This window comes from Pseudomonas fjordensis, assembly GCF_976987115.1.
In genome coordinates this window covers 5052689-5110359 of sequence record NZ_OZ336860.1, presented here as the reverse complement: position 1 = coordinate 5110359, position 57671 = coordinate 5052689, and the positions used below count along the sequence as shown (strand labels likewise).

Here is a 57671-nt window from a genome sequence, read left to right as displayed (position 1 = left end):
CGCCAATGTGCGCCTGATCCGCCAGGCCATGAGCGATGCGCTCAATGCCTTGCCCGAACCGAGCAGCCAGCTGCAAGGCATGCAACGCATCCTGCTGAGCCACGCCTGCACCGCCGATGTGGTGCTTGACCTGCATTGCGACGCTGAAGCCGCGCTGCATATGTACGCGCTGCCCCAGCATTGGCCCCAGTGGCGTTCGTTGTCGGCACATTTGAATGTGAAGGTCGGCCTGCTGGCGGAAGATTCCGGCGGCAGTTCATTTGACGAAGCGTGCTCGTTGCCATGGCTGCGGTTGTCGCGCATGTTCCCCGAGGCGCAGATTCCGCTGGCCTGTCTGGCGACGACCTTGGAACTGGGCGGCCAGGCTGATACCGGCCGTGATGAAGCGATCTTCCACGCCGAAGGCATCCTGGCCTTTCTCGCCGAGCAAGGCCTGATCAAGGGCCAATGGCCTGCGCCGCAGTTTGAGCCGTGCGAAGGCGTGCCGTTCGAAGGCACCGAGTTGTTGTTCGCGCCCCACGCCGGGGTGATCAGTTACCTGCGTAAAGCTGGCGACTGGGTAGAAACCGGCGACGAGATTTTTGAAGTGATTGACCCCCTCACCGACCGCGTAAGCACTATTTGCGCGGGCACCTCGGGGGTGTTGTTTGCCGTTGAACGGCTACGTTATGCCCAAGCGGGTTTCTGGCTGGCCAAGGTGGCGGGGCGCGAAGCGCTGCGCTGCGGGCGCTTGCTCAACGACTGACCACCTGTTTTTGTGAGAACCGACCGCATGTACAAGCTTGAAGTCCAAGACCTGCATAAACGCTATGGCAGTCATGAAGTGCTCAAAGGTGTGTCCCTGGCCGCCGCCGCCGGCGATGTGATCAGCATCATCGGCTCCAGCGGTTCGGGCAAAAGTACCTTTTTGCGCTGCATCAACCTGCTCGAGCAACCCCACGCCGGCAAGATTCTGCTCAATAACGAAGAGCTCAAACTGGTCGCCAACAAAGACGGCGCCATGAAGGCCGCCGACCCCAAGCAGTTGCAGCGCATGCGTTCGCGCCTGTCCATGGTGTTCCAGCATTTCAACCTGTGGTCGCACATGACCGCGCTTGAAAACGTGATGGAAGCGCCGGTGCACGTGCTGGGCGTGTCGAAGAAAGAAGCGCGTGAAAAGGCCGAGCACTACCTGGCCAAGGTCGGCGTGGGCCATCGTAAGGATGCGTTCCCCGGCCATATGTCCGGTGGTGAGCAACAGCGCGTGGCGATTGCCCGCGCCCTGGCGATGGAGCCAGAGGTGATGCTGTTCGACGAACCGACCTCGGCGCTCGACCCTGAGCTGGTAGGCGAAGTGCTCAAGGTGATGCAGGACCTGGCCCAGGAAGGCCGCACCATGGTGGTGGTGACCCACGAAATGGGCTTTGCCCGTGAAGTCTCGAACCAGTTGGTGTTTTTGCACAAAGGCGTGGTTGAAGAACGTGGCAACCCGCGGGAAGTGCTGGTCAACCCGCAGTCGGAGCGTTTGCAGCAGTTCCTCTCTGGCAGTTTGAAATAATCAAGACTGCCACCCACCCCCTGTAGGAGCGAGCTTGCTCGCGAAGATCGTCAACGATAACGCGGCAAGCTTGATACCCCGTGTCGTTCTCAGGTTTTTCGCGAGCAAGCTCGCTCCTACAGGGAAGCAGGTCTTCATTGTTTTTGAGATTTGTGTTGGTTTACGGGCTAGCATTGGCCCACAGCTTCTTTCACTGTTTTCGCTTTGGATAGCACTCCATGACCGCCCACAAAATTGGTTTCCTGATTTGGCCCAGCACAAAAGCCCTTACGCTTGCGCTGGCTGAGGAGGCCTTGCGCGTTGCCCAGCGGGTGCATCCGGATGTGATCTACGAGCTGTCGTTTTTGCTCGCCGAGCCCGCCGTCGAAGGTGCCTGGCAACTGCCGGGTGAGCCGTGGGCCGGTAAGCTGGAGGGCTTTCAGAAGCTGTTCCTGTTGGCCGACGAACCGCCGACGGTCATCGCTTCGCCACTGAGTTCCGCGCTCAAGCAGCTTGTTCGGGCAGGGTGTGTAATCGGCGGCTTGTCGGCGGGCGTGTACCCGCTGGCCCAACTGGGCCTGCTCGATGGCTACCGCGCCGCCGTGCACTGGCGCTGGCAGGACGATTTCGCCGAGCGGTTCCCCAAGGTCATTGCCACCAGCCATTTGTTCGACTGGGACCGTGATCGCCTCACTGCCTGCGGCGGCATGTCGGTACTCGACCTGCTGCTGGCGGTATTGGCCCGTGACCACGGTGCGGAGCTGGCCGGTGCGGTGTCCGAAGAGTTGGTAGTAGAACGCATCCGCGAAGGCGGCGAGCGCCAGCGTATTCCATTGCAAAATCGCCTGGGTTCCAGCCATCCGAAGCTGACCCAGGCGGTTTTGCTGATGGAGGCCAATATCGAAGAACCGCTGACCACCGACGAAATCGCCCAGCACGTGTGCGTCTCACGACGACAGCTTGAACGGATCTTCAAGCAATACCTCAACCGTGTTCCCAGCCAGTACTACCTGGAATTGCGCCTGAACAAGGCGCGCCAGATGTTGATGCAAACCAGCAAGTCGATCATCCAGATCGGCCTGTCGTGCGGCTTCTCCTCAGGGCCGCACTTCTCCAGCGCCTACCGCAATTTTTTCGGCGCCACCCCTCGCGAAGACCGTAACCAGCGCCGCAGCAGCAGCCCGTTCGAGTTATCGTCGGTGCCCTCTGAGCGCGGTTGAGCGGCGCTCAGGGTTCGTTGTCTGTTTCGGATGAAGTCGGGGAGCTTGAGCCAGAGTCGTCTCGCGCCGGTTGCCTGGCTTGCGCGACGTCGAAATCCACCGCCGTGCGGTTGTAATAGCGACGCAGGATGGCAATCGCCTCGGGTGAGAAGGGGTTGTCGCTCAGATCAAAACCTGCCGCTGCGTCCGGGTCCACTTCAATCAGGTCGGTGGGCAACTCGGTGATACGGTTATCGCTCAGGTTCAGTTGGGTGAGCGATGTCAGGTTGAATGCGCCGCGCGGCACTTCAGTAAGCCCGGCGTTTTCCATCATCAAGGTCTCCAGGCCGGACATGTTGCTGACATCGGGGGGCAGCCCCAGTGGGTTATCGCTCAGGTCCAGGTAGTTCAGGTCGTGCAGGTCGCTCAACGCTGCGACACTTTCGGGGGTCAGCCGCAGTTGGCATTGCGTCAGGCTGAGTGTATTGAGCTTGGGCAGCTTGAACACGGCAGCGGGAATGTCTTTGAGGACATAGCGGTCAATCAGCAGGCTCTCCAGGTTGGGGAAGCGTTCCAGAAAACCTTCGGGTATCGAGGTAGTTTCTTGCGCTCTCAGTTCCAGCTTGGAAACGTGCTCGAAATCCACATTCAGTTTCGGCAGGTCGCCCAACAGTGGCAACGTCAGGACCATTTGATGGGTTTGGGCCAGCGTGTCATGACTGAAGTCCAGGTCGCTCTCGCGTCGCCAGACTTGCTCCAGCACGCCTTTGATTTCCCCGCGCATGAGCTGCTGCTGTGCGCGAACCTGTTCATCCATGGGCAGGTCCGTGAACGGATAGCGCGCGGGCACATCCGCTACCCATTCTTGCAGGTCGGCCTGCAGGCGTTCGTAGTCGGCCTTGAGGCGCACCAGTATCGCCATTGAATCGTCCAGCCCACCTGGCAACCTGAAGATAAATTGATTGGCCTCGTAGGCACTGTAGGTCGGGTAAAGCGCTTGGGCCAGGCGCACCTCGGCTGGGTTGGCGTCGGCGCCAAAGTGTTGCCCGGTGTTCTGGCAGTAGGTTTTTATCCGTTCAAGCGTCGTGCGTGAGAGGGGGTTGCCGGAAAGGTCGAAGGCCCTGGCGGCGTCGACGGGCAGGGAAAACAGGGCGTCGGGCAGTCTGCGCAGGAGATTATTGCTGAGGTTGGCGCTGACCAGCCGAGGTCGACTGAGCAGGCCGGAGGGGAAGACGGAAATCCCGCAGCGCGCAAGGTTGAGCGTACGCAGGTTGGCCATGTTTTCCAGATTGGGCGCCAGCGCCAGCGGGTTGTTGGACAGGTCCAGGGTGTGCAGCTCGGCCAGGTTGGCCAGGGCTGTACGGCTTGGGGTGGTGAGGTTGAGTTCGCAATTGCGCAATACCAGTGCATTGAGGCGAGTTAATGCGCTGACCTCCTCGGGCAGTGTTCTGAGGGCGATGTCGCTGATAGCCAGCCGGCGTAGCCCGGGAAAGCGCCCCAGGAAGGCCGGCGTGCCACGGGTGGTCAGGTAGCCCAGCAACTCCAGGCTGGTGATGTGCCCGAAGCTGGCCTCCAGTGTCGGCAGTTCGCCGTAAATGGGTTGGTTGAGTTGCAACAGATGCCCGTTATCAAACGCGGCGTCCCGGGGTGTGTCGTGGCGCCAGGCGCTGATCAGCCGTTGCGCCCAGAGCCGACGATTCTGCTGTTCAGAAGCAATTCGCCAGCGGCTCAGGGGTAGGTCAGTGCCCACAAGGGTTTGTGGCACGTTCTGCTGCCAGGCTCTGAGGCTGGCGTCCAACTGCGAGAACTCGTTCTTCAGGAATTGAAGGGTACCCAATGGCGTACCGGGGTCGTTGTGCATGGCAGCGAGTACGGCGGTCAGCTCGTTGGGGCTCAGTTGCGGGTACAACTCGTGCAGCCGCGCCTCAAGCGAGACAGCGCCGCTGCTGCTACCGGCAGTGGATGGGCTGGCATCGTAACCTTCCATGCCGCCGGGCAGGCGCATCAGGGTGGGGTCGTAGGAGGGTTTGAGCAGCGGCACTTCGGCCAGCAGAGGGCCAAGCTCGTCACGTGCCAGCGCATGTTGGCGCAGGGTTTCTCGCAGGTGCGGGCCTTGGCCGATCTGCATATTCAGCGCGTCGCGCTGCGCATCGGGCAATGCCTGGAGCACGGCGGTGTAGAAGTCGGTTTCGCCAAGCAGGGTGCCCTTGCTGTCTTCGGGAATGTAGTCGCCTTCGATGGTGCGCACCAACAGGCGTCGAATGGGCGCCTGGGCAGGGCCGATGGCGTCGTGCAGTTGGCCGTCGCGCTTGAAGTCGCGCACTTCCAGGCGCACCTGGGGCGACCAGCCCGGCAGTTTTTCCAGGGAGTGCAGGGCGAGTCGGTGGGTGTCGCCGCTCTCCAGCGCGCTCATGTACAAGCCTTCATACGCCCGGCTGATTCGAACCTGGTGGGCCGCCCAGCGTGCACGTTCGACCAGGTGCGAAGGCAGTGTGCCCTGGTCGATGTCGAGCAGATCCTGGCCGCTGGCACTGCGCAGCACTTCCTCGGCCGCGCTGACCGGCAGGCCTGGCGTGCTGTCGATGACCTTCTGAACGCGCGCATCGGTGGTCAGCTCCAGGCCTCGGTAGCGTGAGTCGAACATCGAAGCGCGTTTATCCGCGGCTCTGCGTGCCAGCTGTTTGCGCAGCTTGGCGGCGCGCACATGCAATTGGGTGGTGGGGGTGCCAAAGTCTTCTTCCAGCAACGTCTTGCGCTCTGGCTCGTCGAGGGTTTCCAGCAGGGTCTTGAGCAGGTCGCCGTTGTTCATCTGCGCTTCATGGATTTGCGCCACTGCCGCGTTTTCTCGGCCAGGGTGTTCCCATACCGTTTCGCCTTTGGCGTTTAGAAAACGCAGGGTCTTGGTTTCGGGCCACAGGCCGGTCTGGCTGAGCAGCCAGAGTTGGGTCTGCGTGTCGGCTTTTCGATAAACCTGCGGGTCGTCGCTGTTCATCTGGTCGATGAAGTCTTGCAGGTGCTGGTCGATGTGAATGCGCTTGAGGCTGTCGGCCAGCAACGGCGGTGGCGGCTGGCGGTCCATGTAGAGTTTGCGCAGGGCGCCATCGTCGGTGCTGCTGATGCGCTGTGCCTGTTCCAGGCCGGTTTCGCTGAGGCTCTCGGCGGGCGGGCCGAGGCGGCGCAGCAAGGTGCTGCGGTCCCAGGTCAGCGGGCGATCCAGTGGGGTCAACCAGGCACCCTTGCCATTACCGATAATGGGCGGTTGGTAGGCATGCATGTGGCTTGGGTGCACCAGCACGGTGTTGTCCGCTTGTTGCTTGACGGCGAAGTGTTGCCCATCGAGGGGCAGGATCTGTTTGTCCCCGTAGGTATGCAATCCATCGGCCTGGGGGCGTGAGGCGGCGGGCAACTGAAGGTCGTGGGTGTAGGGGCTCAGGTCCGGGTTCCACAGGCGCGTTTTGCCGTCGTGCGAGGTGACCGGGTGCAGGCGCTCGAAAAACGCCCAGACTTCCCGAGGCAGTGCCTGGCGTAGCAGCCCTTCGGCAATCGGTGCGCCGACCGCGAACATACCCAATTGCACCATTTGCTCCAGGATCGACATCAGGTGCCCGAACGCCTGTCGCTTGAGGCCTTCAGCCCAGTCGATGATGCCTTCGAACACGTCGTCGAGCAGTTGATAGGCGGTGTAGCCAAGCATCAGCAGGCCCAGGGGGGGAATGAACGGCGTGGCGATGAAGGCGACGATTTCGAGCAGGGTTTTGCCGATTTTTGCCACGACGTCCCAACGTTGCCAGCGTGCCTTGCTGTCGGCGTCTGCGGTGGACACGGCAATATTGCGCGCGTCATTGAGCAGCCTGTTGAGTTTGCTTTCGTAGAGGTGTTCGTACAGCTCGCCCGTGATTTTGGTCGCGTGCAATTGCAGCTTGGGGTTGGCCACCGGTTCAGCTCGCCAGGTCGGCCTGGGGTCGCCAGGGATGGGGGAGTGCCAGGTTATCTGGGACAAGCGGTTATTGAGGTTGGCAAAGAAGTAGGCGCGGTGTTCGTGGCTGATAAAGCGGCTGAAGAACGCTTGGTAATCGGCGTCGCGCAATTTGCGGGTCAGGTCTTGAATGAAGGCAATGCCGTCGCGGTAATACTTGAGCGGTGCCTGCGGATCGCCGGGGATGTACGCCACCACGGGCACTGCGCTGTGGTGCAGTTCCAGGTCGGCGGCGAACAGCACAATGCCGGCCAGCGGCGCGTCCATCAGGCTCAGGTCGTGGCTGAGCAGGGTCTTGCCTTCCAGTGTCAGGCTGCTGATGCCTTTGAGCTGGGCCTGGAGCGTGCGCAGTACGGCTTCGCTGCCGTCCTTTTTCAGGCGCGCCAGGTGCACGGCGGCTTGTGCCTCGGCCTTCAGGCTTTCGATGACGGTACTGCGCAGCGCGCTCTTGCGGGTGGCGTCCTGGAAACCGAAAAATGTCTTGAGGTAGGCCTGGTATTGCGTGCCGATGTCCAGTTCACGGCAGAGCCGGATGAAGGCCTGGATGCTGACTTTGCTGTTTACTGAGGGCAGGGTGTCGAATTGCCCGGTGGCAGAGGGTTGGGTGATGAAGCTGGAGTCTGCGGTGTAGGCCGCTTTCTTGCTTTCTGCTGCATCAAAGTTGTGCAGCGCGGCATCCACCAGCGACACGGTCCAGGCTTTGACGCCGCCGGTTTCTATGGGGAACAGGGGGATCGTCAGGGGCGCATACAGGCGCAGATGGGTGGTGCTGACATCGATGTCCACGCCCCAGCGGGTCTTGAGCGCCTGTTGCAAAAGCGGTGCGGCGAAGGCCTGCGGTGTCTTGAGGTCGGCCAGTGCCGCGTCTACTTTGCTTTGCGCGGTCCAACTCTGCTCCACCGCCTGCTTGAGGGGCGCGTGTTGCTGGCGGCTGGCGTCGGCCTGCCAGTCGGCGACATCCAGTGGCGCAGTTTTCAACGCTTGGCGCTTGTCATCCGAGGCGTTTGCCAGCCAGGCCGGCAGGCGTGTGTGAAACCCGGCAGGCACATGGGTGGCGGCGACTGCGAGGCGTTGGCTGATTGTCGTGGGCACGGGGCTGATCCTTCAGTGGGGGTGAGTCACTGTCATCACAGCAAGCCTGATGGGTTCATGGGCAGCAGATAGTTAAGGCATTAGGCGAAAATCAGCGGGCCGTGCCTCTGCCTCTCACTGAACGCAGCGTTTACACTGCGCCATTGCGATGCAATATGTCGCATTGCCGTAAACCCGCGTAAAACCGGGGTTGGCGCTATAAGAAGTTGTCGCTTGGCGACAAGGTGGCGCTGAAAACTGTCCTTACAATCCCTGCATCGCCCGCCAGTTCCAGGCAGGCGTTCCTCTTCAGGAGACTCCGATGTCCGTTGAGCAAGCCCCGGTGCAACGTGCCGATTTCGACCAAGTGATGGTGCCCAACTACGCACCTGCTGCCTTCATCCCCGTACGTGGCGCAGGTTCGCGCGTGTGGGACCAGGCCGGTCGCGAGCTGATCGACTTTGCCGGCGGCATCGCGGTCAACGTATTGGGCCATGCGCACCCGGCGCTGGTCGGTGCACTGACCGAACAGGCCAACACGCTGTGGCATGTCTCCAACGTGTTCACCAACGAGCCGGCCTTGCGTCTGGCCCACAAGCTGATCGATGCCACCTTTGCCGAGCGCGTGTTCTTCTGCAACTCCGGCGCCGAAGCCAACGAGGCCGCCTTCAAGCTGGCCCGTCGCGTGGCGTTCGACCGTTTTGGCAGCGAGAAGTACGAGATCATCGCCGCGCTGAACAGCTTCCACGGCCGTACCCTGTTCACCGTCAACGTCGGTGGCCAGTCGAAGTACTCCGATGGTTTCGGGCCTAAAATCACCGGCATCACCCACGTTCCTTATAACGACCTGGCTGCGCTGAAAGCGGCGGTGACCGATAAGACCTGCGCCGTGGTGCTGGAACCGATCCAGGGCGAAGGCGGTGTACTGCCGGCCGAGCTGGCTTACCTGCAAGGCGCTCGCGAGCTGTGCGACGCTCACGACGCACTGCTGGTATTTGACGAAGTGCAAACCGGCATGGGCCGCACCGGCCACCTGTTTGCCTACCAGCATTACGGCGTGACGCCCGACATCCTCACCAGTGCCAAGAGCCTGGGCGGCGGTTTCCCGATTGCGGCGATGCTCACCCGTGAAGACTTGGCCAAGCACCTGGTGGTCGGCACCCACGGCACCACCTACGGCGGCAACCCGCTGGCGTGCGCGGTAGCGGAAGCGGTGATCGACGTGATCAACACCCCAGAAGTGCTGGCGGGTGTGAATGCCAAGCACGACCTGTTCAAGGCGCGCCTGGAGCAGATCGGCAAGCAGTACGGCATCTTCACTCAGGTTCGCGGCATGGGCCTGCTGATCGGTTGCGTGTTGAGCGATGCGTTCAAAGGCAAGGCCAAGGACGTGTTCAACGCGGCCGAAAAAGAAAACTTGATGATCCTGCAAGCCGGCCCCGACGTGGTGCGTTTTGCGCCGAGCCTGGTGGTGGAAGAGGCGGACATCAATGAAGGCCTGGATCGTTTTGAGCGTGCTGTGAAGACGTTGACGCAAGCCTGATAGCGACACATTTTATTGGCCGGACCTGAACAAATGTGGGAGCTGGCTTGCCTGCGATAGCATCACCTCGGTGCCGTTGATAGACCGAGTTGTCTGTATCGCAGGCAAGCCAGCTCCCACATGGATCTGCTTACACATTGAGACCGATGTGTATCCGGAGCCCGTGTCCGGTATTTTTTCCTCTGTGAGTTTTCGAGTTAAGGAGTGACACCATGCTGGTGATGCGCCCCGCGCAAATGGCTGATCTGGGCGAGGTACAGCGTCTGGCTGCGGACAGCCCGATTGGTGTCACCTCCTTGCCGGATGATGTGGAACGCCTGAGCGACAAGATCGCGGCCAGCGAAGCGTCCTTCGCCGCCGAGGTAAGTTTCAACGGTGAAGAGAGCTATTTCTTCGTGCTGGAAGACACCGAGACCGGCAAGCTTGCCGGCTGCTCGGCCATCGTGGCCTCGGCCGGTTACTCCGAGCCGTTCTATAGCTTCCGTAACGAGACCTTCGTGCACGCCTCCCGCGAGCTGAAGATCCACAACAAGATCCACGTGCTTTCCCAGTGCCACGACCTTACCGGCAACAGCCTGCTCACCAGCTTCTATGTGGTGCCGGAGCTGGTCGGTTCGCCGTGGTCGGAACTCAACTCCCGTGGCCGTCTGCTGTTTGTTGCCAGCCATCCCGAGCGCTTTGCCGACTCGGTGGTGACCGAGATTGTCGGCTACAGCGACGAGAACGGTGACTCGCCGTTCTGGGATGCCATCGGCCGCAACTTCTTCGACCTCAACTACGCCGCCGCCGAGCGCCTGTGCGGGCTGAAAAGCCGTACCTTCCTCGCTGAGCTGATGCCGCATTACCCGATCTACGTGCCGCTGCTGCCGGACGAAGCGCAAGAGGCCATGGGCCAGGTGCACCCGCGTGCGCAAATCACCTTCGACATCCTGATGCGTGAAGGCTTTGAGACTGACCATTACATCGACATCTTCGACGGTGGCCCGACGTTGCACGCACGGGTCTCGGGCATTCGCTCGATCGCTCAGAGCCGCGTGGTGCCGGTGAAGATCGGCGAGATGGTCAAGGGTGTTGGCCGCCAGTACCTGGTGAGCAACGCGCAGTTGCAGGATTACCGTGCGGTGATGCTGGAACTGGACTACGCGCCCGGCAAACCGGTGACCCTGGACCTGGCGGCCGCCGAAGCGCTGGGTGTTGGCGAAGGCGCCAGCGTGCGCCTGGTTGCGGTTTAAAAAGAGAGTTTCGCGGGTGGCTGACAACAGCGGCCCGTTCGAGGAGATAGCATGATCGTTCGTCCCGTACGCAGCAGCGATTTACCGGCCCTGATTGATCTGGCGCGCAGCACTGGCACCGGCCTTACCACCTTGCCGGCCAACGAAGAGCGCCTGACCCACCGGGTGGGCTGGGCGGAAAAAACCTTTCGCGGCGAAGCCGGGCGCGGCGATGCCGACTACCTGTTCGTGCTGGAAAACGATGAAGGCCGTGTGGTGGGGATTTCCGCCATCGCTGGCGCCGTCGGCCTGCGCGAGCCGTGGTACAACTTCCGGGTGGGGCTGACCGTCAGCGCGTCCCAGGAGCTGAATATCTACCGTGAGATTCCGACGCTGTTCCTGGCTAACGACCTCACTGGTAATTCCGAATTGTGCTCGTTGTTTTTGCATGCCGATTACCGCAACGGCCTTAACGGTCGCATGCTGGCCAAGGCGCGCATGTTGTTTATCGCCGAGTTCCCGCAACTGTTTGGTAACAAGATCATTGCCGAGATGCGCGGTGTGTCCAACGACGCCGGGCGTTCGCCGTTCTGGGAAAGCCTGGGCCGGCACTTCTTCAAGATGGAGTTCAGCCAGGCCGACTACCTCACCGGCGTGGGCAACAAAGCGTTTATCGCTGAGCTGATGCCCAAGTTTCCGCTGTATAGCTGCTTTCTCTCCGAAGACGCACGCAATGTGATCGGCAAGGTCCACCCGGACACCGAGCCAGCCTTAAGCATGCTCAAGAGCGAAGGCTTCAGCTACCAGGGCTATGTGGATATTTTCGACGCAGGCCCGGCGGTGGAATGTGAAACCAGCAAGATTCGTGCGGTGCGCGACAGCCAGTCACTGGTGTTGGCCATCGGCACACCGGGGGACGACGCCACGCCGTTCCTGATTCATAACCGCAAGCGCGAGGAGTGCCGTATCACCGCCGCTCCGGCCCGGCTGGCGGCAGGCACCCTGGTGGTCGATCCGCAGACCGCCAAGCGCCTGCAACTGGTGGTGGGTGATCAAGTGCGTGCTGTTGCGTTGTCTGCTGCTCGGGAGTCGAAATAATGAATTCGCTGTATATCGCAGGTAGCTGGCTGGCTGGCCAGGGTGAACTGTTTGAATCGCGCAACCCGGTGACCCAGCAAGTGCTGTGGGCCGGCAATGGCGCCAGCGCTGAACAGGTCGAATCCGCCGTGCAGGCTGCGCGCCAGGCATTCCCGGCGTGGGCCAAGCGCTCGCTCGAAGAGCGCATCAGCGTGCTGGAAACCTTCGCCGCCACGCTCAAAAGCCGTGCCGATGAAATCGCCCGCTGCATTGGCGAAGAAACCGGCAAGCCGCTGTGGGAATCAGCCACCGAAGTCACCAGCATGGCCAACAAGATTGCGATCTCGGTGCAAAGCTACCGCGAGCGTACCGGCGAGAAGAGCGGCCCCCTGGGCGACGCCACCGCTGTGTTGCGCCACAAACCCCACGGTGTGGTAGCGGTGTTCGGTCCTTATAACTTCCCTGGGCACTTGCCGAATGGGCACATCGTTCCGGCGTTGCTGGCCGGTAATACCGTGCTGTTCAAGCCGAGCGAGCTGACCCCCAAGGTCGCCGAGCTGACCGTACAGTGCTGGATCGAAGCCGGTTTGCCGGCGGGCGTGCTGAACCTGCTGCAAGGCGCGCGGGAAACCGGCATCGCCCTGGCGGCCAACCCAGGCATCGACGGCCTGTTCTTCACCGGCTCCAGCCGCACCGGCAACCACTTGCACCAGCAGTTCTCCGGGCGCCCGGACAAGATCCTGGCCCTGGAAATGGGCGGTAATAACCCGCTGGTCGTGGACGAAGTCGCCGACGTGGATGCGGCGGTGTACACCATCATTCAGTCGGCGTTTATCTCGGCAGGCCAGCGTTGCACCTGTGCCCGCCGCTTGCTGGTGCCTGAAGGTGCCTGGGGCGATGCCTTGCTGGCGCGCCTGGTGGCGGTGAGTGCGAGCATTGAAGTCGGTGCTTTCGACCAGCAACCGGCGCCGTTCATGGGCTCGGTGATTTCACTTGCTGCGGCCAAAGCGCTGATGCAAGCCCAGGAACTGATGTTGGCCAATGGCGCCGTGGCGCTGCTGGAGATGACCCAACCTCAGGCTCAGGCCGCGTTGCTGACCCCTGGCATCATCGACGTGACCGCTGTGACGGAACGTGAAGACGAAGAGCTGTTTGGCCCGCTGCTGCAGGTGATCCGCTACGCGGATTTTGCCGGTGCCATCGCCGAGGCCAACAACACCCAATACGGCCTGGCCGCTGGCCTGTTGTCGGATTCCGAAGCGCGTTACCAGCAGTTCTGGCTGGAAAGCCGCGCCGGTATCGTCAACTGGAACAAACAGTTGACCGGCGCCGCCAGTACCGCACCGTTCGGTGGTGTCGGGGCGTCGGGCAATCATCGCGCCAGCGCCTATTACGCGGCGGATTATTGCGCGTACCCGGTGGCGTCGCTGGAGACGCCGAGCCTGATAGTCCCGGCAACGCTCACGCCAGGTATAACGCTGATCTAAATGTGGGAGCGGGCTTGCTCGCGAAAGCGGTGGTTCAGTCACTTCAAATGTTGAATGACATACTGCATTCGCGAGCAAGCCCGCTCCCACAATGGATCTGTGGTGTATTCAAGTGATTTGATGCCTATAAAAACAGATGTTCGTGGAGCCTCGCCGATGAAATCCTGTGAAGTCAATTTTGACGGTCTAGTGGGGCCGACCCATAACTACGGCGGTTTGTCCTTCGGCAACGTCGCGTCCCAAAGCAACAGCCAGCAGTCTTCCAACCCGAAGGAAGCGGCGTTGCAGGGCCTGCAGAAAATGAAAGCCTTGATGGACATGGGCTTTGTGCAAGGTGTGTTGGCGCCCCAGGAACGCCCGGATGTGGCCGCCTTGCGCAGCTTGGGTTTCAGCGGCACCGACGCCCAGGTGATTGAGCACGCCGCCAAGCAGGCCATGCCTTTGCTGGTAGCGAGCTGCTCGGCTTCCAGCATGTGGGTAGCCAACGCCGCCACCGTCAGCCCAAGCGCCGATACCGCAGATGGCCGCGTGCATTTCACTGCCGCCAACCTCAATTGCAAATACCACCGCAGCATCGAACACCCCACCACCAGCCGTGTGCTGGGGGCGATGTTCGCCGATGGCAAGCACTTCGCTCACCACGTCGCCTTGCCGGCCGTCGCGCAGTTTGGCGATGAAGGCGCGGCCAACCACACGCGTTTCTGCCGTGAGTACGGTGAGGCGGGTGTCGAGTTTTTCGTGTTCGGCCGTAGTGCCTTCGATCCCCGTTACCCAGCCCCGCAGAAGTACCCGGCGCGCCAGACCCTGGAAGCCTCCCAGGCCGTTGCGCGCCTGCATGGCTTGAAGGATGGCGGCGTGGTGTACGCCCAGCAGAACCCGGCGGTGATCGATGCCGGTGTGTTCCACAACGATGTGATCGCGGTGGGCAACGGCGAAGTGCTGTTCTATCACGAGGATGCGTTCCTCAACACTGAACAGATGCTCGCCGAACTGCACGGCAAGTTGGGCAAGCTGGGCGGCAATTTCCAGTCGGTGTGTGTGCCTCGCGCGTTGGTCAGTGTCGAGGACGCGGTGCGTTCCTACCTGTTCAACAGCCAGTTGCTGACTCGGCCTGACGGCTCGATGCTGCTGATCGTGCCGGAAGAGTGCCGCGCCAATGAGCGCGTGTGGCAGTACCTGCAAGGCCTGACCGCTTCCGGCGGGCTGATTCGCGAGGTCAAGGTCTTCGACCTCAAGCAAAGCATGCAGAATGGCGGTGGGCCGGCGTGCCTGCGCCTGCGTGTGGCGTTGAACGAAACCGAGCTGGCGGCCGTGAACCCAGGGGTTATCATGACCGCGCCGTTGTACGAAACCCTGACCCAGTGGGTGGGCAAGCACTACCGCGACAGCCTGCGCGAAACCGACCTGGCTGACCCGCAGTTACTGCTTGAGTGCCGGACGGCACTGGATGAACTGACGCAAATCCTTAAACTGGGCTCGGTTTATCCTTTCCAGATCAATTAATGCCACACGGCTGAGATATTTTATTTATGACCGACACCCTGAAACTCATCCTTGAAGACACCGACGGCACCCAGCTGGAAACCTCCTGCACCCGCGTCGCCGTGGTCTGGCAGGGCAAGGAGATCTGGATCCAGCACGATGGCCGCGGCCAACTGCTGATTGGCGTGGACGTAGAAGAAGGCGACGCCGAGTACGCCAACCTGCTGATGCGCCCATTGGCCACCAACCTGATGAGCCTGCAACTGGAAATGGAACCGGCCGACGTTGAAGGTGACGACGACGATCACGTCCACGGCCCAGGCTGCAACCACTAAGGAAGCTGCTTATGCTCGCCCTCGGCAAACTGCTTGAACTGACCCTCGCCGGTCGTGAACCGGCGCAAAAAATTCAACTGACTGTCGACGGCGTGCAGATGCGCTGGCTCAGCGAAGGCGCGCTTGAAGTGCGTCCTCCTGAAGCTTTGGACAACGGCAGCGACCTGCTGCTGTCGTCCGGCATCCATGGCAACGAAACCGCGCCGATCGAACTGCTCGACCGCCTGTTGCATGGAATTGCCCGCGGGGAGATCAAACCCCGCACCCGTATTCTGTTCCTGTTCGGGAATACCGAGGCCATGCGCCGCGGTGAGCGTTACCTCGAACTGGACGTCAACCGGCTGTTCAACGGCCGTCATGAACAAAACATCGGCCCCGAAGCCATGCGCGCCGCCGAGCTTGAGCAATTGGCCCGCAGCTTTTTCAGCCTGCCTGGCCGCTCGCGCCTGCATTACGACCTGCATACCGCGATTCGTGGTTCGAAAATCGAGCAGTTCGCGTTGTACCCGTGGAAGGAAGACCGACAGCATTCGCGCCGTGAGCTGGAGCGCTTGAACGCTGCCGGCATGCAGGCGGTGCTGTTGCAGAATAAAACCTCGATTACCTTCACCGCGTTTACCTACGAGCAACTCGGCGCCGAGGCGTTCACCCTGGAGTTGGGCAAGGCGCGCCCGTTCGGGCAGAACGACGGTGTGGACGTGTCGCGCCTGGAAGCGCGTCTGAAGCAGATCATCGAGGGCAACGAGCCTGAGACCGATAGCCTCGACGGCCTGCAACTCTTCGCCGTTGCGCGAGAAGTGATCAAGCACAGCGACGCCTTCCTGATGCACCTGCCCGCAGATGTGGAAAACTTTTCGGAATTGGAAAAGGGCTACCTGCTGGCCGAAGACGTGGCCAAGACCCGCTGGGTGATCGAGGAGGAGGGCGCCCGCATCATCTTCCCCAACCCTAAGGTGAAGAACGGCTTGCGCGCCGGGATACTGATCGTGCCAACCACGGATGCTGGCCTGGCGTAGATCTCAAGGCCTGACCCGATGTAAATGTGGTGCGATATGTAAATGTGGTGCGATAGCCATAGGTATCTACACAATTGTGGTGCTGAACCTGTGGCGAGGGAGCTTGCTCCCGTGACGGCCTAACAGCCGGCGTCGATCTCACTAACGCGCCGCGATTCAAATGTGGGAGCGGGCTTGCTCGCGAAGGCGGCCTGGCAGCCGACACAGTTGGATTGTGTACATATCCATTCCTGCGGTAACGGCCACCTAGGGTTCCGCCCTGACGGCGGCTCACTTTCGAAAAGCGCGAAAGTAAGCAAAGCGCTCTTGCCCCACCACTCGGCACCTCGCCTAGGCTCGGTGTACCCGTAATCCGCCAGTGATTTGGGGGGGCGCCGCCACGCGCCATCCATGGCGCGGGGCGGCTAAACCGGCATCCCTGCCGGTTTACCCCCCAAATCCCTGTCGAATTCCGGCCAGCGTGGTTTAACGGGGCGCCTGAGATCAAAAGCAGATCAAGATCAAGAGCGACTCGCTTCGCATCGTGGTTACCGTCTGCTGCTAAAGCCCACAGAGTTATGTAGATACCTATGCTGCGATAGCATCACCTGGGTATCACTGATACACCCAGGTGTCTGCATCGCAGGCAAGCCACACTGGGTTTAGACCGCTACCGCACGTGGCTCGCTACGACGGATCGCACGCACCTTGTGCAGCGTATCGGCGCAGGTGCGCGCCGCTTCCTGGCCCTTGTGCACGAAGTGCTCGTAGAAGAATGTGGTGTGCTCGCTGCCGGCATGGAAGTGGTGCGGCGTCAGGGACACCGAGAACACCGGCACTTCAGTTTCCAACTGCACCTGCATCAGGCCGCTGACCACCGATTGCGCGACGAATTCGTGGCGGTAGATGCCACCGTCCACCACCAGCGCGGCAGCGACGATGCCGGCGTAACGGCCGGTCTTGGCCAGCAGCTTGGCGTGCAGGGGCATTTCAAAGGCGCCGCCGACTTCGAAGAAGTCGATGTCCGATTCCTGATAACCCTGGGCGATCATTTCGGCGAGGAAGCCTTTGCGCGATTGGTCGACAATATCCTTGTGCCAGCAGGCCTGGATAAACGCGACGCGCTCGCCGTGATGGTTTTTGCTTTTGCTGTCAATTGCGGTGGGTTGCATGTTCTGACTCCTGTTTAAGAAAAAAACAGGGCGTTATGAATCGAATGGGATTTAAGGGTACGCATGCGCAAACAGGCGCGCGGCCCTTAGGTGCCAATCCCGTTCTCTCTTCATCCGGACTATGACCGTCGGCCCCGGGATCACACCGGGTCTGCTGACCTCGTCGCCGTCCTGCCTGAGCAGTTCAAGGCGCCAAGCGCTCGCGGGCTATGCACATTGCGTGCAATTACCGCCGGTGGGGAATTGCACCCCGCCCTGAGAACGTTGCCGCCAGAACCCTGGCGGCGCAGAGTTTTTAACATGGTTTTTCAAAAACTGCACGGTTGCCGTCTCGATAACTTATATCGGTTTGTTTGGTTGGTATTCGATTGAATGTAATCGGGGCTTGATATTCCGTGGCTTTGCCCGCAGTAATCACACACAAAAGGACTTATCCACTCCGTTAGAGGCCCCCTTGATGACCGTGATCGACCTGCGCAGCGACACCGTGACCCAACCCACCCCCGGCATGCTCGACGCGATGGCCAACGCCGTCAGTGGCGATGATGTTTACGGCGAAGACCCCAGCGTCAATCGCCTGGAGGCCGAACTGGCCCAGCGCCTGGGCTTTGCCGCGGCGCTGTTCGTACCCACCGGCACCATGAGCAACCTGCTGGCGTTGATGGCTCACTGTGAACGCGGCGAGGAATACATCGTCGGCCAGCAGGCCCACACCTACAAATACGAAGGCGGCGGCGCGGCGGTGCTGGGGTCGATCCAGCCGCAGCCCTTGGAAGTCCAAGCCGATGGCTCCCTTGATCTGAACCAGGTGCTTGAAGCCATCAAACCCGACGACTTCCACTTCGCCCGCACACGCCTGCTGGCGCTGGAAAACACCATGCAAGGCAAAGTGCTGCCGCTGGATTACCTGGCCAAGGCCCGTGCATTTACCCACGAGCATGGCCTGGCCCTGCACCTGGATGGCGCACGCCTCTACAACGCGGCAGTCAAGCTGGGCGTGGATGCGCGAGAAATCGCCCAGCATTTCGATTCGGTGTCGGTGTGCCTGTCCAAGGGCCTCGGCGCGCCGGTCGGCTCGGTGTTGTGCGGCTCCGCGGCACTGATCGCCAAGGCACGGCGACTGCGCAAGATGGTCGGCGGCGGCATGCGCCAGGCCGGCTCCCTGGCGGCAGCGGGGCTGTACGCCCTGGACCACCAGGTACAGCGCCTGGCTGAGGACCATGCCAACGCCCAATGGCTGGGCGATGAGTTACGCAATGCCGGCTACAGCGTCGAGCCGGTGCAGACCAATATGGTGTATGTGCAGGTAGGCGATCAGGCTCAGGCGCTGAAGGCTTTTGCTGCCGAGCGTGGGGTCAAGTTGAGTGCCGCGCCGCGCCTGCGCATGGTCACCCATCTGGATGTGAGCCGGGCGCAGATCGAGCAAGTGGTGCAGACATTCGTCGCGTTTTCGCAGAAATGACAGTGCAGGCCGTCTAATTGACTGTTTCTATCACATAAACACGCTGTACCACCGGCAAAGGGCCGATATAATGCGGCCCTTTGCCGTCGCTCCGTCTGATGATGTTGCGCACTGGCCTTTGGCCGCAGCCTCCGTGGAAGAACCTAATGAAAAGCGCAGAAATCCGTGAAGCCTTCCTTCGCTTCTTCGAAGAGCAAGGTCACACCCGTGTAGCCTCAAGCTCCTTGATCCCAGGCAATGACCCAACCCTGCTGTTCACTAACGCGGGGATGAACCAGTTCAAGGACTGCTTCCTGGGCCAGGAAAAGCGCGCCTACACCCGCGCCACCAGCAGCCAGAAGTGCGTACGCGCCGGCGGCAAGAACAGCGACCTGGAAAACGTCGGCTATACCGCCCGTCACCACACCTTTTTCGAGATGCTGGGTAACTTCAGCTTCGGCGACTATTTCAAGAAAGACGCGATCACGTTCGCCTGGACCTTCCTCACCGGCGTGCTGAAGCTGCCCAAGGAAAAACTCTGGGTCACCGTGTACGCGACGGACGACGAAGCGTATGACATCTGGACCCAGCAAATCGGTGTCCCTGCCGAGCGCATGATCCGTATCGGCGACAACAAAGGTGCGCCTTACGCGTCCGATAACTTCTGGACCATGGGCGATACCGGCCCGTGCGGCCCGTGCACCGAGATTTTCTACGATCACGGCGACGATATCTGGGGTGGCCCGCCAGGCTCGCCAGAAGAAGACGGCGACCGTTACATCGAGATCTGGAACAACGTGTTCATGCAGTTCAACCGCACCGCCGACGGCGTGTTGCATCCGCTGCCGGCACCGTCGGTGGACACCGGCATGGGCCTGGAGCGGATCAGTGCGGTGATGCAGCACGTTCACTCCAACTACGAGATCGACCTGTTCACCAACCTGCTGAGCGCCTCGGCGGCGGCCATTGGTTGCGCCAATGAAGGCCAGTCTTCGCTCAAGGTGGTGTCGGACCACATCCGCTCCTGCGGTTTCCTGATCGCCGATGGCGTGCTGCCGTCCAACGAAGGTCGTGGCTACGTGCTGCGTCGCATCATCCGTCGCGCGTGCCGTCACGGTAACAAGCTGGGCGCTACCGGCAGCTTCTTCTACAAGATCGTGGCCGCACTGGTTGCCGAGATGGGCGATGCCTTCCCGGAACTCAAGCAACAGCAAAGCAACATCGAGCGGGTGCTCAAGGCTGAAGAAGAGCAGTTCTCCAAGACCCTGGAGCACGGCCTGAAGATTCTGGAACAGGACCTGGCTGAGCTCAAAGGCTCCGTGGTGCCGGGTGATGTGGTGTTCAAGCTGTACGACACCTATGGTTTCCCGATGGACCTGACTGCCGACATCGCCCGCGAGCGCGAGCTGACCGTCGACGAAGCCGGTTTTGAGCGTGAAATGGAAGCCCAGCGCGTGCGTGCACGTTCTGCCAGCTCCTTTGGCCTGGACTACAACACCCTGGTCAAGGTCGACGTACCGACCGAGTTCACCGGCTACAAAGCCACTGCGGGCTCGGCCAAGATCGTCGCTATCTATAAAGACGGCAAGTCGGTCGACGTGTTGAGCGAAGGTGAAGAGGCGGTTGTTGTGCTGGACCAGACGCCGTTCTATGCCGAGTCCGGTGGCCAGATTGGCGATTGCGGTTTCCTGAGCTCGACATCCGGTCGTTTTGACGTGCGCGACACCACCAAGACCGGTGGCGCGTTCCTGCATCACGGTGTGCTGGTGCTGGGCAACTTGACCGTGGGCGCGCCGGTAGACACCCAGGTCGATGCCGACGTGCGGCACGCCACCGCGTTGAACCACTCGGCCACTCACTTGCTGCATGCCGCGCTTCGCCAGGTACTGGGCGAGCACGTGCAGCAAAAAGGTTCGTTGGTGGACAGCCAGCGCCTGCGTTTCGACTTCAGCCACTTTGAAGCGATCAAGCCTGAGCAGATCAAGGCCCTGGAAGACATCGTCAACGCCGAGATTCGCAAGAACACCCCGGTTGAAACCGAAGAAACCGATATCGAGACCGCCAGGAACAAAGGCGCCATGGCGCTGTTTGGCGAGAAGTACGGCGACGAAGTCCGCGTGCTGAGCATGGGCGGCAGCTTCTCGGTAGAACTCTGTGGTGGTATCCACGCCAACCGCACCGGCGATATCGGCCTGCTGAAGATCATCAGCGAAGGCGGTGTGGCCTCGGGTGTGCGTCGTATTGAAGCGGTGACCGGTGCTGCGGCCCTGGCTTACCTCAATGCAGCCGAAGAACAACTCAAGGAAGCGGCCGGCCTGGTCAAGGGCAGCCGCGACAACCTGATCGACAAGCTGTCCGCCGTGCTGGAGCGCAACCGTGCGCTGGAAAAACAGCTGGAGCAGTTGCAGGCCAAGGCGGCCAGCGCTGCAGGTGATGACCTGTCGGCCGCGGCGGTTGACGTCAAGGATGTAAAAGTCCTGGCGGCGCGCCTGGACGGCCAGGATGGCAAGGCGCTGTTGGCCTTGGTCGATCAGTTGAAGAACAAGCTCGGCCGCGCAGTGATCCTGCTCGGCAGTGTCCATGAGGATAAGGTCGTTCTGGTTGCTGGTGTAACCAAGGACCTGACTGGCCAACTCAAAGCCGGTGATTTGATGAAGCAAGCCGCTGCGACAGTGGGCGGCAAGGGTGGTGGTCGTCCGGATATGGCGCAAGGCGGTGGTGTCGATGCCGCAGCTCTGGACGCGGCGCTGGCCTTGACCGTGCCATTTGTCGAGGCAGGTATTTAAGGCACTGTTAACCGGCCCGTGGTCTAGTCACGGGCTTGTTCAGTGCGGGTGGATTGGATATTAGGCGCCCCTTTACGGGCTGAGGCGGCTTGGAAATGGCTTTGATCGTACAGAAATTTGGAGGCACCTCGGTCGGTTCTGTCGAAAGAATCGAGCAGGTCGCCGACAAGGTTAAGAAGTTCCGCGATGCCGGTGATGACCTGGTAGTGGTGCTGTCGGCCATGAGTGGCGAGACCAATCGCCTGATCGATCTGGCCAAGGCCATCAGTGGTGATCAACAGCCGCTGCCGCGTGAGCTGGATGTGATCGTCTCTACGGGCGAGCAGGTGACCATTGCGCTGTTGGCCATGGCGCTGAACAAGCGTGGCGTGCCAGCGGTGTCCTACACGGGTAGCCAGGTGCGCATTCTTACAGACAGCGCGCATACCAAGGCGCGGATCCTGCAAATTGATGATCAGAAAATTCGTACTGATCTGAAAGCAGGGCGCGTGGTAGTTGTAGCGGGTTTCCAGGGCGTGGATGAGCACGGCAACATCACCACGCTGGGTCGTGGCGGTTCGGACACCACCGGTGTGGCCCTGGCGGCAGCGCTAAAGGCTGACGAATGCCAGATCTATACCGATGTGGATGGCGTCTACACCACTGACCCACGCGTGGTGCCAGTGGCCCAGCGCCTGGACAAGATCACCTTTGAAGAAATGCTGGAAATGGCCAGCCTTGGTTCCAAGGTGTTGCAGATCCGCGCGGTGGAGTTCGCCGGCAAGTACAACGTTCCGCTGCGCGTATTGCACAGCTTCAAGGAGGGTCCGGGCACCCTCATTACTATTGATGAAGAGGAATCCATGGAACAGCCGATCATTTCCGGCATCGCTTTCAATCGCGATGAAGCCAAGCTGACGATCCGTGGCGTGCCAGACACCCCGGGCGTGGCCTTCAAGATTCTGGGCCCTGTCAGCGATGCGAATGTTGAAGTCGACATGATCGTGCAGAACGTTTCGCACGATAACACCACCGATTTCACCTTCACCGTGCACCGCAACGAATACGATGCAGCATTGAAAATCCTGCAGAACACGGCGAGCGAGATTGGCGCCCGTGAAGTGGTCGGCGATACCAAGATTGCCAAGGTGTCGATCGTCGGGGTGGGCATGCGTTCCCATGCTGGGGTTGCCAGCCGTATGTTCGGGGCCCTTGCCAAGGAAGGTATCAACATCCAGATGATTTCCACCTCGGAAATCAAAGTCTCGGTAGTGCTCGAAGAGAAGTACCTGGAACTGGCTGTACGCGCGCTGCATACCGCTTTTGAGCTGGATGCTCCGGCCCGACAGGGCGAGTAATGCGTTGCCAGGAAGGCGCGGTTTACCGCGCCTTTCATTTTTTTGTGGGGTACATGGTCTTTTGCATGGGCTCGACAATACTTAGCGAGTAGGGCTACGACCTTTTGGTTGTAGGTTGAATGCTTTTTTTTTGCAGACTGTTGTTCCTGAACTGAAATGCGTGAGGTGAAAGGTATGCTGATTCTGACTCGTCGTTGCGCAGAAAGCCTGATTATCGGTGATGGCGAAATCACCGTGACCGTGCTCGGCGTCAAAGGCAATCAAGTACGTATTGGGGTTAATGCTCCGAAAGAGGTGGCGGTCCACCGCGAGGAAATCTACCTGCGGATCAAGAAAGAGAAGGACGAAGAACCAAGCCTTTAATTTTTATCGTTTTTTATGTTTGCAAACGGGGAGGAACGTGGTTAATATACGCCCCGTGTTGCGGAGAGCTGGCCGAGTGGCCGAAGGCGCTCCCCTGCTAAGGGAGTACACCTCAAAAGGGTGTCGGGGGTTCGAATCCCCCGTTCTCCGCCATTATTTGCTTAGTACGTTGCAATCTGGTTTTTTCGGTAAGTTGTTGAAAATACTCGAAAAAATAGCTTTACATAGAGATTGAACGGCCTATAATGCGCGGCAACAAATGCACTCGTAGCTCAGCTGGATAGAGTACTCGGCTACGAACCGAGCGGTCACAGGTTCGAATCCTGTCGAGTGCACCATTTAAGAGTTAGTTGCAGCGATGCAGGTAGCTTGGCTTCAACCAGTTGTGATCTGGTCTAAAAACACAATCTGCACTCGTAGCTCAGCTGGATAGAGTACTCGGCTACGAACCGAGCGGTCACAGGTTCGAATCCTGTCGAGTGCACCATACAAACAAAAAGCCCGCCTAGTGCGGGCTTTTTGCCGTCTGGGGTTTGTGTAGGTTTTATCCGGCGTTCTCCTTTTTCTCCCTCCTCATGTGTTTTCCCCCGCGCTTGGGTCGTCGCAGTTCATAGATGCAGCCAATACTGAGCTTTGGCGTGCAAGCGCTTGTTCTTTCCAGTTTTTTAACGTTTAAAACGTCCGGGCGGTGTATCATGCGCCCGTCAGCCCCGCCGGGGCTTGTGGAATACCTCCATGGACTTACCCAGTAGTTACTCAGTACCCCGTTTTACCAATCATGAATTGACTGATTGATCCTTCCGGCGTGCCCCGCTGCTGGGAGTGGAGTTCGCCTATGACCGAAGTAGAAGTAAAGAAAACACAAGAAAGCCTGCAGGATCGTCTGGCTCAAGTTATCGAGCTGCTGCAGCGCCAGCGCGTGGTCGAAGACCTCACGCATCGCCAGGAAGGTCCGAACCACGACCGCGTCGAAAACCTGGTTCACCGGCAAAACCTCGTCGAGTTGCAACGCAAGCTCGATGACCTGCACTCCGCCGACGTCGCCTATATTCTTGAAGCCTTGCCGCTGGATGACCGACTGACCCTGTGGCAGTTGGTCAAGGCCGATCGCGACGGTGACATCCTTCTGGAAGTATCGGACTCGGTGCGTGAGACGCTCATCGCCGACATGGATGACCACGAGCTCCTGGCTGCCGCCAAGGAGATGGACGCGGATGAGCTGGCGGACCTGGCCCCTGAGCTGCCCCGTGATGTTGTCCATGAGTTGATGGAGGCGCTTGATACGCAGCAGCGTGAGCGTGTGCGTTCTGCGCTGTCGTACGACGAGGACCAGGTCGGCGCACTGATGGACTTCGAGATGGTCACCATCCGCGAAGACGTCAGCCTTGAAGTGGTGTTGCGTTACCTGCGCCGTCTCAAAGAATTGCCCGGCCACACCGACAAACTGTTTGTGGTCGACTATGAGGGGATCCTCAAGGGCGTTTTGCCGATCAAGCGCCTGTTGGTCAATGATCCGGAGAAGAAAGTTGCTGACCTGATGGCCAGCGATACCGTGAGCTTCCATCCGGACGAAGATGCCTATGACGCGGCCCAGGCATTCGAGCGTTACGACTTGATCTCGGCTCCGGTGGTGGATAAGAACGGCAAGTTGATCGGTCGTCTGACCATCGATGAAATCGTCGACTTGATCCGGGAAGAAAGTGAAACCGAAGTCCTCAACATGGCAGGTTTGCGTGAAGAGGAAGATATTTTCGCGTCGGTCTGGCGTTCACTGCATAACCGCTGGGCCTGGCTGGCTATCAATCTGATTACCGCGTTTATCGCTTCTCGCGTGATCGGGTTGTTTGAAGGCTCTATCGAGAAGCTGGTGGCGTTGGCGGCGTTGATGCCGATTGTGGCGGGCATTGGCGGTAACTCCGGGAACCAGACCATCACCATGATCGTACGCGCCATGGCGCTGGACCAGGTCAGTACCGCCAATTCCTCACGACTGCTGCGCAAGGAACTGGCGGTAGGCCTCATAAACGGATTGGTTTGGGGCGGTGTGATTGGCGTGGTGGCTTACTTGCTCTACGGCAGTTGGTCCCTGGGCGTGGTAATGACTGCGGCCATGACCCTTAACCTGTTACTGGCGGCCTTGATGGGGGTGTTGATCCCAATGACCTTGGCGCGTCTAGGTCGCGATCCCGCCATGGGGGCCAGTGTGATGATCACGGCCATGACTGACAGTGGTGGCTTCTTCATCTTCTTGGGCCTGGCAACGATCTTCCTGCTCTGACCCTTCCAGCGGGGGCAAACCTGCCCTCGCTTTGCTTCTTATTTCCCAAATTCCAGGCAAAAAAAAGCCAGCACATGGCTGGCTTCGGCTTTCAGGTGTCAATCAATTGGCTTCTGCGGCCGCCTCCACGTCATGCGCGATAAGCGAGACGAGAGCATTTTGCTGGCGGTGGGAGAGCTGACGAAAACGCTGCAGCAGTTCGCGTTCGTGCAGTGACAGCTCGGGGCTGTCCAGGCGCATGCTCAACTCTTCACCCAAGGCACCTTCCTGAATAAGGCTTTGTTCCAGGCGTGCGATGATTTCGGAGTTCATGCTGCGGTGATGATTGCGAGCCACCTCGGCAATGCGTTCCCGCATTCCGTCTGGCAGACGTACGACGAATTTGTCAGCCGTACGGCTGGAATAAATTGCCTGTTTCAATGGGCGCATATATTTAACCGGTTAGTTCAGGGGAGCGGTTTCTGGAATTGGCCGCAAGATGAGTGTTAAGACAAGGCTCACGACCAAAGTTCAACCCGAATTGCAAAGAGGCCGCATCATGCCTCAGATTTGACATTTCATTGGCGTCAATTCTGTGACAAATATTGAACCGCCTACAGGCTTTATGCCAGTACTGATTTGCGTTTTTGCGGACTGGTTGGAAAAAATCCCGCGAGTGCAGCGAAGCTCGTCAATTTTCGCTCAAGCCTGCACCGCCTCTGGGTTGAAGGGCGCCCGTCCTATAGCGATATGGCCTTTTGCCCTCAAGCTTAAGGTTAGTAGCTGTTCGCCTATTTACGAGTGTCAGGCGACATAAGGTAGGGGAGGGAGGTGGGGAAGGGGGGGTTAACGCAGGAGCGGATCGAATTTGATTCGGCGACCCTTGATGAGCGTCAGTACCAGTAGGCTGCCCAGCACGGCGCTGGCGACAAAGGCTAGGGTTTGAGTTTGTTGTGATGTAGCTCCCAGGCCTAGCGCAACAGATAGGAGCGTCAGGCACAGAAACAACCAGGCAGATTTAGACATGAATAGTGTTCTCAGAAAACCCAATGCTCGGCCGCTGGCGCTGGTTGTGTATCTTGGGTCAGGCGGATGGGAGACTGGGGGGTTGCAGTCATCAGTGCCAACTGAGGGCGCTGTTGCAGATGGTGGGGAATGGCTTGGCTGATTTGCGCGCCGTCTTCAGTATTGGTCGGCTGAAAATGAAACGTCACCACCGTAGCCAGTGCCACAGCGTTCAGTGCGAGTAGAAGGGCGCTGTTCATCATCATTGTCTCCACGGTGCCTGGAACGATTGGTTTTGTGCTTATGACTTTGCAGATGTCGTGCCAATCTATTATTCCAATAAAAACAACGGGTTAAGTTTGTTTTTTCAGGGGGCTGGGTTGCAGTTTGCAATGATGGCACATTGGCGCAGTGCAATTTGCACGATAACGGTGAAGGTCTTGGCATGCTGGATGAGGCGATGAACGTACGCGCAAGGATTGGCCTACAGTCAAAATGCCAACGGACGACATGACAAAACCAGCCTCGGCCGTTAAGATGCACGCCGTCTGTCGCTAGCCCTTCAGGGTAAGCGTGGCATTTGTCCCAGTAGCTCAATTGGATAGAGCATCCCCCTCCTAAGGGGAAGGTTGGCCGTTCGAACCGGCCCTGGGACACCATCTCTGTAAAGCTTCCCCCTCCTGGTATTCGCCGGTCTCAACAACAGTCATCCTCGTTCCTCGCCTGTGCGGGATCCAACCGCGCTTCTTTCGGTTGAGATCCAGATGCATTTGTGTGGGTGGGGATAATGCACGTCCTTAGGTTGTGCGCTCCTTCTATATAGAAGAGGCGGTGGGGTACCCTGATTTTTATAGGCGAGTAAGTGTTTCGCTTTTTTTAAGATAAGGGGTTGACGTCCATGGCGATCCCTGTAGAATTCGCCTCCCGCTTACGAGAGATCGCAAGCGCAAGTGGTTGAAGTTGTTGAAGAAATCTTCGAAAACTTCTGAAAATAACCACTTGACAGCAAATGAGGCTGCTGTAGAATGCGCGCCTCGGTTGAGACGAAAGATCTTAACCAACCGCTCTTTAACAACTGAATCAAGCAATTCGTGTGGGTGCTTGTGGAGTCAGACTGATAGTCAACAAGATTATCAGCATCACAAGTTACTCCGCGAGAAATCAAAGATGTAACCAACGATTGCTGAGCCAAGTTTAGGGTTTCTTAAAAAACCAAAGATGTTTGAACTGAAGAGTTTGATCATGGCTCAGATTGAACGCTGGCGGCAGGCCTAACACATGCAAGTCGAGCGGTAGAGAGAAGCTTGCTTCTCTTGAGAGCGGCGGACGGGTGAGTAATGCCTAGGAATCTGCCTGGTAGTGGGGGATAACGTTCGGAAACGGACGCTAATACCGCATACGTCCTACGGGAGAAAGCAGGGGACCTTCGGGCCTTGCGCTATCAGATGAGCCTAGGTCGGATTAGCTAGTTGGTGAGGTAATGGCTCACCAAGGCGACGATCCGTAACTGGTCTGAGAGGATGATCAGTCACACTGGAACTGAGACACGGTCCAGACTCCTACGGGAGGCAGCAGTGGGGAATATTGGACAATGGGCGAAAGCCTGATCCAGCCATGCCGCGTGTGTGAAGAAGGTCTTCGGATTGTAAAGCACTTTAAGTTGGGAGGAAGGGTTGTAGATTAATACTCTGCAATTTTGACGTTACCGACAGAATAAGCACCGGCTAACTCTGTGCCAGCAGCCGCGGTAATACAGAGGGTGCAAGCGTTAATCGGAATTACTGGGCGTAAAGCGCGCGTAGGTGGTTTGTTAAGTTGGATGTGAAATCCCCGGGCTCAACCTGGGAACTGCATTCAAAACTGACTGACTAGAGTATGGTAGAGGGTGGTGGAATTTCCTGTGTAGCGGTGAAATGCGTAGATATAGGAAGGAACACCAGTGGCGAAGGCGACCACCTGGACTAATACTGACACTGAGGTGCGAAAGCGTGGGGAGCAAACAGGATTAGATACCCTGGTAGTCCACGCCGTAAACGATGTCAACTAGCCGTTGGAAGCCTTGAGCTTTTAGTGGCGCAGCTAACGCATTAAGTTGACCGCCTGGGGAGTACGGCCGCAAGGTTAAAACTCAAATGAATTGACGGGGGCCCGCACAAGCGGTGGAGCATGTGGTTTAATTCGAAGCAACGCGAAGAACCTTACCAGGCCTTGACATCCAATGAACTTTCTAGAGATAGATTGGTGCCTTCGGGAACATTGAGACAGGTGCTGCATGGCTGTCGTCAGCTCGTGTCGTGAGATGTTGGGTTAAGTCCCGTAACGAGCGCAACCCTTGTCCTTAGTTACCAGCACGTAATGGTGGGCACTCTAAGGAGACTGCCGGTGACAAACCGGAGGAAGGTGGGGATGACGTCAAGTCATCATGGCCCTTACGGCCTGGGCTACACACGTGCTACAATGGTCGGTACAGAGGGTTGCCAAGCCGCGAGGTGGAGCTAATCCCATAAAACCGATCGTAGTCCGGATCGCAGTCTGCAACTCGACTGCGTGAAGTCGGAATCGCTAGTAATCGCGAATCAGAATGTCGCGGTGAATACGTTCCCGGGCCTTGTACACACCGCCCGTCACACCATGGGAGTGGGTTGCACCAGAAGTAGCTAGTCTAACCTTCGGGAGGACGGTTACCACGGTGTGATTCATGACTGGGGTGAAGTCGTAACAAGGTAGCCGTAGGGGAACCTGCGGCTGGATCACCTCCTTAATCGACGACATCAGCTGCTCCATAAGTTCCCACACGAATTGCTTGATTCATTGAAGAAGACGAAAAGAAGCAGCCCGAAATTGGGTCTGTAGCTCAGTTGGTTAGAGCGCACCCCTGATAAGGGTGAGGTCGGCAGTTCGAATCTGCCCAGACCCACCAATTTTGTGTGGGAAACGCCTGTAGAAATACGGGGCCATAGCTCAGCTGGGAGAGCGCCTGCCTTGCACGCAGGAGGTCAACGGTTCGATCCCGTTTGGCTCCACCACTACTGCTTCTGTTTGTATAAAGCTTAGAAATGAGCATTCCATCGTTGTGATGGTGAATGTTGATTTCTAGTCTTTGACTAGTTCGTTCTTTAAAAATTTGGGTATGTGATAGAAAGATAGACTGAACGTTACTTTCACTGGTAACGGATCAGGCTAAGGTAAAATTTGTGAGTTCTCTTAACTGAGAAATTCGAATTTTCGGCGAATGTCGTCTTCACAGTATAACCAGATTGCTTGGGGTTATATGGTCAAGTGAAGAAGCGCATACGGTGGATGCCTTGGCAGTCAGAGGCGATGAAAGACGTGGTAGCCTGCGAAAAGCTTCGGGGAGTCGGCAAACAGACTTTGATCCGGAGATGTCTGAATGGGGGAACCCAGCCATCATAAGATGGTTATCTTGTACTGAATACATAGGTGCAAGAAGCGAACCAGGGGAACTGAAACATCTAAGTACCCTGAGGAAAAGAAATCAACCGAGATTCCCTTAGTAGTGGCGAGCGAACGGGGACTAGCCCTTAAGTGGCTTTGAGATTAGCGGAACGCTCTGGAAAGTGCGGCCATAGTGGGTGATAGCCCTGTACGCGAAAATCTCTTAGTCATGAAATCGAGTAGGACGGAGCACGAGAAACTTTGTCTGAATATGGGGGGACCATCCTCCAAGGCTAAATACTACTGACTGACCGATAGTGAACTAGTACCGTGAGGGAAAGGCGAAAAGAACCCCGGAGAGGGGAGTGAAATAGATCCTGAAACCGTATGCGTACAAGCAGTGGGAGCCCACTTTGTTGGGTGACTGCGTACCTTTTGTATAATGGGTCAGCGACTTATTTTCAGTGGCGAGCTTAACCGAATAGGGGAGGCGTAGCGAAAGCGAGTCTTAATAGGGCGTCTAGTCGCTGGGAATAGACCCGAAACCGGGCGATCTATCCATGGGCAGGTTGAAGGTTGGGTAACACTAACTGGAGGACCGAACCGACTACCGTTGAAAAGTTAGCGGATGACCTGTGGATCGGAGTGAAAGGCTAATCAAGCTCGGAGATAGCTGGTTCTCCTCGAAAGCTATTTAGGTAGCGCCTCATGTATCACTGTAGGGGGTAGAGCACTGTTTCGGCTAGGGGGTCATCCCGACTTACCAAACCGATGCAAACTCCGAATACCTACAAGTGCCGAGCATGGGAGACACACGGCGGGTGCTAACGTCCGTCGTGAAAAGGGAAACAACCCAGACCGTCAGCTAAGGTCCCAAAGTTATGGTTAAGTGGGAAACGATGTGGGAAGGCTTAGACAGCTAGGAGGTTGGCTTAGAAGCAGCCACCCTTTAAAGAAAGCGTAATAGCTCACTAGTCGAGTCGGCCTGCGCGGAAGATGTAACGGGGCTCAAACCATACACCGAAGCTACGGGTATCACGTAAGTGATGCGGTAGAGGAGCGTTCTGTAAGCCTGTGAAGGTGAGTTGAGAAGCTTGCTGGAGGTATCAGAAGTGCGAATGCTGACATGAGTAACGATAATGGGTGTGAAAAACACCCACGCCGAAAGACCAAGGTTTCCTGCGCAACGTTAATCGACGCAGGGTTAGTCGGTCCCTAAGGCGAGGCTGAAAAGCGTAGTCGATGGAAAACAGGTTAATATTCCTGTACTTCTGGTTATTGCGATGGAGGGACGGAGAAGGCTAGGCCAGCTTGGCGTTGGTTGTCCAAGTTTAAGGTGGTAGGCTGGAATCTTAGGTAAATCCGGGATTCTAAGGCCGAGAGCTGATGACGAGTTATCTTTTAGATAACGAAGTGGTTGATGCCATGCTTCCAAGAAAAGCTTCTAAGCTTCAGGTAACCAGGAACCGTACCCCAAACCGACACAGGTGGTTGGGTAGAGAATACCAAGGCGCTTGAGAGAACTCGGGTGAAGGAACTAGGCAAAATGGCACCGTAACTTCGGGAGAAGGTGCGCCGGTGAGGGTGAAGGACTTGCTCCGTAAGCTCATGCCGGTCGAAGATACCAGGCCGCTGCGACTGTTTATTAAAAACACAGCACTCTGCAAACACGAAAGTGGACGTATAGGGTGTGACGCCTGCCCGGTGCCGGAAGGTTAATTGATGGGGTTAGCTAACGCGAAGCTCTTGATCGAAGCCCCGGTAAACGGCGGCCGTAACTATAACGGTCCTAAGGTAGCGAAATTCCTTGTCGGGTAAGTTCCGACCTGCACGAATGGCGTAACGATGGCGGCGCTGTCTCCACCCGAGACTCAGTGAAATTGAAATCGCTGTGAAGATGCAGTGTATCCGCGGCTAGACGGAAAGACCCCGTGAACCTTTACTATAGCTTTGCACTGGACTTTGAATTTGCTTGTGTAGGATAGGTGGGAGGCTTTGAAGCGTGGACGCCAGTCTGCGTGGAGCCATCCTTGAAATACCACCCTGGCAACTTTGAGGTTCTAACTCAGGTCCGTTATCCGGATCGAGGACAGTGTATGGTGGGTAGTTTGACTGGGGCGGTCTCCTCCTAAAGAGTAACGGAGGAGTACGAAGGTGCGCTCAGACCGGTCGGAAATCGGTCGTAGAGTATAAAGGCAAAAGCGCGCTTGACTGCGAGACAGACACGTCGAGCAGGTACGAAAGTAGGTCTTAGTGATCCGGTGGTTCTGTATGGAAGGGCCATCGCTCAACGGATAAAAGGTACTCCGGGGATAACAGGCTGATACCGCCCAAGAGTTCATATCGACGGCGGTGTTTGGCACCTCGATGTCGGCTCATCACATCCTGGGGCTGAAGCCGGTCCCAAGGGTATGGCTGTTCGCCATTTAAAGTGGTACGCGAGCTGGGTTTAGAACGTCGTGAGACAGTTCGGTCCCTATCTGCCGTGGACGTTTGAGATTTGAGAGGGGCTGCTCCTAGTACGAGAGGACCGGAGTGGACGAACCTCTGGTGTTCCGGTTGTCACGCCAGTGGCATTGCCGGGTAGCTATGTTCGGAATAGATAACCGCTGAAAGCATCTAAGCGGGAAACTAGCCTCAAGATGAGATCTCACTGGAACCTTGAGTTCCCTGAAGGGCCGTCGAAGACTACGACGTTGATAGGTTGGGTGTGTAAGCGCTGTGAGGCGTTGAGCTAACCAATACTAATTGCCCGTGAGGCTTGACCATATAACACCCAAGCAATTTGACTACTCTAACGAGCATCAGATTGCGGTGTGTGAAGACGAAAATGAACCGAAAGTTCGACGCTCACAAAACACCGAGATCTATCACGTACCCAATTTGCTGAAGCGAGGCCAACTGGCCACGACTCAGTACCCGAATTTCTTGACGACCATAGAGCATTGGAACCACCTGATCCCATCCCGAACTCAGTAGTGAAACGATGCATCGCCGATGGTAGTGTGGGGTTTCCCCATGTGAGAGTAGGTCATCGTCAAGATTAAATTCCGAAACCCCAATTGCGAAAGCAGTTGGGGTTTTGTTTTGGGCGCTCGAAAAGAACGCCTACTTCCAAAGCCTGCATAGCGTTCCATTGAAGCCTTTTGTACAGATACCCGAATACCAGTCGAACCTTGCGTGTGATCAAGGTTCACAGGTGGTGCGCCGTGTATTTATCTCCACGGTTATGTACCTCACAGACACTCACGTAGCGTCTGAGCTGTGAAACAAAATAATCCCCGTAAACAGGCCCTGCCGCCTGTCCGGATTCAACTGCCCCGGACTATCATGCTGATAGCCCTACCCCTTACCGCAAGGAGCCGCTCGGAACGCCGATGCGCCAGATCTGGAAATCTTTTCGAGCCCTTTATTTCGCCTCCTTGATGATGCTGATCGGCTCCGGCCTGCTTAGTACTTATCTGGCTTTGCGCCTGGCAGCAGACAATGTCGACAGCCTGTGGGTGGGTGCACTGATGGCTGCCAACTATTTTGGCTTGGTGCTGGGCGGCAAGCTCGGGCACCGCCTGATTGCCCGGGTCGGGCATATTCGTGCCTACGCCACCTGCGCGGGGATCGTCGGCGCAGCAGTGCTGGGTCACGGTTTGGTTGATTGGCTGCCAGCCTGGATTGTGCTGCGGATGATCGTGGGCCTGGGGATGATGTGCCAGTACATGGTTATCGAGAGTTGGCTCAATGAGCAGGCGGATGCCAAGCAGCGTGGCGTAGTGTTCAGCGGCTACATGATTGCGTCCTACCTTGGGCTGGTACTGGGCCAGTTGATCCTGGTCATGCATCCCCATCTGGGGCTTGAGCTGTTAATGCTCGTGGCGCTGTGCTTCGCGCTGTGCCTGGTCCCGGTGGCGATGACTCGACGCATTCACCCGGCCCCACTGCACCCGGCCCCGATGGAGCCGCGCTTCTTTATCAAGCGCGTGCCGCAGTCGCTCAGCACCGTGTTGGGCGCCGGGTTGATCGTCGGTTCGTTCTACGGCTTGGCACCGCTCTACGCCTCTCAGCAGGGCCTGACGACTGAGCAAGTCGGCCTGTTCATGGGTAGCTGCATTTTTGCTGGATTGGTCGTGCAGTGGCCGCTGGGCTGGTTGTCGGACCGCTATGACCGCGCACTGCTGATTCGCTGCTTTGCCTTGTGCCTGGCGGTGACGGCCTTGCCGTTGGCAATCATGACGCAGGTTCCGCTGGAAGTGTTGTTCGTGGCCGGCTTCTTCTGTTCGCTGGTGCAGTTCTGCCTTTACCCTTTGGCAGTGGCCTTTTCCAATGACCACGTGGAAGGCGATCGCCGGGTGTCACTGACGGCTATGTTGCTGGTGACCTACGGGATCGGCGCCAGCGTGGGGCCGCTGTTGGCCGGCGTGGTGATGAAGCTATTCGGCAGCCAGATGCTCTACGCGTTTTTCAGCCTGTGTGCGTTGATCCTGGTGTGGCGCATTCGACCCAAGGCTGTGACCAACCTGCATCAGGTCGACGACGCACCGCTGCATCACGTGGCAATGCCCGACAGCATGTCCAGTTCGCCCTTGGTGGCTGCCCTTGATCCGCGGGTGGATGAGCAGGTGGTACAGGAGCAGATGCAAGTCACTGTGCCTGATCCAGAGCCTGCCCCTGAAACCGAGGAGCCGACGAGCGAAGAACCGCACGAGCCACCCGACCCGGACGAACATCCCCATGACTTGAGCAGGGCACGCCCCTGAACGAAAAAACGGGCAGATCCCATCAGGATCTGCCCGTTTTTTATCTCAGCGTCTAACGCTTAAAGATCGTCGTCTTTATCGAAGCGCCGAGCTTCACGTTGTAATTGGTAGACAAAGCGCTCCACTTGACGCTGCACCAAACCACTCATGTTGTGAAAGCGCACGCCGGCAAAGGTGGTGTTGATCTTGTCTTCAAAGTGCAGGTAGCGCAGTTCCACGGAGGTGGTCATGCTGCCGAAGGGCAGGGCAGCGATAAAGCGGTCATAGACCTGGCCCAACTGCAGACGCTCGGAGATATCGCCTTCAAAGCGCAATTTGCAGCCGGTTGCCGAGATATCCAGCAGCTTACCGCTGATAGGCGCCTTGAGCTTCTCGCCACCCAGCTGAATGTCCACCAATTGCGCGAGCTTGAGAGCGGCGCGGAAGGCATTACGTCGTTGATGGTAAACCACTTCGCCGGGCAGGCTGCCGCTGTAGATACGGTGGCCGCCTTTTTCGCTGATGGTCAACGTGCCATTGCTTTCCCAGGCAACCCGCACACCCTCATGGAAACCTTCGATACGGAAAGCTTCGCCATTCTCAAGATAGCGTTCACCGTCACGGGGAATCATTTCGTCCAGTACCAGCGTCTTGCTGTCCCGGTCGATGTCCACCAGGTAGCTCTGGAAGCGCTGGCTGCGTTCGTGGAAAGTGATGATCAGCGGGTCATGACTTTCTTGCAGCATCCGCAACGTGCTGGCGATTTCCAGAGGCGTGGTGAGCACCTTGGGTGGCTGCGGTGCATCTTCCGCATTAAGGGCGTTGAACACGGTTCTTCCATCTCCAGGCAAAATACGACTACACGCAATAACCGGCATTTTGCCAGTATGTAGCGCGCCTTGGATAGGTCACGCTGTAAACCGGCGTCAGGCTTGGCTGCGGGTGCTTGGCTTGACCAGGCGTGAGGTGGAGCCTTGGGCGTTATACAGGGCCGGAGGCTCTCCGCCGTGCAATATGCGCAGCTGATTGGCGGTCGTGGCTTGCTGAAGCTGGATCGACTGACCGTTGAGCAGGTTGGCTTCCTGGCACTGGGCAAGCAAATGATTGAGCTCTTTGCTTTGTGCCAGCAGTTGATCGCCAACTGAAGAGTGGCTGGCCAGTTGTGCCAGGCCATCATGATCGGCAGGCAGGCCCAGGCTGATCAGAATCTCACTACGCTTCTTGCCATGCTGTTCGAGCAAGACAATCAGCGATTGTTTGCGCGCCAGGATTTCTTCCAGCAAGGGCATATCTCGGCCGTACAAGGCCAGAGATTCTTCCTTAAGCAGCTCGAGCAATTGTTGCGTCGGTGCCAGATCATCAATGATCAGTTGGAGCAAATGTTCGTCGTGGTGCATGGCTGGCCTTGGGTTTTAAGCGTCCAAAAGCCCTGCGCAGGCCTTTGCCTAGCGCTCGGCTTCGAAGTTGAGCAGCTTGCTGGCTACACGGTTGCTGTCGACTTTATAGCTGCCATCGGCGATCGCCTGTTTCAACTCGGCCACGCGGGCTTTGTTGACGACGGGTTGATCGCGCAGCGAGTCAGTGACCTTCTGCAACTGTTGAGCCTCATTGCTCAGATGTACCGATTCCCCACTCTGGCTGGCGGCGGCCTGCTCTGCTTTGGCAGGCAAGGGCTGCGGCTTGGCTTCTACGCTGTCCTTGGCACCGCCGGTGCGCGTATTGCCGGGCAAGGCCGGGGCGTTATTCAAACGACTGAAATCAATGACCATGTTAAAAAACCTCTGGGTATTTGGACGCTTGCCATGTTTTCGGCCATACCCGGGCAAACTTTAGGCTCGATTGACAATAAACCTGTTCGGCTCAATATCCAGTACACAGTGTAGGAAAAGCCGGCTTTTGATTCCAGTCATCTATAGCGCCACCTCGACCTGGCCTGGCGCGGTGACCCGTGCTTTGATCACGCGATTGGAGTTGAGGTTCTTGACGCGGATCTGTTCGCTCATGCCGCCGTTGGACAACGCCTCGCCCGGCATTCTGACGTTCAGGCCGCCACTGCTGGCGGAAATCACCACCTGGTCACCTTTGCGAATCACCTCGGCCTGTTCCAGATGAACCAGCGTGAGCACTTGGTCGGTGACCACCGGTCGCGTGAGTTTCTGCCCGACGGCCTGGTCCAGCGACGTCAGGTAGCCCTGGTTGATCAGGCTGATGTCCCGCTCGCGCAACGCCACATCGTCGTAGCCGATGATGCCGGTGCGCTTCAACGGTCGCGCCACGACCACCACGTCGCGAAACAGCTTGACCTGAGCCGGTACAAAAACCGTCCAGGGCGAGGCGCCCTCACAGCGCACCTTTACGGTCACACGGCCGATGGGCTGGGCGGGGCTTTCCAGGGTGGCTGTCAATTCCTTGTCGCACAGTGGCATGCGCAAGCGTGGGTCCAACTGGTTGACCTGGATTTCATAACGCCCCGGCGTCTGGGTGGTCGCCAGATAATCTTCTACAGTGAACTCAAGAAAGCCTTGGGTGACGCCGATAAGTAGATCAGGCAGGGTAACGTTGTCGGCGCGGGCCGTGACGCCCAGGCCCGAGACAAGCAGCGCCATCGCGGCGCAGAGCAGTCTGCGGTAGCGTGAGCGTGAGCGTGAGCGGCCAGGGTGTCGGGAAACTGTCGTTTTAATATCCATACTCAGTAAATAGCAAAGCTCGTGCCGTTTAGTGTTGGGTACGCGTCGTACCCCTAGGATTTAGGAGTCTGGGCATGGCAGGTGTAATGGATTCAGTAAACCAGCGCACACAGCTGGTAGGGCAGAATCGCCTGGAGTTGTTGCTTTTCCGCCTGGATGGCAATCAGTTGTATGGCATCAACGTGTTTAAAGTGCGTGAAGTGCTGCAATGTCCCAAATTGACGATCATGCCCAAGTCCAGTCCGGTAGTGTGTGGCGTGGCCAACATTCGTGGCGCGACCATTCCGATTCTTGACCTGGCAATGGCCACGGGGGCTGCGGGTTTGCAAGACCGTCAGAACCCTTTCGTGATCATCACCGAATACAACACCAAGACCCAGGGTTTCCTGGTGCGCTCGGTGGAGCGCATCGTCAATATGAACTGGGAAGAGATCCATCCGCCGCCCAAGGGCACCGGGCGCGATCACTACCTGACGGCGGTGACGCGGGTCGATAACCAGTTGGTGGAAATCATCGACGTGGAGAAGATCCTCGCCGAAGTGGCCCCCACCTCGGAAACTATTTCCGTCGGTGTGGTGGATGCCGAAACGGCACACAAGGCGGTTTCGCTGCGCGTGTTGACCGTGGACGACTCTTCCGTGGCGCGCAAGCAGGTCACACGTTGCCTGCAAACCGTCGGGGTGGAGGTGGTAGCCCTCAATGACGGGCGCCAAGCCCTGGATTACCTGCGCAAGCTGGCGGACGAAGGCAAGAAGCCTGAAGAAGAATTCTTGATGATGATCTCTGACATCGAGATGCCGGAAATGGATGGCTACACGCTCACGGCCGAGATACGTAACGATCCACGCATGCAAAAATTGCATATCATCCTGCATACTTCGTTGTCGGGGGTATTCAATCAGGCAATGGTCAAGAAGGTCGGTGCGGATGACTTTCTTGCCAAATTCCGTCCTGATGACCTCGCATCCCGGGTAGTCGACCGGATCAAGGCAGCAGATCACGGCTAGGGGATGTCCCCTGGCGGTCACACGATTTAAGAGGCGGCATCATTGTCTACGGGTAATTTGGATTTCGAACAGTTCCGGGTCTTCCTGGAAAAAGCCTGTGGCATATTGCTCGGTGAAAACAAGCAGTACCTGGTATCCAGCCGCCTCAACAAGCTGATGGAACAGCAGGGCATCAAATCCCTGGGTGAGTTGGTCCAGCGGATCCAGGGTCAGCCGCGCAGTGGGCTCAAGGAAATGGTGGTCGATGCCATGACCACCAACGAAACCTTATGGTTTCGCGATACCTATCCCTTTGAAGTGCTCAAGAACAAAGTGTTGCCGGAAGCCATCAAGGCCAGCCCGGGCCAGCGCCTGCGTATCTGGTCGGCGGCCTGTTCTTCGGGGCAGGAGCCGTACTCGATCTCGATGTCCATCGACGAGTTCGAGCGGACCAACATGGGCCAGTTGAAAGCCGGCGCGCAAATTGTGGCCACGGACTTGTCCGGCACCATGCTCACCAACTGCAAGACCGGTGAGTACGACAGCCTGGCGCTGGGCCGAGGGTTGTCCCAGGAACGGCTGCAACGCTACTTCGATCCCAAAGGGGCAGGGCGTTGGGCGATCAAGGCGCCGATCAAGAACCGCGTCGAATTTCGCTCGTTCAACCTGCTCGACAGCTACGCCAGCCTGGGCAAGTTCGACATGGTGTTCTGCCGCAACGTGCTGATCTATTTCTCGGCTGAAGTGAAGAAAGACATCCTGTTGCGCATCCACGGCACCCTCAAGCGCGGAGGGTATCTGTTCCTCGGTGCTTCCGAGGCGCTCAATGGGCTGCCGGATCACTTCCAGATGGTGCAATGCAGCCCTGGGATCATCTACCAGGCCAAGTAAGCCGCACGCGATCAAAAATGTGGGAGCGGGCTTGCTCGCGAATGCGTTCTGTCAGCCAGAGATAAATTGGCTGACCCACCGCATTCGCGAGCAAGCCCGCTCCCACATTTGTTATGCGCCAGCCCTACTGAAAGCGGCAACTGCCGATTGCCGCTTTAATGGCACTACGCGGAAATCGCTTGCCGCTTTTCTGGCAGAGTCGCCGGCAACTCCCCTCGAAACCCTTGATATACGGGCTCCCGCAAGATTGGCATGCACCTTGCTATAACCCTGCTAACGAACAGCAGGTCAGCCTAAAGGTTTCCGCCATGAGCATCAGCTTCGATAAAGCGCTCGGTATCCACGAACAAGCCCTGGGCTTCCGCGCCCAGCGTGCCGAAGTCCTGGCCAACAACATTGCCAATGCCGACACCCCGAACTACAAGGCTCGGGACTTGGACTTCTCCGCTGTGCTCGCCGCACAACAGGACAAGACCAAGAACGGCACCTTCGCCTTGAATATGACCAACAGCCGTCATATTGAAGCGCAAGGCCTGAGCAAGGGTGACGAGTCGCTGCTGTATCGCACACCGATGCAGCCGTCGATCGACCAGAACACCGTCGACGCCCAGCTGGAGCAATCGAACTACGCCGAAAACTCGGTGAACTTCCAGGCCAGCTTCACCCTGCTCAACAGCAAATTCAAAGGGCTGATGTCAGCCCTGCGTGGAGAGTAAGCCATGTCCCTGTCCAGTGTTTTCAATATTGCCGGCAGTGGCATGAGCGCGCAGACCACGCGTTTGAACACCGTCGCCAGTAACATCGCCAACGCCGAAACCGTCTCCTCGAGCATTGACCAGACCTATCGCGCCCGCCACCCGGTGTTCGCCACCATGTTCCAAGGGGGGCAGGCAAGCGGCAGCGATTCGTTGTTCCAGAACCAGGACGCCGCCGGCTCCGGTGTGCAGGTGTTGGGCGTGGTCGAAGACCAGAGCAACCTGGAGGCCCGTTACGAGCCCAACCACCCGGCCGCGAACGAAAAGGGCTACGTCTACTACCCCAACGTCAACGTGGTCGAGGAAATGGCTGACATGATCTCCGCCAGTCGCTCGTTCCAGACCAACGCGGAAATGATGAACACCGCCAAAACCATGATGCAGAAGGTTCTGACCCTGGGTCAGTGATAAGGGGCGCCAAATAATGGCCATCGTTGATACGTCAAACAACACGGCGGTTCAGGACCTTTTCAATTCCAAGGTCAAGACCGCGACGAACAACAGCAGCGTCAGCGACGCTTCCAAGACGGCGACGGGCAACCAGTCGCTGGGCAAGGATGCGTTCCTGCAACTGCTCGTCACCCAACTGAAAAACCAGAACCCGCTGTCGCCCCAGGACAACGGCGCGTTCGTCGCGCAGCTAGCACAGTTCAGCAGCCTGGAAGGCATCAACACCCTGAACGACTCGGTGAACAACATCTCCAGCAACTTTAGCTCGTCGCAGGCGCTGCAGGCTTCGTCGCTGGTGGGGCGCTCGATCATCATCCAGACCGACAAGGCCATGGTGGATACCAGCAAGAGCATGACCGGTTCGGTGGCAGTAACCTCGGCGGTGGGCAATGTCTCCGTCAAGATCACCGACAAAGACGGCAATGTGGTGCGCACCGTTGACATGGGCGCCCAGAGTGCCGGTACCCAGAGCTTTATCTGGGATGGCAAGAACGACAAGGGCGAGGTCGCCCCAGCGGGCACCTACACCTTTAACGCCACCACCAAGAACGACAAAGGCGACGCAGTGGCCTTGACCACTTCGCTGCCCGCCACGGTCACCAGCGTGACCCTGAGCAAGACCGGCGGCGAAATGCTGCTCAACCTTGCAGGTGGCATGGGCAGCGTCAAGCTGTCGCAAATTCAGACTATCGGTACATAGAGCCGGCTAAATACGGCAGAGGGAGAGAAACATGTCTTTTAATATCGGCCTTAGCGGCCTCTATGCGGCCAACAAACAACTGGACGTGACCGGCAACAACATCGCCAACGTCGCGACCACTGGCTTCAAGTCATCCCGTGCGGAATTCGCCGATATCTACGCGGCTTCCAAGCTGGGCACTGGCCAGAACAGCATCGGCAACGGTGTGAACCTGGCGGCGGTGTCCCAGCAGTTCACCCAGGGCGACGTCAACGGCAGCGGTGGCATCCTCGACATGGCGATCCAGGGCGGTGGCTTCTTCGTACAGAAGGGCAGCGACGGTTCGCTGGAGTACACCCGTAGCGGCGCTTTCCGTGCGGACAAGGACGGCTACATCACCAACAACACCGGCACTTCCCGCTTGCAAGGGTATGCCGCGGACGATAATGGCAAGATCAGCAAGGGTGGCTTGGTCGACCTGCAACTGAACCTGGCGAACCTGCCACCCAAAGCGTCCACCAAGGTCGACTCCACCAGCAACCTGAACTCCTCGGAGCCGGTGATCGACCAGGCGGCCAAGCCGTTTGATCCAACCAAGACCGACACCTTCACTACCCAGTACAGCACCACCTTGTACGACTCCCAAGGTAACGCGCACCCGATGGTGCAGTACCTGGTGAAAACCGACGGCAACAAGTGGAATGCCTATACCCTGATCGACGGTCGTAACCCTGATGGTTCGGCACCGACCGGCACCCCTTCGACGCCACCTGTGCCGTCGACATTGACCTTTGACGGCGCTGGCAATCTGACTACCGTCGTCACCAATGGTGTGTCCGACAAGACCCTGACCGTTGCCGGCTGGGTTCCCGGCAAGGTGACTGACGGCGTATGGAAGGCTAACGGTGCAGATGCCAACCCGGGTGGTATCGCCATCAACATGGCCAACATTACCCAGTACAACTCGGCCACCTACCGTAACCCGCCGGTCACCGATGGCTATGCCACCGGCCAGATCACCGGCCTGAAGATCGACGGCAGCGGCGTCCTGTTCGCCACTTTCAGCAACCAGCAGAGCAAGGCTATCGGCCAGATCTCCCTGGCCAGCTTCAACAACGAGCAGGGCCTGCAGCCAGCCGGTGCGACCACCTGGAAAGAGACCTTCGCCTCGGGCCAGCCGGGTTATGACAACCCGCAAGCCGGTACCCTGGGTTCGATCGTGGCCAACTCCCTGGAGAATTCCAACGTCAATCTGACCAGCGAGCTGGTTGACCTGATCAAGGCCCAGAGCAACTACCAGGCGAACGCCAAGACCATCTCCACCCAAAGCACTATCATGCAGACCATCATTCAGATGACCTGATGCCACCGCGCTAATACCCGCACACAAAAAGGCCCCTCGATCGAGGGGCTTTTTTGTGCGCGCGCGTTAATAGTTTACCGCCTGTTTCATCTCGCCTTGCTGCTGGAACGCCCAGCGCCCATTGCGCCACGCACGGGGCACGGGCGCCTGTCGCCCATCGACCAGCGGGAGAGAGGCATGGCGATGTACAAGCAGTGGGAAGGGGCAACAGCAGGCAGCCATTGGTTTGTCCCGAGTGATTTCAGCGCCGGTGTATACGGACGCAAAAGTCAGTCGGATGAACCCGGGGGAGGCAAGTCCTCTGATGCTGAGTCGGTCAGGCAACTGCTCGATCAACTGAGGGATGCCGAGAAAACATCCAAGAGCCAGACCGTCCAATACCTTCGTGACCAGTTGAACGAGAAGCGCGAAGAACTGGGTGACGAAAAATTCAAGGAGATCATGCAGGAGTTGATCGCGAAGGCGGACGTCTCGTGGCTGGAGATGCTGCGGCGTCTGATGAGGGAATGGTTTCCGGAAACCGACGATACATCACCCAAACCTTCGCCACCTTCTCCTGGCCCGTCGCCAGGTGGGGGAGGTGGCGGAGGCGGTGGTGGCAGGCCAAGCCCCGGCAATTTCGGGCCCAGTGAGCCCATGAGTAATCTGCCGATTACCGAAGGCTCCAAGCACTTCAACTACAAGCCTGATCAAAGTAACCCAGGGAAAAAGCCGGACAACATCTGGAGCGGATTCAGCCAGGGGCCCGATGGCAATTGCGTCACGGTGTCGGCGATAAAGGGTGCAATGATGAAGTTTGGCCAGAAACCCACCGACGTTTTCAAGGAGGTAAAAGAAACCGCCGACGGTTATCACGTGAAGATGCGCGACGGCTTCGAACTTAATCTCTCCAAGGTTGAATTAAAGCAAGCGGCCAGGTATGCACAGTTCAAGGGTGACAATCCGGGCATGCTGACCGATGCCAACTTCATGTTCGCAGCGAGCGCCAAGCGGGCACAGATGGAAGGGAATGGCCTGGACGACAACCCGAGTCAATCCAAAAGAAGCTTCGCCCATGCGATGCAAAGTTTGAACAACGGCGAAATGCCCCACGAAGCATTGGACCGCCTGGGGTTGAAAGGGCTTTACCGGCAGTCTTCAAGCGGTGAGCTGGCGAGCGGCAAGCTCGGTGTTGTGGCCTACGATCGCCATTCGATGGCGGTCATCGACGGGCGCGTGGAGTTGTGGGGGCGCCGAGGTGGCGCGCCAAAGCAGGGTATTGCGTACGCGTTTCTCTAAGACGATAAGCAAAAAGCCCGATAAACCCTATGCAGTCGGGGTCTATCGGGCTTTTTCAATCCAGGGGGACAATATCCCCGGACTGGCTCAGCTTATTGGCAAGCTTCGCAATCGGGCTCGTCAATCGCGCAGGCCTTTGGCACAGGTGCCGGGCCGGCTGGCGCTGCGAGTACCGAGTCATCACCGTGGTTGCCGCTGGACACTGCGTTCAGCTTGCCGGTGTTGATGGTCGACTTCTCGGTGCTGGTGGCGGCCAGGGCACGGAGGTAGTAAGTGGTTTTCAGGCCACGGTACCACGCCATGCGGTAGGTCACGTCCAGCTTCTTGCCCGAAGCGCCGGCGATGTACAGGTTCAGGGACTGGGCCTGGTCGATCCACTTCTGACGACGGCTGGCGGCGTCAACGATCCACTTGGTGTCCACTTCGAACGCGGTCGCGTAGAGCTCTTTGAGTTCTTGCGGGATGCGCTCGATCTGCTGCACGGAACCGTCGTAGTACTTCAGGTCGTTGATCATGACCGAGTCCCACAGGCCGCGGGCCTTGAGGTCGCGAACCAGGTACGGGTTGATCACGGTGAATTCGCCCGACAGGTTCGATTTCACATACAGGTTCTGGTAGGTCGGTTCGATCGACTGCGACACGCCAGTGATGTTGGCGATGGTGGCGGTCGGCGCGATGGCCATGATGTTGGAGTTACGAATACCTTTCTGCACACGGGCACGTACCGGCGCCCAGTCCAGGGTTTCGTTCAGGTCAACGTCGATGTACTTCTGGCCACGGGCTTCGATCAGGATCTGTTGCGAATCCAGCGGCAGGATGCCCTTGGACCACAGCGAACCCTGGAACGTCTCGTAGGCGCCACGCTCGTCGGCCAGGTCGCAGGAAGCCTGGATCGCGTAGTAGCTGACCGCTTCCATGGACTTGTCGGCGAACTCGACGGCTGCATCGGAGCCGTAAGGAATGTGCTGCAGGTACAAAGCGTCCTGGAAGCCCATGATGCCCAAGCCAACCGGACGGTGCTTGAAGTTGGAGTTCTGCGCCTGTGGCACCGAGTAGTAGTTGATGTCGATCACGTTATCGAGCATGCGTACGGCGGTGTTGACGGTGCGTTCCAGCTTGGCGGTGTCCAGCTTGCCGTTGACGATGTGGTTCGGCAGGTTGATCGAGCCCAGGTTGCAAACGGCGATCTCGTCCTTGTTGGTGTTCAAGGTGATCTCGGTGCACAGGTTCGAGCTGTGGACCACGCCCACGTGCTGCTGCGGGCTGCGCAGGTTGCATGGGTCCTTGAAGGTCAACCATGGGTGGCCGGTTTCGAACAGCATGGACAGCATTTTGCGCCACAGGTCTTTGGCCTGGATGGTCTTGAACAGCTTGACCTTGCCTGGGTACTCGGTGAGGGCTTCGTAGTACTCGTAGCGCTCTTCGAAGGCCTTGCCGGTCAGGTCGTGCAGGTCCGGTACTTCGGATGGCGAGAACAGGGTCCACTTGCCGTCATCGAAGACGCGCTTCATGAACAGGTCAGGGATCCAGTTGGCGGTGTTCATGTCGTGGGTACGACGACGGTCATCACCGGTGTTCTTGCGCAGCTCGATGAACTCTTCAATGTCCATGTGCCAGGTTTCCAGGTAGGCACACACAGCGCCTTTGCGCTTGCCACCCTGGTTCACGGCAACGGCGGTGTCGTTCACCACTTTCAGGAACGGTACGACGCCCTGGGACTTGCCGTTGGTGCCCTTGATGTACGAACCCAGTGCGCGCACCGGTGTCCAGTCGTTACCCAGGCCGCCGGCGAATTTGGACAGCATGGCGTTGTCGTGGATCGCGTGGTAGATGCCCGACAGGTCATCCGGCACGGTGGTCAGGTAGCAGCTCGACAGCTGTGGACGCAGGGTACCGGCGTTGAACAGGGTCGGGGTCGACGACATGTAGTCGAAGGACGACAGCAGGTTGTAGAACTCGATCGCACGGTCTTCTTTGTTCTTCTCTTCGATCGCCAGGCCCATGGCCACGCGCATGAAGAACACTTGCGGCAGTTCGAAGCGGATACCGTCCTTGTGGATGAAGTAACGGTCGTACAGGGTTTGCAGGCCCAGATAGGTGAACTGCTGGTCACGCTCGTGGTTGATGGCCTTGCCGAGTTTTTCCAGGTCGAAGGTGGCCAGGATCGGGTTCAGCAATTCGAATTCGATACCTTTGGCGATGTAGGCCGGCAGAGCCTTGGCGTACAGGTCGGCCATCTCGTGGTGAGTGGCGCTGTCGGCGACTTTCAGGAAGCCCAGGCCTTCGGCGCGCAGGGTGTCCATCAGCAGGCGGGCGGTCACGAACGAGTAGTTCGGCTCACGCTCGACCAGGGTACGGGCGGTCATCACCAGGGCGGTGTTGACGTCGGTCAGGGCCACGCCGTCGTACAGGTTCTTCAGGGTTTCGCGCTGGATCAGGTCACCGTCGACTTCTTCCAGGCCTTCGCAGGCCTCGGTGATGATGGTGTTCAGGCGGCCCAGGTCCAGCGGTGCGAAGCTGCCGTCGGCCAGGGTGATGCGGATCGACGGGTGCGCTTGAACGGCGGCTTCTTCGGCCGGGGAACGTACGGCACGTTCCTTGGCGCGCGAATCACGGTAGATCACGTAGTCGCGGGCCACTTTCTGCTCGCCGGCACGCATCAGGGCCAGTTCAACCTGGTCCTGGATTTCTTCGATGTGGATGGTGCCGCCCGATGGCATGCGACGCTTGAAGGTCGCGGTGACCTGTTCGGTCAGGCGGGCAACGGTGTCGTGGATGCGCGACGAAGCGGCAGCGGTGCCGCCTTCAACTGCAAGAAACGCTTTGGTGATGGCGACGGTGATTTTGTCATCGGTATAAGGAACGACAGTGCCGTTACGCTTGATCACGCGCAGTTGGCCAGGTGCGGTGGCGGACAGATCCAGGTTCGAATCAGCGGCCTGCGGCACGGAGCCTTGCGGGTTCTCGCGAGTTGTGTCGGTTTGCATGAGGGGGTGTCTCCACATTCTATATTTATTTGGGCACCATCACGGTGCCCACCGTTCCGTCCTGAAGCACTTACAGCAGGCCTTGGCCTGGCATAACAACTTCGGGACAGGAGGAAGGGAGCTCATCGCGCCGCTTCCATGCCGAAGTCTTTGGTTCGGGGCCGGGGAGCCCTTCGCCGTATTCCTGGTGGGTGACAGTGGCCCCATTCAAGCCCTGCAACACCCGTACCGTTTTCTGCCAATCGGGCTGGAAAACGGTTGCCATCCGCGTGCGCGGTTTGGGCTTTCAAAAAATGCTTTGGTTCAACCAGACGCGAGCAAGAAAGCGCTTGAGTTTCTTGCCGGATATGTGTTTGGTCTTTTCGCTGAAAACCCTACATGTAGGGTTTTTTTAGCGCCGAGGTACAAGATAATGCGTTTTGGGGGGCTTAGCAACGCACTACCTGTGGATAACGCTGTGGGTAAAATGTGTATGAATCATGGAACACCCGTGTAGGCCGCATTACTACTGGATTACACCGTTTGTCACCGAATATTCCCGGGTAGAAACTGCCAGCGGGAATTTTGAGGGCGCGAACCCTACCACAAAAAACCGCCATGACCGAATGGATTTCCCGGCTTGTGTTCAAGGGCCTGTGCATGGCTACAATCGGCCTTTGTTATGCCCTCAAAACATGACAAACAGGCTATGGGGCGGTGGAGGTCTAATTGTGGGAGCGGGCTTGCTCGCGAAAGCAGTGGGTCAGTTGGCACATGCATCGACTGACCGACCGCTTTCGCGAGCAAGCCCGCTCCCACATCCGACCGTGTGAGCCAAAGAAATTCTAATAACAACGAGGTAGCGCATGGAGCAAGAAGCCTGGCAGATACTGATCGTCGAGGACGACGAGCGACTCGCCGAGTTGACCCGTGAGTACCTGGAAAGCAACGGCCTGCGCGTGTCGGTGGAAGGCGATGGTGCCAAGGCCGTGGCGCGCATCATCGCCGAGCAGCCGGACCTGGTGATCCTCGACCTGATGCTGCCCGGCGAAGACGGCCTGAGCATCTGCCGCAAGGTGCGCGAGCGCTATGACGGCGTGATCCTGATGCTCACCGCGCGCACCGACGACATGGACCAGGTGCTGGGCCTGGACATGGGCGCCGACGACTATGTGTGTAAACCCGTGCGCCCGCGCTTGTTGCTGGCGCGTATCCAGGCGCTGCTGCGCCGCAGCGAACCGGTGTTGCCCGTTGCAGTGGAAACCCAGCGCCGCCTGCAGTTTGGCCCGCTGGTGGTGGACAATGCCTTGCGCGAAGCCTGGTTGCAGGAAGGCAGCATCGAACTGACCAGCGCGGAATTCGACCTCTTGTGGCTGCTGGTTGCGAACGCCGGGCGCATCCTGTCCCGCGAAGAAATCTTCATCGCCCTGCGCGGTATTGGTTATGACGGCCAGGATCGCTCTATTGACGTGCGTATCTCGCGCATTCGGCCAAAGATCGGCGACGATCCGATCCATCCACGCCTGATCAAGACCATTCGCAGCAAAGGCTACCTGTTCGTCCCCGAAGCCGCTGCCGATATGCCGCTGTGAACTCGATCTTCCTGCGCATCTACGGCGGCATGTGCGCGGCGCTGATCCTGGTGGCGTTGCTCGGCGCCCTGGCGCTGCATCTGCTCAACGACGTGCGCAGCGGCCAGTACCGTGAGCGCCTGGCCCACGGCACCTTTGCGTTGATGGGCGATAACCTGCAACCCATGAGCGCCATTGAACGCCAGCGCGCCTTGGCGGTGTGGGAGCGTCTGCTGGGCATTCCGCTGGAGCTGCACACGTTCACCGACGCGCAATTGGACCTGGGCCAGCGCAACCGCCTGCAACGCGGCCAGGTCCTGGTGGAACAGACCGGCCCCCACGCGGCGCGGGTGCTGCGGTTGGTCAGCGAGCAAGAGCAATTGGTGCTTACCGGCGAAGTGCAGCAGATCAGCGAGCAATTGGCACGTGCGACTATTTACCTGCTGGCCGACGAACTGGTGCGTTTCCCGGTGGCCGAACAGCCCCAGCGCCTGGCCGATATTAAACACGCCAAGGGTTTTGGTTTTGAGATGCACCTGACGGCCCTTGACCAGGCCGACATGGACGACGACCAGCGTCGTCGTGTGGCGGAAGGCGATACGGTGATGGCGCTGGGCAAGGGCGGCGATTCGATTCGCGTGTTTGCCGGCATGGTCGGCACCCCCTGGGTACTGGAGATCGGCCCGCTGTACCAGATGAACCCATACCCGGCTCAATGGCTGATCCTGATCACCTTGATTGGCCTGACCCTGATCGGCTTGATCGTGTATCTGCTGGTGCGTCAGCTGGAGCGCCGGCTCAAAGGCCTGGAGGCGGCGGCCACGCGTATCGCCAAGGGCAACCTGGAAGTGCGCGTACCCGCTCGCGGTGCCGACTCGGTTGGGCGCCTGGCGGCAGCTTTCAATGGCATGGCCGAGCACTTGCAGCAATTGCTGGCGATTCAGCGCGAGCTGGTGCGCGCGGTCTCCCACGAGCTGCGCACACCGGTCGCGCGCCTGCGCTTTGGCCTGGAGATGATCGGTGACGCTGCCACGCCCGAAGCCCGGCGCAAATACCTGGAAGGCATGGACGGCGATATCCAGGACCTCGATGGCCTGGTGGACGAGATGCTCACTTATGCCCGCTTGGAGCAGGGCGCGCCGGAGCTGAATTTCCAGCGCGTGGACCTTAATGCATTGCTCGACCAGGTGATTGGCGAATTATCGCCATTGCGCCCGCAGGTCACCGTCACCCGTGGCATTTGCCTGTCCTCGGCACATTGGGATGACGCCTGGGTCGATGCCGAACCGCGCTACCTGCACCGCGCCCTGCAAAACCTGGTGAGTAACGCCATGCGCCATGCCAAGGGCCAGGTGCTGATCAGTTATCAGGTAGGGCAGGTGCGTTGTCGCATCGACGTAGAAGACGACGGCCCGGGCGTGCCGGAAAGCGCCTGGGAGCGGATCTTCACGCCGTTTCTGCGCTTGGACGACAGCCGTACCCGCGCCTCGGGCGGGCATGGCCTGGGCTTGTCGATCGTGCGGCGGATTATCTATTGGCACGGCGGGCGGGCGTTGATCAGCAAGAGCAACAACCTGGGCGGGGCGTGCTTCAGCCTGAGCTGGCCCAGGGATCAAGATAAACCCTGAAACCCAACTGTAGGAGCGAGCTTGCTCGCGAAAAACCTCAACGATAACGCGTGCTGCCTGACTAAACGCGGCGCCTGTGAGTTTTTCGCGAGCAAGCTCGCTCCTACATTGCGACAGCCACCAGGCTCAACAACTGCTCCCCTTGCACCACAAACTGCCCTTCCAGCTCTTTGCCATGTTTCCATTCTTGCGAAAGATCGGTCAGCAGCCGCAACCGCACCCTCCCAGCCGCTGACCACTCCACCACCTCGGCATGCTCGAAATAAAAGCGCTTGTGCACGATCGGATAGAGCGCCTTGAACAGGCTTTCCTTCACCGAAAACGTCAGCGTCACCAGCAAGGCTTGTTGCTCACGGGGCAGGGCAGCCATGCGCTGCAGCTCATTGGCGGTCAAAATTTCCCCGGCCAGGCGTTCGGCCCGCTCCAGTGACAGCAGATGCTCCAGGTCCATGCCCAGCCCGCGCCATTGAGCCTTGTGCCCGACAATCGCCGCAGCGTGCCCGGTGCTGTGGGTGATGGAACCACTGATATGCCCTGGCCAGACCGGGGCGCGGTCTTCGCCGATGGCCGGGATGCAGTGCAGATGATCGAGTCGTTGCAGCGCTTCGCGCGCGCACAGGCGGCCGGCGAGAAATTCCGCCTGGCGCTTGGCGACCGAGCGCTGGATGCTCGCGGGCGGCGGCACATCGCAGCGCTGGAAATCGTCGGGGCTCAATAAAGCCGGGTCGAATCGCGTGCTCAAAAACACCGTGCCCGGCAAGGGAACCGGCAACGGCCAATGATCATCGAGTGGGGTGCAGCAAGCGGGTAGGGGCGTCATGCGCGGTATTTTGCCGAGTTGGCGGGCCAGTGAATAGCCCGGTGCGGTTCAGCTGCGGTTCAGAGCCTGTTCAGGGGGAGTTCAGGGGCGCCTGCGTAGTCTGGACCCCACAGCCTAAACGCGTATGAGGTAACCACCATGACTGCGATCAAAAAGCTGATGTTGGCCTTGACCATGCTTGGCGCCACTGCCGGCGTGCAGGCGTCCGATGGCGCCTTTGCAGCCTTTGGCAGCGAGAAAACCAAGAAATCCAGCAACCTGATCCATCGTGTCAGCTTCGAAGACGCCGGCACCCAGGCCGCGCCTTGGGGCCAGGCCCTGGGCGCTACCCCTGCGCAACCCGACTATCGCAGCGGCTACGCGCACCTGACCGGCCACTACAATGGCATAAAACTGCGCCCCCAAGAGCTGCAGGGCCGCTATGATATCCCCCTGTCGGCTAGTTGAATTGCAGTGGAGAACCTTATGAAATTGCTGGTGGTGGAAGATGAGGCGCTGCTGCGTCATCACCTGTTTACCCGCCTGACCGACAGCGGGCATGTGGTCGAAGCCGTGGCCAATGCCGAGGAAGCCCTGTACCAGACCGGCCAGTTCAACCATGACCTGGCGATCATCGACCTTGGCCTGCCCGGCATGGGCGGCCTGGACCTGATTCGCCAGTTGCGCACCCAGACCAAGACTTTCCCGATCCTGATCCTGACCGCCCGCGGCAACTGGCAGGACAAGGTTGAAGGCTTGGCGGCCGGGGCCGACGACTACGTGGTCAAGCCGTTCCAGTTCGAAGAGCTGGAGGCGCGCATGAACGCTTTGCTGCGCCGCTCCAGCGGTTTTACCCAGTCGACCATCGTTGCCGGGCCGCTGCTGCTGGACCTCAACCGCAAGCAAGCCTCCCTGGACGAGCAACCCCTGGCACTGACCGCCTATGAGTATCGGATCCTCGAATACTTGATGCGTCATCATCAGCAAGTGGTCGCCAAGGACCGCTTGATGGAGCAACTCTACCCGGATGACGACGAGCGCGACCCAAACGTGATCGAAGTGCTGGTCGGCCGTCTGCGCCGCAAGCTGGAAGGCCCGGCTGGGTTCAAGCCGATCGATACCGTGCGTGGCCTGGGCTACCTGTTCAATGAGCGCTGCCGTTGATTCGTTCGCTACGTGTGCGCCTGATGCTGGCGGCCGCCACCCTGGCCGTGCTGTTTATGCTCGGCTTGTTGCCGGCCATGCAAGGCGCGTTCAGCCTGGCGCTGCAGGATTCCATCGAACAGCGCCTGGCGTCGGATGTGACAACGCTGATTTCTGCGGCGCGGGTCGACAATAACCGCCTGCTGATGCCGGCACAGTTGCCCGATGAGCGTTTCAACCTCACCGACAGTCGGCTGTTGGGCTATATCTACGACCGTGAAGGCCATCTGGTATGGCGCTCGCGGGCGACCCAGGAAGAAAACATCAACTACAAACCGCGTTACGACGGGCGCGGCAACGAGTTTGCGCGGATTCGCGAGGCCAATGGCCAGGAATTCTTCGTGTATGACGTCGAGGTGCGGCTGCTGGGAGGCAAGAGCGCGGCGTTCAGCATTGTCGCCCTGCAGCCGGTACGCGAATACCAACTGACCCTCGAAGGTCTGCGCGAGAACCTCTACCTCGGGTTCGGCGCGGCGTTGCTGGTGTTGTTGACGCTGTTGTGGCTGGGCCTGACCTGGGGCCTGCAAGCCCTGCGACGCCTGAGCCATGAACTCGACCAGATCGAAGGCGGCACCCGCGAAAGCCTCAGCGAAGAACACCCCCGCGAACTGCTGCGCCTGACCGGCTCCCTGAACCGCTTGCTGCACAGCGAGCGCGAACAACGTGCGCGCTACCGCGACTCCCTCGATGACTTGGCCCACAGCCTGAAAACCCCGCTGGCGGTGTTGCAGGGCGTGAGTGAAGACATGGCCCAGCGCCCCGAAGAACGTAGCCAGGCGTGGGTGCTGCAATCGCAGATCGAACGCATGAGCCAGCAGATCGGTTACCAGTTGCAGCGTGCCAGCCTGCGAAAAAGTGGCCTGGTGCGTCACCAGGTACGCCTGGAACCGGTGGTGCAAAGCCTGTGCGATACATTGGAAAAGGTTTATCGCGACAAGCGGGTCACCGTGACGTTTGATCTGCCGCAGGCCTGCGAGGTGCCCATCGAAAAGGGCGCGTTGCTTGAAATGCTCGGCAACCTGCTGGAAAACGCCTACCGCCTGTGCCTCAAGCAAGTGCGTATCAGCCTGGTGGAAAACCTGGATGGCATTGAGCTGTGTATCGAAGACGACGGCCCTGGTGTGCCATCGGACCAGCGTGCACGGATCCTGCAGCGTGGCGAACGGCTCGACCGCCAGCACCCGGGGCAGGGGATCGGGCTGGCGGTGGTCAAGGACATCATCGAAAGCTATCACGCGCGGTTGACGTTGGCGGATTCAGCGTTGGGTGGGGCGGCGTTCAGGATTCACTTTCCGGCTTTGTGACCTGCACTGACCTCATCGCAGCATGGGTATCTACACAACTATCTAGGTTGTAGCCACCGACGGTAACCACGATGCGAAGCGAGCCGCTCTTGATCTTGCTCTTGACCTGCTTTTGATCTTAGGCGCCCCGTTAAACCACGCTGGCCGGAATTCGACAGGGATTTGGGGGGTAAACCGGCAGGGATGCCGGTTTAGCCGCCCCGCGCCATGGATGGCGCGTGGCGGCGGCCCCCCAAATCCCTGGCGGATTACGGGCACACCGAGCCTAAGCGAGGTGCCGAGTGGTGGGGCAAGAGCGTTTTGCTTACTTTTGCGCTTTTCAAAAGTGAGCCGCTGTCAGAGCGGAACCCTAGGTGGCCGTTACCTAAATAATGGATATGTACGCGGTCAGACCTAACATCTTGAACGGCTGTCAGGCCGCCTTCGCGAGCAAGCCCGCTCCCACATTTGGATCGCCGGGCGTCAAGTAGATATGCACTGGCCGCCGGGGTCGTCACGGGAGCAAGCTCCCTCGCCACAGGTCCAGCGTCGCACCAGAGTTGTGTAGATACCTATGCTCATCGCAGGCAAGCCACACATTGGATGTATGCTTGCCGCCAGTGTGCTTTAGGCCTCGATGCCGAGCATATCCCGCGCCAGCGCCTCGGCGATCCGGATCCCGTCGACACCCGCCGATAGAATCCCACCGGCATACCCCGCGCCTTCACCGGCCGGGAACAAGCCTTTGACGTTCAGGCTCTGCATCGACTCATTGCGGGTAATGCGCAATGGGGACGAGGTGCGGGTCTCGATGCCGGTCAACACCGCATCGTGCAACGAGTAGCCTTTGATCTGCTTCTCGAACGCCGGCAAGGCTTCGCGGATGGCTTCGATGGCGAAGTCCGGCAAGGCCAGGGCCAGGTCGCCCAACGACACGCCAGGTTTGTAGGACGGCTCCACACTGCCTAGCGCGGTGGAGGGCTTGCCGGCGATGAAGTCGCCCACCAGTTGCGCGGGGGCCTCGTAGTTACTGCCGCCGAGGATGTAGGCGTGGGATTCCAGGCGCTCCTGCAACTCGATACCGGCCAGCGGGCCGCCCGGGTAATCCACCTCCGGGGTGATGCCTACCACGATGCCCGAGTTGGCATTACGCTCATTACGCGAGTATTGGCTCATGCCATTGGTCACGACGCGATGGGGTTCCGAGGTCGCGGCCACGACGGTGCCGCCCGGGCACATGCAGAAGCTGTAGACCGAACGGCCATTCTTGGCGTGGTGCACCAGCTTGTAGTCCGCAGCGCCCAGCTTCGGGTGGCCAGCGTATTTGCCCAGGCGCGCGGCGTCGATCAGCGACTGCGGGTGCTCGATACGGAAACCCACCGAGAACGGCTTGGCTTCCATGTACACGCCGCGCTCGTGGAGCATGCGGAAGGTGTCACGGGCGCTGTGGCCCAATGCAAGAATCACATGCTTGGAGAGGATCTGCTCGCCGCCGTCGATGACCACGCCGTTCAACTGGCCGTCTTCGATCAGCACGTCGGTGACCCGCTGTTCGAAGCGCACTTCACCGCCCAGGGCGATGATCTGCTCGCGCATGTTTTCCACCACGCCGGTCAGGCGGAAGGTGCCAATGTGCGGCTTGCTGACGTAGAGGATTTCTTCCGGCGCGCCGGCCTTGACGAACTCGTGCAGCACTTTGCGACCGTGGAATTTCGGGTCCTTGATCTGGCTGTACAGCTTGCCGTCGGAAAAGGTACCGGCGCCGCCTTCACCAAATTGCACGTTGGATTCGGGGTTGAGCACGCTTTTACGCCACAGGCCCCAGGTGTCCTTGGTGCGTTGGCGTACTTCCTTGCCGCGCTCGAGGATGATCGGCTTGAAGCCCATCTGTGCCAGCAGCAGCCCGGCGAAAATCCCGCAGGGGCCAAAGCCCACCACGATTGGCCGCTCAGCCAGGCCTTCCGGCGCCTGGCCCACCACCTTGTAGCTGACGTCCGGTGCCGGGTTGACGTTGCGGTCGTCGGCAAACTTGAGCAGCAGGGCGGCTTCGCCCTTCACATTCAGGTCAACGGTGTAGATGAAGCACAGCTCAGAGGTCTTTTTACGCGCATCGTAGCTGCGCTTGAACAGGGTGAAATCGAGCAGGTCATCACTGGCGATGCCCAGGCGCTGCACGATGGCAGTGCGCAGGTCTTCTTCGGGATGGTCGATGGGCAGCTTGAGTTCAGTGATTCGTAACATGACAGGATCCGGTAGGCGGCGGGCAAGGAGGCCGGCTGTTTTGCAAACCGGCGATTATAAGCCCCAATGGCGACTTTCCGTCAGGTTAATCGTCCCGCGAGCCGCCGAACGCCGCGCAACCACGCTGCACCTGGCCGTTCACACGCAACTCGGCGCTCATGTGTTGCAGGCTGCCGCTCACACTGTCGACGCAGCGCTGGGGCGCCACCCACAGTTCGATGTGCTGGTTATTGGCTTCGGTCATCAGGTTGAAACGGCCGTCGCCCAGTTGTTCCTCGACGTACGGCACTGCCAAAGGTGGCTGGCCCTCGCGTTCCAGCACCATGCCCTTGGCCGTGACATTCATTGCCCAGGCGGGTTTATGGCCATTGGCTCGCAGGATCATGCGCTTGAAGTCCGGGTCGGAGCACGCTGAGGTCGAGCGTTCGACGCGATACAGCTGTTGCAGGTCCACTGCACCCTGGGTGCCGCTGGCGACCCCGGAAAACTTGCCACGCAGGTCGGCAAACAGCATGCCCTGCTGGCCGGCCAGCGAGGCCGCTTCCTGCAGGACGCTGGTGCCGCCGGTGTCGTTGACCACGTAGCTACGCTGGTCGCCACACGGCTGGAACAGCAGTTTGCCGTCCACCGCCGTCAACTCACCCTGCATACGGGTCAGCCCGACAGTCGATGGCTTGGCCGGCTCGCTTTCAAACAATTGGCAGGCGGCGAACAGAGGAAGCAAGGCAAACAGGGCGAGGGTACGGGCGGCGCGCATTATCGGGTCTCCAGGCAAGTGCCGCCACGTTACGCAGGCTGGCCGTGCATCACAAGCCCGCTTGCCAGCTTCAGGCGTTTCTTACAGATATCACCTTCAACCTACGATAAAGGTCTGACCGGTTTGCAGGCCCTCGACGCTTTTGGCGTAAGCCAGCGCCACATCGGCGGCGGGGGCAGGTTTGTAGCCGCGGAAATAAGGGGCATAGCTGCCCATGGCTTCCAGCAACACCGTCGGGCTGACCGAGTTGATGCGCAGGCCGCGTGGCAACTCAATGGCCGCCGCTTTGACGAAGGCGTCCAATGCACCGTTGACCAAAGCAGCCGAAGCGCCGGTGCGGATCGGATCACGGTTCAGAATGCCGCTGGTGAATGTGAACGAAGCGCCATCGTTGGCGTACTCACGACCGATCAACAGCAGGTTGACCTGGCCCATCAGCTTGTCACGCAGGCCCAGTTCGAAATCGCTGTCGTTCATGTCTGCCAGGGGCACGAAGTTGACGTTGCCTGCCGCGCAGATCAGGGCGTCGAACTTGCCGGTCTGCTCGAACAGCCTGCGGATCGAGGCGCTATCGCTGATATCCACCTGAAAGTCGCCGCTGGTGCGGCCGATGCTGATCACTTCGTGGCGCTGGGCCAGTTCCGCCTTGACCGCTGAACCGATGGTGCCGCTGGCACCGATCAATAGGATTTTCATCGTGCTGTTCCTCTGGGCTGATTGCCTGTAGGAGCGAGCTTGCTGGCGAAGAACGTCAACGATCACGCGGTAAAAATGACTACACGGCGGCGATCTTGAGTTTTTCGCGAGCAAGCTCGCTCCTACAGGGGTATGGGTTCGCATTCAGTCTAGTGTGGCTTTTTAGCTGGATAAACGCGCTAATAGGCAACCTTTGGTTTTCAAATGGAAACAATCCATGAGCGAAATGGATGACCTGGCGGCGTTCGCCGTGCTGATCGAAGCCGGCAGTTTCACCGTGGCGGCTGCACAATTGGGCTGCAGCAAAGGGCAGTTGTCCAAGCGCATCAGCCAGTTGGAAGCACAGTTCGCCGTGGTACTGCTGCACCGCACCACGCGCAAGCTGAGCCTCACCGCTGCCGGCGCGGCGTTGCTGCCCCAGGCACAAGCGTTGGTGGTGCAGGTGGAACGCGCCCGCCAGGCCTTGGCGCGACTCAAAGATGATTTGGCTGGCCCTGTGCGTATGACCGTTCCGGTGTCGTTGGGCGAAACCTTCTTCGATGGTTTGTTGCTGGAATTCTCCAAGCAATATCCCCAGGTGCAGATCGAGCTGGAGCTCAATAACAGCTACCGAGACTTGGCACGCGATGGCTTTGACTTGGGCGTACGCTCCGGCGCCATCGAACATGAACGCCTGGTGGCCAAACCCTTGCTGGCCTGGCATGAAATGACCTGCGCCAGCCCGGCCTACCTTGAACAGCATGGCGAACCACAGACCCCGGCGGACCTGGCGGCGCACAGCTGTCTGCTCAACAGCCATTACAGCGGCCGCGAGGAATGGTTGTACCACCAGCAACACGAACTGCTGCGGGTAAAAGTGAGCGGCACCTTCGCCTCCAACCACTACAACCTGCTGAAAAAAGCCGCGTTGGTCGGCGCCGGTATTGCCCGCCTGCCGTCCTACGTTCTACCCGCGGAACTGGCTGACGGCCGATTGCGCTGGCTGCTGCGCGACTATCAGACACGCAGCATGCCGATGTACCTGGTGCATCCCTATCAGGGCGGCCTGCCACGGCGTAC

At 59.0% G+C, this 57671-nt stretch carries 43 protein-coding genes, 6 tRNA genes, 3 rRNA genes and 1 riboswitch (2 of these 53 running past the window's edge); of the genes, 38 read left to right on the top strand and 14 right to left on the bottom strand.

All coding sequences use genetic code 11. From position 1 onward, the window contains the following. The 3 genes from ACWHXD_RS23270 to argR all read left to right on the top strand — a co-directional run. Window positions 1-745, top strand: partial view of a succinylglutamate desuccinylase/aspartoacylase family protein gene (locus ACWHXD_RS23270; protein WP_138763533.1) — the 3' portion only. 368 nt of this gene lie to the left of the window's left edge; only the last 745 of its 1113 coding nucleotides appear in the window; its start codon lies beyond the left edge, outside the window; the stop codon is at window positions 743-745. 27 nt (window positions 746-772) lie between these two features. After that, a complete protein-coding gene (locus ACWHXD_RS23265) occupies window positions 773-1537 on the top strand; it encodes an ABC transporter ATP-binding protein (RefSeq protein ID WP_003193620.1) in 765 nt (254 codons plus the stop codon). A 218-nt stretch (window positions 1538-1755) separates the two neighbouring features. Then, window positions 1756-2736 (top strand): transcriptional regulator ArgR, encoded by a 981-nt coding sequence (argR, locus tag ACWHXD_RS23260; RefSeq protein ID WP_014719597.1) that lies wholly within the window; start codon window positions 1756-1758, stop codon window positions 2734-2736. Between the two features lie 7 nt (window positions 2737-2743). Here argR and ACWHXD_RS23255 read toward each other — a convergent pair whose 3' ends face one another. Then, the gene (locus ACWHXD_RS23255; protein WP_238344614.1) at window positions 2744-7783 is read right to left on the bottom strand and encodes a leucine-rich repeat domain-containing protein; all 5040 of its coding nucleotides are present in this window, start codon (window positions 7781-7783) and stop codon (window positions 2744-2746) included. 301 nt (window positions 7784-8084) lie between these two features. Between ACWHXD_RS23255 and ACWHXD_RS23250 the strand changes: the two genes are divergently transcribed. The 7 genes from ACWHXD_RS23250 (at window position 8085) to astE (ending at window position 15913) form a co-directional block, all read left to right on the top strand. Continuing rightward, window positions 8085-9305, top strand: coding sequence for an aspartate aminotransferase family protein (locus ACWHXD_RS23250; protein ID WP_003193615.1), 1221 nt, complete (start codon window positions 8085-8087; stop codon window positions 9303-9305). A 212-nt stretch (window positions 9306-9517) separates the two neighbouring features. Then, on the top strand, window positions 9518-10537 hold the full coding sequence (aruF, locus tag ACWHXD_RS23245; protein WP_003175655.1) for an arginine/ornithine succinyltransferase subunit alpha: 1020 nt from the start codon (window positions 9518-9520) through the stop codon (window positions 10535-10537). A 51-nt stretch (window positions 10538-10588) separates the two neighbouring features. Continuing rightward, a complete protein-coding gene (astA, locus tag ACWHXD_RS23240) occupies window positions 10589-11614 on the top strand; it encodes an arginine N-succinyltransferase (RefSeq protein WP_003193612.1) in 1026 nt (341 codons plus the stop codon). Further along, on the top strand, window positions 11611-13080 hold the full coding sequence (gene astD, locus ACWHXD_RS23235; RefSeq protein WP_169918644.1) for a succinylglutamate-semialdehyde dehydrogenase: 1470 nt from the start codon (window positions 11611-11613) through the stop codon (window positions 13078-13080). The genes astA and astD overlap by 4 nt, the downstream gene beginning before the upstream one ends. Before the next feature lie 156 nt (window positions 13081-13236). Then, window positions 13237-14583 (top strand): N-succinylarginine dihydrolase, encoded by a 1347-nt coding sequence (gene astB / locus ACWHXD_RS23230; protein ID WP_138763535.1) that lies wholly within the window; start codon window positions 13237-13239, stop codon window positions 14581-14583. Between the two features lie 26 nt (window positions 14584-14609). Then, window positions 14610-14897 (top strand): hypothetical protein, encoded by a 288-nt coding sequence (locus ACWHXD_RS23225; RefSeq protein ID WP_003175651.1) that lies wholly within the window; start codon window positions 14610-14612, stop codon window positions 14895-14897. An 11-nt stretch (window positions 14898-14908) separates the two neighbouring features. Then, entirely contained in the window at window positions 14909-15913 is a 1005-nt protein-coding gene (astE, locus tag ACWHXD_RS23220) for a succinylglutamate desuccinylase (RefSeq protein WP_138763536.1), read from the top strand. 641 nt (window positions 15914-16554) lie between these two features. Here the strand turns inward: astE and ACWHXD_RS23215 are convergent. Then, window positions 16555-17064: a 6,7-dimethyl-8-ribityllumazine synthase gene (locus tag ACWHXD_RS23215; RefSeq protein ID WP_003193604.1), complete on the bottom strand. Its 510-nt coding sequence runs from the start codon at window positions 17062-17064 to the stop codon at window positions 16555-16557. Between the two features lie 97 nt (window positions 17065-17161). Further along, window positions 17162-17331, bottom strand: a riboswitch (FMN riboswitch). 190 nt (window positions 17332-17521) lie between these two features. Here ACWHXD_RS23215 and ltaE point away from each other — a divergent pair. From ltaE to mgtE, 8 genes are all read left to right on the top strand, one after another. Then, on the top strand, window positions 17522-18526 hold the full coding sequence (ltaE, locus tag ACWHXD_RS23210; RefSeq protein WP_138763538.1) for a low-specificity L-threonine aldolase: 1005 nt from the start codon (window positions 17522-17524) through the stop codon (window positions 18524-18526). A 146-nt stretch (window positions 18527-18672) separates the two neighbouring features. Then, a complete protein-coding gene (gene alaS / locus ACWHXD_RS23205; RefSeq protein WP_032895639.1) occupies window positions 18673-21291 on the top strand; it encodes an alanine--tRNA ligase in 2619 nt (872 codons plus the stop codon). A 95-nt stretch (window positions 21292-21386) separates the two neighbouring features. After that, window positions 21387-22628, top strand: a complete 1242-nt coding sequence (locus ACWHXD_RS23200) for an aspartate kinase (RefSeq protein ID WP_003193595.1) — start codon at window positions 21387-21389, stop codon at window positions 22626-22628. A 174-nt stretch (window positions 22629-22802) separates the two neighbouring features. Beyond that, window positions 22803-22991 (top strand): carbon storage regulator CsrA, encoded by a 189-nt coding sequence (gene csrA, locus ACWHXD_RS23195; protein ID WP_003175645.1) that lies wholly within the window; start codon window positions 22803-22805, stop codon window positions 22989-22991. Window positions 22992-23053: 62 nt separating this feature from the next. Continuing rightward, window positions 23054-23144, top strand: a tRNA-Ser gene (locus ACWHXD_RS23190). A gap of 108 nt (window positions 23145-23252) precedes the next feature. Then, a tRNA-Arg gene (locus tag ACWHXD_RS23185) sits at window positions 23253-23329 on the top strand. A gap of 72 nt (window positions 23330-23401) precedes the next feature. Continuing rightward, a tRNA-Arg gene (locus ACWHXD_RS23180) sits at window positions 23402-23478 on the top strand. Window positions 23479-23826: 348 nt separating this feature from the next. Further along, on the top strand, window positions 23827-25269 hold the full coding sequence (mgtE, locus tag ACWHXD_RS23175; protein ID WP_003193593.1) for a magnesium transporter: 1443 nt from the start codon (window positions 23827-23829) through the stop codon (window positions 25267-25269). 102 nt (window positions 25270-25371) lie between these two features. Here the strand turns inward: mgtE and ACWHXD_RS23170 are convergent, their stop codons facing one another. The 3 genes from ACWHXD_RS23170 to ACWHXD_RS23160 form a co-directional block, all read right to left on the bottom strand. Beyond that, window positions 25372-25698 (bottom strand): Arc family DNA-binding protein, encoded by a 327-nt coding sequence (locus tag ACWHXD_RS23170; protein ID WP_003193592.1) that lies wholly within the window; start codon window positions 25696-25698, stop codon window positions 25372-25374. 396 nt (window positions 25699-26094) lie between these two features. Further along, the gene (locus tag ACWHXD_RS23165) at window positions 26095-26274 is read right to left on the bottom strand and encodes a PA3371 family protein (RefSeq protein WP_003193590.1); all 180 of its coding nucleotides are present in this window, start codon (window positions 26272-26274) and stop codon (window positions 26095-26097) included. Between the two features lie 11 nt (window positions 26275-26285). Then, window positions 26286-26513 (bottom strand): hypothetical protein, encoded by a 228-nt coding sequence (locus ACWHXD_RS23160; RefSeq protein ID WP_032897803.1) that lies wholly within the window; start codon window positions 26511-26513, stop codon window positions 26286-26288. Window positions 26514-26835: 322 nt separating this feature from the next. Here ACWHXD_RS23160 and ACWHXD_RS23155 point away from each other — a divergent pair. The 7 genes from ACWHXD_RS23155 to ACWHXD_RS23125 all read left to right on the top strand — a co-directional run bounded on the left by ACWHXD_RS23155 (window position 26836) and on the right by ACWHXD_RS23125 (window position 34400). Next, window positions 26836-26912, top strand: a tRNA-Arg gene (locus tag ACWHXD_RS23155). A gap of 565 nt (window positions 26913-27477) precedes the next feature. After that, window positions 27478-29014: ribosomal RNA gene (locus ACWHXD_RS23150) — 16S ribosomal RNA — on the top strand. Between the two features lie 82 nt (window positions 29015-29096). Further along, window positions 29097-29173, top strand: a tRNA-Ile gene (locus ACWHXD_RS23145). Between the two features lie 30 nt (window positions 29174-29203). Next, window positions 29204-29279: transfer RNA gene (locus ACWHXD_RS23140), tRNA-Ala, on the top strand. Between the two features lie 247 nt (window positions 29280-29526). Further along, a 23S ribosomal RNA gene (locus tag ACWHXD_RS23135) occupies window positions 29527-32418 on the top strand. 158 nt (window positions 32419-32576) lie between these two features. Further along, window positions 32577-32692: ribosomal RNA gene (rrf, locus tag ACWHXD_RS23130) — 5S ribosomal RNA — on the top strand. Together the 16S, 23S and 5S rRNA genes with 2 tRNA genes alongside form the textbook arrangement of a ribosomal RNA operon. A 334-nt stretch (window positions 32693-33026) precedes the next feature. Next, on the top strand, window positions 33027-34400 hold the full coding sequence (locus ACWHXD_RS23125; protein WP_138762412.1) for an MFS transporter: 1374 nt from the start codon (window positions 33027-33029) through the stop codon (window positions 34398-34400). 59 nt (window positions 34401-34459) lie between these two features. Here the strand turns inward: ACWHXD_RS23125 and ACWHXD_RS23120 are convergent, their stop codons facing one another. From ACWHXD_RS23120 to flgA, 4 genes are all read right to left on the bottom strand, one after another. Further along, complete coding sequence (locus ACWHXD_RS23120; RefSeq protein ID WP_014719585.1) at window positions 34460-35209, bottom strand: flagellar brake protein; 750 nt, start codon at window positions 35207-35209, stop codon at window positions 34460-34462. Window positions 35210-35305: 96 nt separating this feature from the next. Then, window positions 35306-35776: a flagella synthesis protein FlgN gene (locus ACWHXD_RS23115; protein ID WP_014719584.1), complete on the bottom strand. Its 471-nt coding sequence runs from the start codon at window positions 35774-35776 to the stop codon at window positions 35306-35308. Window positions 35777-35824: 48 nt separating this feature from the next. Continuing rightward, window positions 35825-36148 carry a flagellar biosynthesis anti-sigma factor FlgM gene (flgM, locus tag ACWHXD_RS23110; RefSeq protein ID WP_003193581.1) on the bottom strand — a complete coding sequence of 108 codons (324 nt, stop codon included), beginning with the start codon at window positions 36146-36148 and terminating at the stop codon, window positions 35825-35827. A gap of 141 nt (window positions 36149-36289) precedes the next feature. After that, the gene (gene flgA, locus ACWHXD_RS23105; RefSeq protein WP_499084719.1) at window positions 36290-37066 is read right to left on the bottom strand and encodes a flagellar basal body P-ring formation chaperone FlgA; all 777 of its coding nucleotides are present in this window, start codon (window positions 37064-37066) and stop codon (window positions 36290-36292) included. Between the two features lie 74 nt (window positions 37067-37140). Here flgA and ACWHXD_RS23100 point away from each other — a divergent pair, with 74 nt between their 5' ends. The 7 genes from ACWHXD_RS23100 to ACWHXD_RS23070 all read left to right on the top strand — a co-directional run bounded on the left by ACWHXD_RS23100 (window position 37141) and on the right by ACWHXD_RS23070 (window position 43468). Continuing rightward, window positions 37141-38073 carry a chemotaxis protein CheV gene (locus tag ACWHXD_RS23100; protein WP_003193578.1) on the top strand — a complete coding sequence of 311 codons (933 nt, stop codon included), beginning with the start codon at window positions 37141-37143 and terminating at the stop codon, window positions 38071-38073. 42 nt (window positions 38074-38115) lie between these two features. Continuing rightward, entirely contained in the window at window positions 38116-38943 is an 828-nt protein-coding gene (cheR, locus tag ACWHXD_RS23095; protein WP_014719581.1) for a protein-glutamate O-methyltransferase CheR, read from the top strand. Between the two features lie 308 nt (window positions 38944-39251). Continuing rightward, window positions 39252-39659 (top strand): flagellar basal body rod protein FlgB, encoded by a 408-nt coding sequence (gene flgB, locus ACWHXD_RS23090; RefSeq protein ID WP_003193573.1) that lies wholly within the window; start codon window positions 39252-39254, stop codon window positions 39657-39659. A gap of 3 nt (window positions 39660-39662) precedes the next feature. Continuing rightward, a complete protein-coding gene (flgC, locus tag ACWHXD_RS23085) occupies window positions 39663-40106 on the top strand; it encodes a flagellar basal body rod protein FlgC (RefSeq protein WP_044267590.1) in 444 nt (147 codons plus the stop codon). Between the two features lie 16 nt (window positions 40107-40122). Next, window positions 40123-40848 carry a flagellar hook assembly protein FlgD gene (gene flgD / locus ACWHXD_RS23080; RefSeq protein WP_003193570.1) on the top strand — a complete coding sequence of 242 codons (726 nt, stop codon included), beginning with the start codon at window positions 40123-40125 and terminating at the stop codon, window positions 40846-40848. Window positions 40849-40879: 31 nt separating this feature from the next. Continuing rightward, window positions 40880-42190 carry a flagellar hook protein FlgE gene (gene flgE / locus ACWHXD_RS23075; RefSeq protein ID WP_078803649.1) on the top strand — a complete coding sequence of 437 codons (1311 nt, stop codon included), beginning with the start codon at window positions 40880-40882 and terminating at the stop codon, window positions 42188-42190. Window positions 42191-42367: 177 nt separating this feature from the next. Next, complete coding sequence (locus ACWHXD_RS23070; protein WP_192901645.1) at window positions 42368-43468, top strand: hypothetical protein; 1101 nt, start codon at window positions 42368-42370, stop codon at window positions 43466-43468. A gap of 92 nt (window positions 43469-43560) precedes the next feature. Here ACWHXD_RS23070 and ACWHXD_RS23065 read toward each other — a convergent pair whose 3' ends face one another. After that, window positions 43561-46455: a ribonucleoside-diphosphate reductase subunit alpha gene (locus ACWHXD_RS23065; protein WP_032879843.1), complete on the bottom strand. Its 2895-nt coding sequence runs from the start codon at window positions 46453-46455 to the stop codon at window positions 43561-43563. Between the two features lie 845 nt (window positions 46456-47300). Between ACWHXD_RS23065 and ACWHXD_RS23060 the strand changes: the two genes are divergently transcribed. Both ACWHXD_RS23060 and ACWHXD_RS23055 read left to right on the top strand, forming a co-directional pair. After that, window positions 47301-48026: a response regulator gene (locus tag ACWHXD_RS23060; RefSeq protein WP_032895658.1), complete on the top strand. Its 726-nt coding sequence runs from the start codon at window positions 47301-47303 to the stop codon at window positions 48024-48026. Continuing rightward, window positions 48023-49633 (top strand): ATP-binding protein, encoded by a 1611-nt coding sequence (locus ACWHXD_RS23055; protein WP_138762410.1) that lies wholly within the window; start codon window positions 48023-48025, stop codon window positions 49631-49633. Before ACWHXD_RS23060 ends, ACWHXD_RS23055 begins: the two co-directional genes overlap by 4 nt. A gap of 103 nt (window positions 49634-49736) precedes the next feature. Here ACWHXD_RS23055 and ACWHXD_RS23050 read toward each other — a convergent pair whose 3' ends face one another. Next, window positions 49737-50453: a 4'-phosphopantetheinyl transferase family protein gene (locus tag ACWHXD_RS23050; protein ID WP_138762409.1), complete on the bottom strand. Its 717-nt coding sequence runs from the start codon at window positions 50451-50453 to the stop codon at window positions 49737-49739. A gap of 138 nt (window positions 50454-50591) precedes the next feature. Between ACWHXD_RS23050 and ACWHXD_RS23045 the strand changes: the two genes are divergently transcribed. The 3 genes from ACWHXD_RS23045 to ACWHXD_RS23035 are packed head-to-tail and all read left to right on the top strand — an operon-like array spanning window position 50592 to window position 52939. Further along, window positions 50592-50900 (top strand): hypothetical protein, encoded by a 309-nt coding sequence (locus tag ACWHXD_RS23045; protein WP_003193560.1) that lies wholly within the window; start codon window positions 50592-50594, stop codon window positions 50898-50900. An 18-nt stretch (window positions 50901-50918) separates the two neighbouring features. Next, window positions 50919-51596: a response regulator gene (locus ACWHXD_RS23040; protein ID WP_003193559.1), complete on the top strand. Its 678-nt coding sequence runs from the start codon at window positions 50919-50921 to the stop codon at window positions 51594-51596. Then, the gene (locus tag ACWHXD_RS23035) at window positions 51593-52939 is read left to right on the top strand and encodes an ATP-binding protein (protein WP_138762408.1); all 1347 of its coding nucleotides are present in this window, start codon (window positions 51593-51595) and stop codon (window positions 52937-52939) included. The genes ACWHXD_RS23040 and ACWHXD_RS23035 overlap by 4 nt, the downstream gene beginning before the upstream one ends. 606 nt (window positions 52940-53545) lie before the next feature. On the opposite strand, the gene ACWHXD_RS23030 is transcribed toward ACWHXD_RS23035, so the two are convergent. From ACWHXD_RS23030 to ACWHXD_RS23020, 3 genes are all read right to left on the bottom strand, one after another. Continuing rightward, window positions 53546-55159 (bottom strand): NAD(P)/FAD-dependent oxidoreductase, encoded by a 1614-nt coding sequence (locus ACWHXD_RS23030; RefSeq protein WP_032895664.1) that lies wholly within the window; start codon window positions 55157-55159, stop codon window positions 53546-53548. Window positions 55160-55244: 85 nt separating this feature from the next. Beyond that, a complete protein-coding gene (locus tag ACWHXD_RS23025) occupies window positions 55245-55916 on the bottom strand; it encodes a COG3650 family protein (protein ID WP_138762407.1) in 672 nt (223 codons plus the stop codon). Window positions 55917-56012: 96 nt separating this feature from the next. Then, window positions 56013-56612: a short chain dehydrogenase gene (locus tag ACWHXD_RS23020; RefSeq protein WP_032895667.1), complete on the bottom strand. Its 600-nt coding sequence runs from the start codon at window positions 56610-56612 to the stop codon at window positions 56013-56015. Window positions 56613-56829: 217 nt separating this feature from the next. On the opposite strand from ACWHXD_RS23020, the gene ACWHXD_RS23015 reads away from it, so the two are divergent. Then, window positions 56830-57671, top strand: the 5' portion of a protein-coding gene (locus ACWHXD_RS23015) for a LysR family transcriptional regulator (RefSeq protein ID WP_032895668.1). 73 nt of this gene lie beyond the right edge of the window; 842 of the gene's 915 nt are visible here — the first part of the coding sequence; its start codon is at window positions 56830-56832; its stop codon lies beyond the right edge, outside the window.

What these genes read in the sequence shown, in the direction of transcription:
- ACWHXD_RS23265 (WP_003193620.1), top strand. Translation starts at nt 773, where the DNA reads ATGTACAAGCTTGAAGTCCAAGACCTGCATAAACGCTATGGCAGTCAT.
- argR (WP_014719597.1), top strand. Translation starts at nt 1,756, where the DNA reads ATGACCGCCCACAAAATTGGTTTCCTGATTTGGCCCAGCACAAAAGCC.
- ACWHXD_RS23250 (WP_003193615.1), top strand. Translation starts at nt 8,085, where the DNA reads ATGTCCGTTGAGCAAGCCCCGGTGCAACGTGCCGATTTCGACCAAGTG.
- aruF (WP_003175655.1), top strand. Translation starts at nt 9,518, where the DNA reads ATGCTGGTGATGCGCCCCGCGCAAATGGCTGATCTGGGCGAGGTACAG.
- astA (WP_003193612.1), top strand. Translation starts at nt 10,589, where the DNA reads ATGATCGTTCGTCCCGTACGCAGCAGCGATTTACCGGCCCTGATTGAT.
- astB (WP_138763535.1), top strand. Translation starts at nt 13,237, where the DNA reads ATGAAATCCTGTGAAGTCAATTTTGACGGTCTAGTGGGGCCGACCCAT.
- ACWHXD_RS23225 (WP_003175651.1), top strand. Translation starts at nt 14,610, where the DNA reads ATGACCGACACCCTGAAACTCATCCTTGAAGACACCGACGGCACCCAG.
- astE (WP_138763536.1), top strand. Translation starts at nt 14,909, where the DNA reads ATGCTCGCCCTCGGCAAACTGCTTGAACTGACCCTCGCCGGTCGTGAA.
- ACWHXD_RS23215 (WP_003193604.1), bottom strand. Translation starts at nt 17,064, where the DNA reads ATGCAACCCACCGCAATTGACAGCAAAAGCAAAAACCATCACGGCGAG.
- ltaE (WP_138763538.1), top strand. Translation starts at nt 17,522, where the DNA reads ATGACCGTGATCGACCTGCGCAGCGACACCGTGACCCAACCCACCCCC.
- alaS (WP_032895639.1), top strand. Translation starts at nt 18,673, where the DNA reads ATGAAAAGCGCAGAAATCCGTGAAGCCTTCCTTCGCTTCTTCGAAGAG.
- ACWHXD_RS23200 (WP_003193595.1), top strand. Translation starts at nt 21,387, where the DNA reads ATGGCTTTGATCGTACAGAAATTTGGAGGCACCTCGGTCGGTTCTGTC.
- csrA (WP_003175645.1), top strand. Translation starts at nt 22,803, where the DNA reads ATGCTGATTCTGACTCGTCGTTGCGCAGAAAGCCTGATTATCGGTGAT.
- mgtE (WP_003193593.1), top strand. Translation starts at nt 23,827, where the DNA reads ATGACCGAAGTAGAAGTAAAGAAAACACAAGAAAGCCTGCAGGATCGT.
- ACWHXD_RS23170 (WP_003193592.1), bottom strand. Translation starts at nt 25,698, where the DNA reads ATGCGCCCATTGAAACAGGCAATTTATTCCAGCCGTACGGCTGACAAA.
- ACWHXD_RS23165 (WP_003193590.1), bottom strand. Translation starts at nt 26,274, where the DNA reads ATGTCTAAATCTGCCTGGTTGTTTCTGTGCCTGACGCTCCTATCTGTT.
- ACWHXD_RS23160 (WP_032897803.1), bottom strand. Translation starts at nt 26,513, where the DNA reads ATGAACAGCGCCCTTCTACTCGCACTGAACGCTGTGGCACTGGCTACG.
- ACWHXD_RS23125 (WP_138762412.1), top strand. Translation starts at nt 33,027, where the DNA reads ATGCGCCAGATCTGGAAATCTTTTCGAGCCCTTTATTTCGCCTCCTTG.
- ACWHXD_RS23115 (WP_014719584.1), bottom strand. Translation starts at nt 35,776, where the DNA reads ATGCACCACGACGAACATTTGCTCCAACTGATCATTGATGATCTGGCA.
- flgM (WP_003193581.1), bottom strand. Translation starts at nt 36,148, where the DNA reads ATGGTCATTGATTTCAGTCGTTTGAATAACGCCCCGGCCTTGCCCGGC.
- flgA (WP_499084719.1), bottom strand. Translation starts at nt 37,066, where the DNA reads ATGGATATTAAAACGACAGTTTCCCGACACCCTGGCCGCTCACGCTCA.
- ACWHXD_RS23100 (WP_003193578.1), top strand. Translation starts at nt 37,141, where the DNA reads ATGGCAGGTGTAATGGATTCAGTAAACCAGCGCACACAGCTGGTAGGG.
- flgB (WP_003193573.1), top strand. Translation starts at nt 39,252, where the DNA reads ATGAGCATCAGCTTCGATAAAGCGCTCGGTATCCACGAACAAGCCCTG.
- flgC (WP_044267590.1), top strand. Translation starts at nt 39,663, where the DNA reads ATGTCCCTGTCCAGTGTTTTCAATATTGCCGGCAGTGGCATGAGCGCG.
- flgD (WP_003193570.1), top strand. Translation starts at nt 40,123, where the DNA reads ATGGCCATCGTTGATACGTCAAACAACACGGCGGTTCAGGACCTTTTC.
- flgE (WP_078803649.1), top strand. Translation starts at nt 40,880, where the DNA reads ATGTCTTTTAATATCGGCCTTAGCGGCCTCTATGCGGCCAACAAACAA.
- ACWHXD_RS23070 (WP_192901645.1), top strand. Translation starts at nt 42,368, where the DNA reads ATGGCGATGTACAAGCAGTGGGAAGGGGCAACAGCAGGCAGCCATTGG.
- ACWHXD_RS23065 (WP_032879843.1), bottom strand. Translation starts at nt 46,455, where the DNA reads ATGCAAACCGACACAACTCGCGAGAACCCGCAAGGCTCCGTGCCGCAG.
- ACWHXD_RS23060 (WP_032895658.1), top strand. Translation starts at nt 47,301, where the DNA reads ATGGAGCAAGAAGCCTGGCAGATACTGATCGTCGAGGACGACGAGCGA.
- ACWHXD_RS23050 (WP_138762409.1), bottom strand. Translation starts at nt 50,453, where the DNA reads ATGACGCCCCTACCCGCTTGCTGCACCCCACTCGATGATCATTGGCCG.
- ACWHXD_RS23045 (WP_003193560.1), top strand. Translation starts at nt 50,592, where the DNA reads ATGACTGCGATCAAAAAGCTGATGTTGGCCTTGACCATGCTTGGCGCC.
- ACWHXD_RS23040 (WP_003193559.1), top strand. Translation starts at nt 50,919, where the DNA reads ATGAAATTGCTGGTGGTGGAAGATGAGGCGCTGCTGCGTCATCACCTG.
- ACWHXD_RS23030 (WP_032895664.1), bottom strand. Translation starts at nt 55,159, where the DNA reads ATGTTACGAATCACTGAACTCAAGCTGCCCATCGACCATCCCGAAGAA.
- ACWHXD_RS23025 (WP_138762407.1), bottom strand. Translation starts at nt 55,916, where the DNA reads ATGCGCGCCGCCCGTACCCTCGCCCTGTTTGCCTTGCTTCCTCTGTTC.
- ACWHXD_RS23020 (WP_032895667.1), bottom strand. Translation starts at nt 56,612, where the DNA reads ATGAAAATCCTATTGATCGGTGCCAGCGGCACCATCGGTTCAGCGGTC.